This is a genomic window from Alteromonas sp. S167, from assembly GCF_036864375.1.
Lineage (GTDB): Bacteria > Pseudomonadota > Gammaproteobacteria > Enterobacterales > Alteromonadaceae > Alteromonas.
Genome location: NZ_JAZETR010000003.1, coordinates 1 through 57,671, shown reverse-complemented (window position 1 = coordinate 57,671; position 57,671 = coordinate 1). Strand labels below are relative to the sequence as shown.

General features: G+C 44.7%; 47 protein-coding genes and 1 tRNA gene. 30 read left to right on the top strand and 18 right to left on the bottom strand.

All coding sequences use genetic code 11. The features are described 5' to 3' along the window. Positions 1-34 precede the first annotated feature (34 nt). The 5 genes from V7R35_RS06200 (at position 35) to V7R35_RS06180 (ending at position 5,460) form a co-directional block, all read left to right on the top strand. Positions 35-973: an esterase/lipase family protein gene (locus V7R35_RS06200; RefSeq protein WP_334013860.1), complete on the top strand. Its 939-nt coding sequence runs from the start codon at positions 35-37 to the stop codon at positions 971-973. 32 nt (positions 974-1,005) lie between these two features. After that, positions 1,006-1,923: a lipase secretion chaperone gene (locus V7R35_RS06195; protein WP_334013859.1), complete on the top strand. Its 918-nt coding sequence runs from the start codon at positions 1,006-1,008 to the stop codon at positions 1,921-1,923. 141 nt (positions 1,924-2,064) lie between these two features. Then, the gene (locus V7R35_RS06190) at positions 2,065-2,673 is read left to right on the top strand and encodes a glutathione S-transferase family protein (protein ID WP_334013858.1); all 609 of its coding nucleotides are present in this window, start codon (positions 2,065-2,067) and stop codon (positions 2,671-2,673) included. Continuing rightward, the gene (locus V7R35_RS06185) at positions 2,673-3,332 is read left to right on the top strand and encodes a glutathione S-transferase family protein (RefSeq protein WP_334013857.1); all 660 of its coding nucleotides are present in this window, start codon (positions 2,673-2,675) and stop codon (positions 3,330-3,332) included. The genes V7R35_RS06190 and V7R35_RS06185 overlap by 1 nt, the downstream gene beginning before the upstream one ends. 157 nt (positions 3,333-3,489) lie before the next feature. Further along, positions 3,490-5,460, top strand: coding sequence for an alpha/beta hydrolase family protein (locus V7R35_RS06180; protein WP_334013856.1), 1,971 nt, complete (start codon positions 3,490-3,492; stop codon positions 5,458-5,460). A 71-nt stretch (positions 5,461-5,531) separates the two neighbouring features. Here V7R35_RS06180 and V7R35_RS06175 read toward each other — a convergent pair whose 3' ends face one another. Together V7R35_RS06175 and V7R35_RS06170 are read right to left on the bottom strand one after the other, a co-directional pair. Next, positions 5,532-6,437, bottom strand: coding sequence for a homocysteine S-methyltransferase family protein (locus V7R35_RS06175; RefSeq protein ID WP_334013855.1), 906 nt, complete (start codon positions 6,435-6,437; stop codon positions 5,532-5,534). A gap of 21 nt (positions 6,438-6,458) precedes the next feature. Then, complete coding sequence (locus V7R35_RS06170; RefSeq protein WP_334013854.1) at positions 6,459-7,652, bottom strand: ROK family transcriptional regulator; 1,194 nt, start codon at positions 7,650-7,652, stop codon at positions 6,459-6,461. A gap of 234 nt (positions 7,653-7,886) precedes the next feature. Between V7R35_RS06170 and V7R35_RS06165 the strand changes: the two genes are divergently transcribed. Further along, positions 7,887-8,852 (top strand): carbohydrate kinase family protein, encoded by a 966-nt coding sequence (locus V7R35_RS06165; RefSeq protein ID WP_334013853.1) that lies wholly within the window; start codon positions 7,887-7,889, stop codon positions 8,850-8,852. A 73-nt stretch (positions 8,853-8,925) separates the two neighbouring features. Here the strand turns inward: V7R35_RS06165 and efpL are convergent, their stop codons facing one another. The 3 genes from efpL to V7R35_RS06150 all read right to left on the bottom strand — a co-directional run bounded on the left by efpL (position 8,926) and on the right by V7R35_RS06150 (position 12,243). Continuing rightward, a complete protein-coding gene (efpL, locus tag V7R35_RS06160; protein ID WP_334013852.1) occupies positions 8,926-9,501 on the bottom strand; it encodes an elongation factor P-like protein EfpL in 576 nt (191 codons plus the stop codon). A 109-nt stretch (positions 9,502-9,610) separates the two neighbouring features. Continuing rightward, positions 9,611-11,227, bottom strand: a complete 1,617-nt coding sequence (locus V7R35_RS06155) for a cisplatin damage response ATP-dependent DNA ligase (RefSeq protein WP_334013851.1) — start codon at positions 11,225-11,227, stop codon at positions 9,611-9,613. Beyond that, the gene (locus V7R35_RS06150) at positions 11,227-12,243 is read right to left on the bottom strand and encodes a ligase-associated DNA damage response exonuclease (RefSeq protein ID WP_334013850.1); all 1,017 of its coding nucleotides are present in this window, start codon (positions 12,241-12,243) and stop codon (positions 11,227-11,229) included. The genes V7R35_RS06155 and V7R35_RS06150 overlap by 1 nt, the downstream gene beginning before the upstream one ends. A 128-nt stretch (positions 12,244-12,371) precedes the next feature. Between V7R35_RS06150 and V7R35_RS06145 the strand changes: the two genes are divergently transcribed. Both V7R35_RS06145 and pdeM read left to right on the top strand, forming a co-directional pair. Next, positions 12,372-14,870, top strand: a complete 2,499-nt coding sequence (locus V7R35_RS06145; protein WP_334013849.1) for a ligase-associated DNA damage response DEXH box helicase — start codon at positions 12,372-12,374, stop codon at positions 14,868-14,870. A gap of 46 nt (positions 14,871-14,916) precedes the next feature. Further along, on the top strand, positions 14,917-15,624 hold the full coding sequence (gene pdeM, locus V7R35_RS06140; RefSeq protein ID WP_334013848.1) for a ligase-associated DNA damage response endonuclease PdeM: 708 nt from the start codon (positions 14,917-14,919) through the stop codon (positions 15,622-15,624). 111 nt (positions 15,625-15,735) lie between these two features. Here pdeM and V7R35_RS06135 read toward each other — a convergent pair whose 3' ends face one another. From V7R35_RS06135 to folM, 6 genes are all read right to left on the bottom strand, one after another. Beyond that, positions 15,736-16,137 carry a hypothetical protein gene (locus V7R35_RS06135; RefSeq protein ID WP_334013847.1) on the bottom strand — a complete coding sequence of 134 codons (402 nt, stop codon included), beginning with the start codon at positions 16,135-16,137 and terminating at the stop codon, positions 15,736-15,738. Between the two features lie 226 nt (positions 16,138-16,363). Beyond that, complete coding sequence (locus V7R35_RS06130; RefSeq protein ID WP_334013846.1) at positions 16,364-17,257, bottom strand: carbon-nitrogen hydrolase; 894 nt, start codon at positions 17,255-17,257, stop codon at positions 16,364-16,366. Further along, the gene (locus V7R35_RS06125; protein ID WP_334013844.1) at positions 17,244-18,308 is read right to left on the bottom strand and encodes an agmatine deiminase family protein; all 1,065 of its coding nucleotides are present in this window, start codon (positions 18,306-18,308) and stop codon (positions 17,244-17,246) included. The genes V7R35_RS06130 and V7R35_RS06125 overlap by 14 nt, the downstream gene beginning before the upstream one ends. 160 nt (positions 18,309-18,468) lie before the next feature. Beyond that, entirely contained in the window at positions 18,469-20,487 is a 2,019-nt protein-coding gene (locus V7R35_RS06120; RefSeq protein WP_334013843.1) for an alpha/beta hydrolase family protein, read from the bottom strand. After that, the gene (locus V7R35_RS06115) at positions 20,487-21,035 is read right to left on the bottom strand and encodes a hypothetical protein (protein ID WP_334013842.1); all 549 of its coding nucleotides are present in this window, start codon (positions 21,033-21,035) and stop codon (positions 20,487-20,489) included. Before V7R35_RS06115 ends, V7R35_RS06120 begins: the two co-directional genes overlap by 1 nt. Before the next feature lie 101 nt (positions 21,036-21,136). Next, positions 21,137-21,844 (bottom strand): dihydromonapterin reductase, encoded by a 708-nt coding sequence (folM, locus tag V7R35_RS06110; RefSeq protein ID WP_334013841.1) that lies wholly within the window; start codon positions 21,842-21,844, stop codon positions 21,137-21,139. A gap of 157 nt (positions 21,845-22,001) precedes the next feature. Between folM and folE the strand changes: the two genes are divergently transcribed. Next, complete coding sequence (folE, locus tag V7R35_RS06105) at positions 22,002-22,688, top strand: GTP cyclohydrolase I FolE (protein WP_334013840.1); 687 nt, start codon at positions 22,002-22,004, stop codon at positions 22,686-22,688. Between the two features lie 121 nt (positions 22,689-22,809). Here the strand turns inward: folE and V7R35_RS06100 are convergent, their stop codons facing one another. Further along, positions 22,810-23,010, bottom strand: a complete 201-nt coding sequence (locus V7R35_RS06100; protein ID WP_334013839.1) for a hypothetical protein — start codon at positions 23,008-23,010, stop codon at positions 22,810-22,812. Positions 23,011-23,348: 338 nt separating this feature from the next. Then, positions 23,349-25,298: an amylosucrase gene (locus V7R35_RS06095; RefSeq protein WP_334013838.1), complete on the bottom strand. Its 1,950-nt coding sequence runs from the start codon at positions 25,296-25,298 to the stop codon at positions 23,349-23,351. A 340-nt stretch (positions 25,299-25,638) separates the two neighbouring features. Here V7R35_RS06095 and V7R35_RS06090 point away from each other — a divergent pair, with 340 nt between their 5' ends. Further along, positions 25,639-26,460 (top strand): mechanosensitive ion channel family protein, encoded by an 822-nt coding sequence (locus V7R35_RS06090; protein WP_334013837.1) that lies wholly within the window; start codon positions 25,639-25,641, stop codon positions 26,458-26,460. Here V7R35_RS06090 and gloA2 read toward each other — a convergent pair. Further along, on the bottom strand, positions 26,448-26,831 hold the full coding sequence (gene gloA2 / locus V7R35_RS06085) for an SMU1112c/YaeR family gloxylase I-like metalloprotein (RefSeq protein WP_334013836.1): 384 nt from the start codon (positions 26,829-26,831) through the stop codon (positions 26,448-26,450). The two genes, V7R35_RS06090 and gloA2, sit on opposite strands and share 13 nt — an antisense overlap. Positions 26,832-26,977: 146 nt before the next feature. Here gloA2 and V7R35_RS06080 point away from each other — a divergent pair, with 146 nt between their 5' ends. From V7R35_RS06080 to V7R35_RS06060, 5 genes are all read left to right on the top strand, one after another. After that, positions 26,978-27,526 (top strand): lipocalin family protein, encoded by a 549-nt coding sequence (locus tag V7R35_RS06080; protein ID WP_334013835.1) that lies wholly within the window; start codon positions 26,978-26,980, stop codon positions 27,524-27,526. A 111-nt stretch (positions 27,527-27,637) separates the two neighbouring features. Beyond that, positions 27,638-28,684: a dihydroorotase gene (gene pyrC, locus V7R35_RS06075; protein ID WP_334013834.1), complete on the top strand. Its 1,047-nt coding sequence runs from the start codon at positions 27,638-27,640 to the stop codon at positions 28,682-28,684. Next, positions 28,654-29,979: a substrate-binding periplasmic protein gene (locus V7R35_RS06070; RefSeq protein WP_334013833.1), complete on the top strand. Its 1,326-nt coding sequence runs from the start codon at positions 28,654-28,656 to the stop codon at positions 29,977-29,979. The genes pyrC and V7R35_RS06070 overlap by 31 nt, the downstream gene beginning before the upstream one ends. After that, on the top strand, positions 29,979-31,358 hold the full coding sequence (gene dbpA / locus V7R35_RS06065; RefSeq protein ID WP_334013832.1) for an ATP-dependent RNA helicase DbpA: 1,380 nt from the start codon (positions 29,979-29,981) through the stop codon (positions 31,356-31,358). Before V7R35_RS06070 ends, dbpA begins: the two co-directional genes overlap by 1 nt. 51 nt (positions 31,359-31,409) lie before the next feature. Further along, complete coding sequence (locus tag V7R35_RS06060; protein WP_334013831.1) at positions 31,410-31,808, top strand: ACT domain-containing protein; 399 nt, start codon at positions 31,410-31,412, stop codon at positions 31,806-31,808. On the opposite strand, the gene V7R35_RS06055 is transcribed toward V7R35_RS06060, so the two are convergent. Both V7R35_RS06055 and V7R35_RS06050 read right to left on the bottom strand, forming a co-directional pair. Continuing rightward, complete coding sequence (locus V7R35_RS06055) at positions 31,797-32,477, bottom strand: lysoplasmalogenase (RefSeq protein WP_334013830.1); 681 nt, start codon at positions 32,475-32,477, stop codon at positions 31,797-31,799. The two genes, V7R35_RS06060 and V7R35_RS06055, sit on opposite strands and share 12 nt — an antisense overlap. 100 nt (positions 32,478-32,577) lie before the next feature. After that, positions 32,578-34,644: a M13 family metallopeptidase gene (locus V7R35_RS06050; protein WP_334013829.1), complete on the bottom strand. Its 2,067-nt coding sequence runs from the start codon at positions 34,642-34,644 to the stop codon at positions 32,578-32,580. 332 nt (positions 34,645-34,976) lie between these two features. Between V7R35_RS06050 and V7R35_RS06045 the strand changes: the two genes are divergently transcribed. Next, a complete protein-coding gene (locus tag V7R35_RS06045; RefSeq protein ID WP_334013828.1) occupies positions 34,977-35,603 on the top strand; it encodes an RraA family protein in 627 nt (208 codons plus the stop codon). Between the two features lie 27 nt (positions 35,604-35,630). On the opposite strand, the gene V7R35_RS06040 is transcribed toward V7R35_RS06045, so the two are convergent. Then, on the bottom strand, positions 35,631-38,111 hold the full coding sequence (locus tag V7R35_RS06040) for a carbohydrate binding family 9 domain-containing protein (protein ID WP_334013827.1): 2,481 nt from the start codon (positions 38,109-38,111) through the stop codon (positions 35,631-35,633). Between the two features lie 278 nt (positions 38,112-38,389). Here V7R35_RS06040 and V7R35_RS06035 point away from each other — a divergent pair, with 278 nt between their 5' ends. The 4 genes from V7R35_RS06035 (at position 38,390) to nusG (ending at position 41,509) form a co-directional block, all read left to right on the top strand. Further along, a complete protein-coding gene (locus tag V7R35_RS06035; RefSeq protein WP_334013826.1) occupies positions 38,390-40,231 on the top strand; it encodes an ABC transporter ATP-binding protein in 1,842 nt (613 codons plus the stop codon). A gap of 187 nt (positions 40,232-40,418) precedes the next feature. Beyond that, positions 40,419-40,495 (top strand) — tRNA-Trp (locus V7R35_RS06030). A gap of 80 nt (positions 40,496-40,575) precedes the next feature. Continuing rightward, positions 40,576-40,953, top strand: a complete 378-nt coding sequence (gene secE, locus V7R35_RS06025; protein ID WP_334013825.1) for a preprotein translocase subunit SecE — start codon at positions 40,576-40,578, stop codon at positions 40,951-40,953. A 4-nt stretch (positions 40,954-40,957) separates the two neighbouring features. Next, a complete protein-coding gene (gene nusG, locus V7R35_RS06020) occupies positions 40,958-41,509 on the top strand; it encodes a transcription termination/antitermination protein NusG (RefSeq protein ID WP_334013824.1) in 552 nt (183 codons plus the stop codon). Positions 41,510-42,486: 977 nt separating this feature from the next. Here the strand turns inward: nusG and V7R35_RS06015 are convergent. Then, positions 42,487-42,789, bottom strand: a complete 303-nt coding sequence (locus V7R35_RS06015; RefSeq protein ID WP_334013823.1) for a hypothetical protein — start codon at positions 42,787-42,789, stop codon at positions 42,487-42,489. A 247-nt stretch (positions 42,790-43,036) separates the two neighbouring features. On the opposite strand from V7R35_RS06015, the gene rplK reads away from it, so the two are divergent. The 10 genes from rplK to V7R35_RS05965 all read left to right on the top strand — a co-directional run. Next, positions 43,037-43,465, top strand: a complete 429-nt coding sequence (gene rplK, locus V7R35_RS06010; protein WP_032097749.1) for a 50S ribosomal protein L11 — start codon at positions 43,037-43,039, stop codon at positions 43,463-43,465. Between the two features lie 4 nt (positions 43,466-43,469). Then, the gene (gene rplA / locus V7R35_RS06005) at positions 43,470-44,165 is read left to right on the top strand and encodes a 50S ribosomal protein L1 (RefSeq protein WP_334013822.1); all 696 of its coding nucleotides are present in this window, start codon (positions 43,470-43,472) and stop codon (positions 44,163-44,165) included. A 306-nt stretch (positions 44,166-44,471) separates the two neighbouring features. Continuing rightward, positions 44,472-44,990, top strand: coding sequence for a 50S ribosomal protein L10 (rplJ, locus tag V7R35_RS06000; protein WP_334013821.1), 519 nt, complete (start codon positions 44,472-44,474; stop codon positions 44,988-44,990). A gap of 57 nt (positions 44,991-45,047) precedes the next feature. Beyond that, a complete protein-coding gene (gene rplL, locus V7R35_RS05995) occupies positions 45,048-45,425 on the top strand; it encodes a 50S ribosomal protein L7/L12 (protein WP_071816179.1) in 378 nt (125 codons plus the stop codon). A gap of 326 nt (positions 45,426-45,751) precedes the next feature. Continuing rightward, complete coding sequence (gene rpoB / locus V7R35_RS05990; protein ID WP_334013820.1) at positions 45,752-49,780, top strand: DNA-directed RNA polymerase subunit beta; 4,029 nt, start codon at positions 45,752-45,754, stop codon at positions 49,778-49,780. 81 nt (positions 49,781-49,861) lie between these two features. Then, on the top strand, positions 49,862-54,034 hold the full coding sequence (gene rpoC, locus V7R35_RS05985) for a DNA-directed RNA polymerase subunit beta' (RefSeq protein WP_334013819.1): 4,173 nt from the start codon (positions 49,862-49,864) through the stop codon (positions 54,032-54,034). Between the two features lie 310 nt (positions 54,035-54,344). Then, the gene (rpsL, locus tag V7R35_RS05980) at positions 54,345-54,719 is read left to right on the top strand and encodes a 30S ribosomal protein S12 (protein ID WP_014951037.1); all 375 of its coding nucleotides are present in this window, start codon (positions 54,345-54,347) and stop codon (positions 54,717-54,719) included. A 75-nt stretch (positions 54,720-54,794) separates the two neighbouring features. Beyond that, positions 54,795-55,265 carry a 30S ribosomal protein S7 gene (gene rpsG / locus V7R35_RS05975; RefSeq protein ID WP_014951036.1) on the top strand — a complete coding sequence of 157 codons (471 nt, stop codon included), beginning with the start codon at positions 54,795-54,797 and terminating at the stop codon, positions 55,263-55,265. Between the two features lie 27 nt (positions 55,266-55,292). Continuing rightward, positions 55,293-57,395 carry an elongation factor G gene (fusA, locus tag V7R35_RS05970; protein WP_334013818.1) on the top strand — a complete coding sequence of 701 codons (2,103 nt, stop codon included), beginning with the start codon at positions 55,293-55,295 and terminating at the stop codon, positions 57,393-57,395. A 63-nt stretch (positions 57,396-57,458) separates the two neighbouring features. Continuing rightward, positions 57,459-57,671, top strand: a 213-nt coding sequence (locus tag V7R35_RS05965) for a GTP-binding protein (RefSeq protein WP_334013817.1), incomplete at its 3' end; no start/stop codon positions are given.

Genomic DNA, 57,671 nt, shown 5'->3' with positions numbered 1-57,671 from the left:
GTCGTGTTCCGCGTAACTATTGTGAGACATACCGATGAAAATAATCAAAAGCGCTCTAACCGCCGCTTTACTAGTTGCAACGCTTCTATCCGGAGGCGTTAGTGCTGGCACGTTTGCAAAAACAAAATATCCAATAGTTCTAGTACATGGTTTATTCGGATACGAAGATATCCTAGGCGCGGACTATTTTTATAAAATTCCACAACGCCTAACGCGTAATGGTGCAACGGTCTTCGTCGCCGAAGTTTCTCCCGCTAATTCTTCAGAGGTTCGCGGCGAGCAACTTCTAACCTATGTGAATGAAGTCCTCGCAATCACTGGCGCACAAAAGGTAAACCTGATCGGGCACAGCCATGGCAGTCCAACGTCGCGCTATGTAGCAAGCGTTGCGCCTGAAATAGTGGCTTCGGTTACGTCTGTTGGCGGGGTAAATTGGGGAAGTAAAACGGCAGACCAACTTCGAGAAACGCTAACAGAAGGCAGTATAGGCGAGGGAGCTGCCGGGTTAGCGGTTAACGCGTTCGCAGAGCTTATTGAACTAGCATCTGGTTCAGATCCAAGAGACAAGCCCACAGACTCACTTGCCGCGTTAAATTCGCTTACGACAGAAGGGTCAATTGAGTTCAACGAGAAATACCCAGAAGGAGTACCGTCTGCATATTGCCGTAACGACGGTAAAAAGTATGCTGAAAATGGCGTAGTGTACTTCTCTTGGAGCGGTGGAGTAACACTAACTAATATCCTCGATCCTGTAGATGGTCCGTTGACAATCACAGGTTTAGAGTACGGTGAGCCAAACGATGGGTTGGTAGCTTCATGTAGTTCACACTTGGGGCAAGTGCTTAAAGATAACTATCGAATGAATCATTTAGACGAAGTGAACCAAACGCTTGGTATCACTAGCTGGTTTGAAACAAGCCCTGTAGCTGTGTTTTTGAATCATGCACAAAGACTCAAAAGACACGGTCTGTAGTGAAGAAGTATTTGATTTTGATAGCAGGGCCTTTGGCCCTGTTACTATATTTATTCCTTGATGAAAGTGGCCGTGACTCATACTTTGCTACTGACTCCAACGACTTGGCGCACAATTATGAGAGCGACATCGTCGCAACTATTGATAACAACACGGGAGACATCTCACCACCTCTATTGTCTTATCTTTCAACAAAGAGCGCATCGTTAATTGACTTCAAGCTACACTTCGGTCTTAAAGATGAGTTTGACAGATTTATCTTGGAGCACGAGGGAGAAGAAGCAAGCACGGTCGTCATTAAATACAGCGAACAAGCAAGCAGTCGTTTTAATCAATCATCTGTCGATTATGCAATAGCATTATTTAGTCGGTATATAGACTATAAAATCGCGCTTTCTACAGAAGATGTGAACGTAGACTTAGCCTCTCACGAATTATCTGATGTGTCGTATAAATTGGATTTTAGAGATGACCTTAGACACAGGTATTTTACCGCTGAAGAATATCATTATTTGTTCAGTGAAGACGCTTCTATTGATAGAGCAGCTTTAAAAAGACTGCAAATTTCAAAAGAGAAATCTCTCTCACGTGAACAACGAAAAGGCCTAATTATGGACTCGCTGAAGCATGCATCAGACAATGAGCGCCAGGCCTTTAAACCCACAGTAGATATGTATGAACTTAAAAAAATAAAAGAAAAATATCCCGATCTATCATCTCGCTATAATGCTGTAGCTGCTCAATTTGGTAATGATGTAGCAGATCGCTTAATACAAACGTGGCAAGCACAAGAGAATTGGGATTCTCGCGTTAAGGCATATCAAAACTTCAAGCAACAACTCACAAAAGAAATTGGTGAAGGCGCTGAGCTTCTAGAAGCAGTTAGCCGCTATGAAAAGGAAAATTTTTCAGCCAATGAATTAAAGCGGTTGCGTGTTTTAACTCGCTAACGTTCATCTGAAGATTTGATTGAACTCACAGGTATAACCATAAAATTACTGAATAGTCATACCGTTATGTAGAGTGATTTGAATGATGTTCAGTGTGTTACTACTCTAGCTACATACGGTATGGATCTGGCGAGTGTAAAAATGAAAATATACGAAACAAAAACTGCTCCTAATCCGCGAAGGGTTCGCATGTTTCTGGCTGAAAAAGGCATTAATGTTGACTATGTTCAAGTTGATATTCAGAAAGGCGAAAACCTAACTGCGGAAATGCGCGCTAAAAATCCGTTAGGTAAAATCCCTATTTTAGAGCTTGAAGACGGAACCTGTATTGCAGAGACAGATGCTATCTGCACATATTTCGAAGCACTTCATCCTGAACCTTCACTCATGGGGACTACACCTATAGAGAAAGCCACAATTTCGATGTGGCAACGACAGGTTGAGTTCGCTTTTATGATGCAAATTGGGATGTGCTTTCAGCACACCACGGGTTACTTCAAAGACCGCATGGTTCCCGTGCCTGAATACGGTAAAGAAGCCGGCATTAATGCAGCAAAGTACCTCAATATTTTGGAACGCAGGCTCGAGGTGAAACCATTTATAGCGGGTGATAACTTTTCAATTGCAGATATAACGGCGTTATGTGCAATAGATTTTGCACGAGTAGTAAACATTCGCGTAGGCGATAAACACGAAAACCTAAAACGCTGGTATGACAGTGTGAGCAACAGAGCGAGTGCAAAAGCCTAATGATAGATTTATATACAGCAGCTACGCCTAACGGATGGAAAGCGTCGGTGGCATTAGAAGAAATGGGGCTAGACTATACGGCGCACAGCGTAAATCTAATGAAGGGCGAACAGAAAACACCGTCTTTTTTAGCTATGAACCCTAACGGGCGTATTCCTGCTATCGTCGACCGAGAAGCCGATGGTCATGTCGTGTTTGAGTCTGGCGCAATCATGATTTATTTGGCAGAAAAGACAGGTAAGTTTTTACCCTCTTCACCAAAACAAAAAAGCCAAGTTATTCAGTGGCTCATGTTTCAGATGGGAGGCGTTGGACCCATGATGGGACAGGCCAATGTATTCTATCGCTATCTGGAAGAAAAGATCCCCGTTGCTATAGACCGCTATCAAAATGAAGCAAGACGCTTATTTACGGTGTTAGACACACAGCTTGCTAATAATGAATACCTAGCTGGCGACTACAGCATTGCTGATATGGCAAATTGGTGCTGGGTTAGAACTTACGAATGGTCAGGCGTAAGTATTGATGGTTTAGATAACTTAATACGTTGGAAAAACAGCATAGAGGCGCGACCAGCAGCGCGCCGAGGTGTAGAAGTACCTAATAAAATAGACAAAGAAGCGCTAATTAAAGGAGCGAAAAACGTAGTAACACGCTAGCGTTTTGAACCCTTTAAGCGCTTTTCTTTGTCATCCAAATTAGCCTCTTGTTTAGAGGCTTCTTTATTTATAGCCTTTTGGCTATTTGAATAGCGGCAACAATTTCGGTATTTTCCTGTTTTAAGAAATAGAACTAATAAAAACAACAGGGATTCACATGAAATGGATTGCGTTTATAGCGCTTGCCTTTTTAAGCGCTAGTGCCTCATCTACTACTCTGCCCTTGGAATACTTTACCAAGCACGGCGACTATTTAGACCTAAAGTTGTCTCCTGATGGTAAACATATTGCTGCTCGCGTTAGAACTGAAAACCGCATAGTGTTGGCGATTCTAGAAACGAAAACCATGAAAGCAGTCAGCGGTATTCGCCCGCCCAATAACGATATTGTGCACACAGTGAATTGGGTGAACAACGAACGTTTAATATTTGAATACGCTGAAAAGTTCAGCCAGCTTGACTCACCAGTTCCAACGGGTGAGTTATTTGCGATGAATGTTGACGGAAGCAAGCGTGAACTTATTTATGGTTTTAGAGCTAGCGATGCACAGTTGGGTAGCCGTATTTCAAATAAAGATAATACGTACGCTACGCAAGAGGTATTAAGCTATCTTGAAGGTGACGATGATCATATTCTGATAATTGAATATCCTTGGCAACTTATCGCTATGACGTATTACGACAACCGTAATAAGAAACCCATTATCAGCAAGCTCAATATCTATAACGGTAGAAAGAAGAAGCTAGAAACCCTTCCACACGCGCATAGTTACGCGTTGGCAAACAAGTTTGGTGATGTGAACTTTATGGGCTGGCGTGACGAAAACGATAAGTTTTATGCTGCCTACCGTGAAAACATGGAATCGCCATGGCAAAGTTTTGAGAATACCTTTGATTTTGATGACACCTATGTTCCGCTTGGCATTAGTGAAGACGCTAAACACGTATATCTATCGGGCAGAACGGGTGAAGATCGCATTGCAACCCTATTTAAGTTATCACTTGAGACTGGTGACTACGAGAAGGTATATGAAGACCATAGCACGGATGTAGAATTTTCAATATTTGATAAAAACAGCATGCCTGCTGTAGGCATAACTTATCCTGGAAAAAGTGAATATGTGTATGCAAAAGGAGATTCGCGCACGGCACAAATTCATAAAATTCTAGTCGATGCATTTGGCAATCAAACCGTGCGTATTCCAAGCCGTACTCAAGACGGTAAAACGCTGTTAGTTCATGTAAGCAGTGACGTAAATCCTGGTGAGTACTATTTGTTTGACAGAGACACCCTAAGTGCTGAGTTTATTTGGGCAAATAGTAGTTGGATAGATCCGAGAACGCTATCAGCAATGAAGCCAATAAGCTTTGAAACCGACGATGGGTTAACAATAAACGGCTACCTTACTTTGCCAAAGTTTGCTGAAAAGCAGGAAAAGCCGCCGCTTGTGGTAATGATTCATGGTGGCCCTCACCAGCCAGGAACACGTGACTTTTGGCGTTACAACAGTGAAACACAGTTATTAGCGAGTCGTGGCTATGCTGTGCTGCAGGTGAACTTTAGAGGCAGCGACGGCTATGGCAGTAAGTTCATTCGAAAAGGCTACCGTGAATGGGGTGGCAAAATGATTGACGACATCAACGCTGCTACACGCTGGACTATCGACAACGGTTATGTTGATGGTGACAAAGTGTGTGCCTATGGTGCAAGCTATGGTGGTTATGCGGCACTGATGGCCGTTGTACGTGAACCCGATATGTATAAGTGCACCGTTGGGTATGTAGGGATCTATGATTTAACCTATATGTTCACCGAAAGTGATATTCCGTCTATTTGGGGCGGTAAGTCTTACTTAAAAAGGGTTTTAGGCGATGACGAGGCTCAGCTTCGTGACTACTCTCCTATCAATCATGTTAATAAGATTAAGGCTAATGTGATGTTAATCCATGGCTCGAAAGACAAACGTGTGCCAGAGATCAACTCAGAAGCATTGGCAGACAGGCTGACAGCGGCAGGTAAAGCACCAGTGTACTTGCAGTATAGACAGGCGGGGCACGGTGTTTACGATGAAGAAAACCGTGCTGAATTGTATCAGGGCTTGCTCGACTTCTTAGGTGAGAATATTTAAAGTTGAAAAAGAAAGGCGCAACTAGCGCCTTTCTTTTTAACCCTTTCTCATAACCTCTTTTCGAGGAGTTTTCATCTTCTGAGCTTATTGAGCTCAGCGATATGCTCAGGCCCAATGCCGCAGCAGCCGCCAATGACAGAAGCCCCAGCGTCAACCCAGCGTTCGGCGAACGAACGATACTTATCAGGGGAGACATCTTCACGCAGGGTAGAGAGCATGGCATTAGCATCATGTTCCCTCTTAACCTCAGAAAAACTATTAGCATAAGCGCCTAGCGTAAGCGATGCATTGTGCTGGTGTGTAAGACGAATGGCATCTTCCATTTCCTCAGGCTGCGAGCAGTTAAACAACAGAGCTTCAAGCTGTTCGGTAATATCCAATGCGTCAGTAAGTAGCTCGTTTGAGCGAAGCCTTACTGGGTCTGAAAAGTCGTGCCGGTTTTGAAGTGAATAAGAAAGCCAAATAGGCTTGGTCGACTTATTTTTTATGAGTTCAATAACGCAGCTTGCTTCCTCAATGGAGCTAACGGTTTCAACAAGCCAAAAATCAATGTAGTTTTCCTGTGCGATGATCAAGGGCGAAAGAATACGGGCTAGCTGCTCGGCATCAAACAAGTCGGGGCGATACGAGCCGAAAGCCGGTGGAATGCATCCTGCAACGCGTATTTCACGGCCGTTTGAGGGTTTTCTATTCGCCTCGTCCGCACACTCTCGCGCAATGCGTGCCGCTTCATTTGCAAGCTCAAGAGCACGCTCTGAAAACACGGGATCAGAGATATGGTAAGGCACTAACGCATAAGTGTTTGTGGTTAGTATGTCGGCGCCCGCATTAATAAAATGTTGATGAACTTGTTTTACATAGTTAGGTGCTTGCATAAGCGCCAGCGCAGACCATTGAGGCTGCTTGAAAGGCGCGCCAATGCGCTGCAACTCGCGCCCCATGCCACCGTCTAGAAGTTGAAAATGTAACGACTTCATTGCCCCGTACCTCGACCTTGTTTAAAAATAATTTGCGCTTAGCGGAAAACTTGCACTACCAATTGATTGTGCTTTGACACCGACAACACCACTAGAAAACTGTGCTGGAGTAGTGCCTCTTGTATCTTGTTTTAGCATGGCCTGCTGCGTTGCTTCGAGTATGTGCAGTTTTACTGATGCAGGTATAGCGCCATCAATAATTACGCCGTCTAAATCTAAAAAGCAGGTGGCGCAATGGGCGGCAAAGGCAATGCTTTCACCTGTTTGCGAGCACCACTTTGAAAGTACTTCTTCACTGCACGACCAAAGGTTTGCATCATCGTATATGTGGTCTGAGTTTTCATTGTTATCTTCCAGCATTTGCGATAACACGTACAACGACCCTTTTGACATCAGCTGACCATTCGTAGCGCTGTCCAATAATGGCAGCGAGCCAATAGCGCCCCCATTTCCGGATTTTCCTTTAATTAGCGAGTTATTTATAACTACGCCGCCCCCAAGGAAAGTACCCACAAAAACGTATAAAAAGCTTTTGTGTTGTGCTGTATTGCCAAAGCTTAACTCTGCATTGCAGGCTGCCGCAGCATCGTTAAGTATGAAAACCGGTAATGCGTATTGTGCAAATAAAGCGTTTTGAAGGTCAAAATGCTCCCATTCTGCAAGTGCGTCCTGTGGTGCATTCACCTCTTTTGACCATTGCCAGATATGCGACGGCATAGCTACGCCTATACCCTGAATACGGTTCACGTAGCGCTCGCCAATTTTATTTACAGCAACACGGTACACACGCGTTACAAACTCCAAAAAGGAATCTACCGTGGGGTAGCTTATCTTTTCATGCACCGATGCGCGAACCTGCCCGGCTAAGTCAAGAAGTGTCATATCATAGCTGCGCCGGCCTATTTTAAGACCAATACCAAAAGCACCGTTATCATTGAGTGAAAAAGGCACTTTAGGTTGCCCCTTTTTCTTAACAGGGGCTTCACTTTTTTCAGCCTTAAGTGCGGTGACCAGCTTGTCTTCTTCTAATTTCTTGATAATTACGCTAGCAGATTGTGCTGATAACCCCGTGTGTTGCGCTATATCAGACTTTGATAGCGAACCATGCTGGCGTATTAGCGACAAAACATGGCGTTCATTTGAAGAACGTGCATCTAGCAACGTATTAGCAGTGTCATCAGTAAGGTGGAGTGTATTCAAAGCGTTTGAATTCATCAGTGTCGTTCATGGTATTTGTTTGAAGACTAACACAATAGACTTCAATTAAGCCACGACTGGGTATGACTTAAAACCAGATTAAATCAACTAGGTTGAATTAATCTGGTTTTTAAACAATACTGCCATCTTGAGATGGGTGCGAACAACTCGGCGCTTTTGCATTGGGCGTGCGCGAACGGGTATTACTCAAAACGACTTTAACCCCTGTTTATGCTTATTAACGAGGTGAATATGAAAGTATTGTGTTTAGGCGAAGTATTAATCGATATGCTTAGTCAGGGCGCGGCTACGCAACACGGTGATATGCCTACCATGAAGCCCTTTCAGCCCTATGCAGGTGGCGCACCAGCCAATGTTGCAGTAGCTGTTGCTAAGTTAGGTGGTGAAAGCGCCATGGTGTCGAAAGTAGGAAACGACACATTTGGAGAATTTCTAAGAAGCATGCTGGAACACTATAACGTTAACACCCAACATGTGTGGGGAACCGATGCGGGTAACACCGCATTGGCTTTTGTTAACTTAGACGAGAATGGCGAGCGCTCATTCGACTTTTACATCGATAACGCTGCACATAAGCACATATCAGAGAGTGATTTATCAACAATCGCCTGTAGCGACAGCACTGTGCTTCACCTGTGTTCTGGTTCTGTGTCAGGCCCTGAATTATTGCCGGGTACTACTTACATTCTCGAAAAAGCTAAGCAAAGCAACATGTTGGTGTGTTTAGATATAAACTACCGCCCTGCATTTTGGGATAACACTGCGAATGCGCCAGAGCGAATTGACAACATGGCTAAGCAGGTAAGCATTATTAAAGCTAGCCGTGAAGAGCTAATTGATTTGTATGGTGCACAACACGCTGACACGAAAGTTCAGCAGTGGTTAGAAAGCGGCGTGAAGGTGGTGCTTATCACCGACGGTGGTGAACCCATTCACTTTGTTACCCATGACTTTAACGGTACATTATCGTCACCAAAAGCAGATGTGAAAGATACAACGGCTGCAGGCGATTCTTTCATTGGTGGGTTCTTGTACTTTGTTACCACAAAAGTCAGTAACAGCAGTGAGTTTAACGAGTGGGTAAGTAACGTAGAAAATGTCACCGAAGCCACAGAGTTCGCGATTCGCTGTGGTGCTTACACAGTAACGCAATATGGGGCGTTTGATGCACTGCCTACAAGCGCGGATTTAGTGTAGTCATCATGTTTACTAATAGCCAACGCCACAACGTATGGCGCTGGCTATTAGGCAGCGCTAGCTATTAAGTGAACTAGTGCTTGTCGGCTCTGCTTTGAAACTTGCGTTCTTCAGTGTTTACCTTAATCCATTCACCTGTACTGATGTACTCGGGAACTTGCACCACTAAACCCGTTGAAAGTGTCGCGGGTTTAGTACGTGAAGTAGCTGAAGCACCCTTAATAGACGGGTCTGTCTCTACCACTTCAAGCTCTACGCTCATCGGTAGATCAAGTGCTACCGGCGCTTCGCTTACAATGAGTACCTGAATACCGTCGGTTTCCTCGTTGATAAATAACGCTTCATTTTCAATGCTGTCTTTGTTTAGGTGATAAGGGGTGTAGTCTTCCTTATCCATAAATACGTATTCGTCGCCATCAATGTAAGAGAACATTGCAGGGCGACGCGTAAGATCTGCCATATCTAGCATGTCTGAGTCTTTAAACGTTTCATCGTACTTAGCGCCAGTTACTACGTCGTACATACGCATGCGATAGATACTGCCACCAGCTCGACCTTGGGGTACAGAGCGTTCGATGTCGCGTACAATGCAGGTCTTACCGTCAAATACGATGGTGTTATTCTTTTTAATTTCACTCGCCTTTGGCATAACGAATTCCTATTGTTTGATAATTCAGGCGCATTAATGGCCTAGAGTCTGGAAGATTGTCCGTGATTTCTGAGCAGTTAGGAAGCTTCTGAATACTTATTTTTGTTTCTTATTCTTCGATAAGGGCTTTCACATTATCCAATGTATCGGCTTCTTGGGCAGGTTTATCCCAGCGAATTCTATGTATACGCGGAAAACGAAGGGCAACTCCTGACTTGTGACGGTTTGAAGGGTGCACGGCATCAAATGCCACCTCTAGCACCAGCGCTTTATTCACTTCACGCACTGGTCCAAATCGCCCAATTGCATTGCGCCTTACCCAGTTATCCAGCTTTTTTAACTCTTCATCAGTAAACCCCGAGTAGGCTTTGCCTATCGGGAGAAGCTGGTCTCCTTGCCATGCACCAAAGGTGTAATCAGAGTAAAAGCTTGAGCGTTTGCCGTGGCCGCGCTGTGCATACATCATAACGGCATCTACCACTAGTGGGTCGCGCTTCCATTTAAACCATTGCCCTTTAGGCCGTCCAGGTACATACGTGCTATCGAGGCGTTTTATCATTAGGCCTTCTACCGCCCGGTTTTCACATACCGCTTTATGTAGCTCTCGAAGTGAAGAAGGTGAAGAAGCCTGTAACGTGGTAGATAAAAACAACCGTGGCATTGCGCGCTTTGAAAACCAGTGTTCCAGTTTGGCTCGTCGCATTGCTAACGTCTGCTCGGTTAACTGTTCACCGTCTAGTACCAGTGCATCATATACAACAAGCCCCACCGGGTTAGACTGCATAAGTGCCTTTGCAGGGTTCTTTTTATTTAATCGCTGCTGCAGCGCATTGAACGTGTCTACCTCTGGCTCTGCAGGTGATTCTGAAGTTGCTGTATTAGCGTTATGAATAACTAATAGTTCGCCATCAAGCACCATATTACCTGAAAGTGACTCTAGTAAATCGGGGAACGAGTGACTTATATCATCACCTGTACGTGAATAAAGCGCAGCTTCTGGGTCGTCTTTTTCAGTATTAACGGCAAGCTGCACGCGAATACCATCGTACTTGTTTTCTATTTGCCAGATATTAGGCAAAAAGCTGTCAATATCGCTTTCTTCTATAGGGTGAGAAAGCATAACCGGGTGAAAGGTTACCGCGTTGCGAATATCTGGTTTGTCTGCTCTGCCCTCTAACCATTGAAGTAGTTCGGTGTAGGGCGGTTCAACCGCATGCCACAGCGTTTCTATTTCCTTAATATCTTTACCGCCAAAGTCAGCCAAAATTTGCTTTATTGAACGTGCTGAAACCCCAATTCTTAGCCCTCTAGTACCTAACTTTAATAGCGCCCAGCGTTGCGATGGGGTCATCATAGTAAGGTATGTCGCTAGTGTTTCAGACACCTTTTGTTTACTTACAGTAGAGAAAGTATCAACAATGCTGCTTAACGATGGCAACGTAGAGACAGGTTCACTGTCGGGCCAAAGGTGAGCAACGGTTTCGCTTACCTCGCCCACGTAGTCATAGCTCATTGCAAACAATTCGGGGTCGGTGCGTTCGGTAATCAACTTTTTCACCGTGTTACGTTTAAAAAAGTCGAACTTTAGGGTGCCCGCCATTGCCGCAATGGCCCAACCCCTATCTGGGTCTGGCGTGTTGGCAATGTAATCGGCAATAAGCTGTGCTTTGGCTTTGGTACCCGATGTGAAATACAGTTGTTCAAGTAGGTGGCTAAAGGCTTCCACTAGTCACCCCCTTGTTCATCTTCATCGTAGCCTACCAAGGAAAGTGCTCGTGCTTTAAAGCCCATCTTTTGTGCCTGATACATTAATGCGTCTTCTCGGCCATGTGTTACCCATACTTCTTTGGGGGCCACTTCTTCAATGGTTTGAAGTAGTTCGGGCCAGTCACAGTGGTCAGAGATAATAAGCGGTAACTCGGCGTTGCGTTGTTTTGCTCGAGCGCGTATTTGCATCCAGCCCGAGGCCATTACCGTGCGCACATTGGGCAAACTGCGTGACCACTTGTCGGCAAGCGCCGAGGGCGGTGCAATAACAATCTCCCCTGCCAATAATTTTTTGTCAGACACCTCTGAAACCGGGATAAGGGCTCCCAAATCAATGCCAAACTGCTTATACAGTTCGCACAGTTTTAATTGAGCGCCATGTAGGTAAATGGGTTTGGTGTAGCCAGCATCTCGCAAGGCAATGATCACGCGCTGACACTTCCCTAATGCATAGGCTCCCACCAAATGGCAGCGTTCAGGAAATACGCGAAGCGAATGAAGTAATTTATCTATTTCATCTTCTATTGGCGGATGGGTAAACACAGGCAAACCAAAGGTTGCTTCAGTAATTAGAACATCACAAGGTACCACTTTAAATGGCGGGCAGGTGGGGTCGTGACGTCGCTTATAATCGCCAGATACCACAACGCGGTAGCCGCCGTACTCGATAAGAATTTGGGTAGAGCCTAAAATATGCCCAGCAGGGTAAAAGGTAACTGAAACATCATTAAAGGTAATAGATTCACCCAGTGAAATAATATGCTGATTTACCGCCATATCTTCACCGTAACGGGTTTGCATAATAGCCAGGGTTTCTGGGCTGGCGTAAACCGTATTGTGACCAGCGCGCGCATGGTCTGCATGACCATGGGTGACTAATGCAACATCCACTTCTGACATAGGGTCGATATAAAAATCACCGGGTTCACAATAAAGGCCTATGTCATTAATTTTTAACCACGTAGATGGATGCACTGCAGATGTCGCTCCTTTGTTAAGCTATGCAATGAATACGTGTTTAGTACTTAAATTCGACCAACTCTGATTTATAAACTTTCCGCTCATTACAACGTATAACGCTGTAAAAAATGTATGAGTATTCAATGACACCACTGCCTTCAGTCTTCGCTGATTGGTTCGCACAAAAAGGTTGGCAGCTTCGCGATTACCAGCGCGATATGCTAATAGAAAAAGATCAACATGCCTGTACGCTGTTAATTGCGCCTACGGGGGCGGGTAAAACCTTATCTGGGTTTCTGCCGAGCTTGGTTGAGCTGGAAGAAACACTGCGCGACACAGAGTTTAAAGGCCTGCATACCTTATACATTTCACCGTTAAAAGCCCTTACTCAAGATATTCACCGCAATTTATTGCAGCCTATTGAAGAGATGGGGCTGCCGATAACAGCAGAAACCCGTACAGGCGATACGCCGTCACACAAACGCCAGCGTCAGCGAAAGAAGCCACCACATATACTGCTTACCACGCCTGAATCGCTCATGCTGATGTTGAGCTATGCCGACGCCGACAAACTGTTTGGAAAACTTCAGCGCGTGATCATCGACGAAACGCACAGTTTAATGGCAAATAAACGAGGTGACTTTCTATCGCTTGCGTTAGCGCGGCTAAACGTATTATCACCTAGCTTAAAGCGAGTTGGCCTGTCGGCTACCGTTGCGTTTCCTGAAACATTAGGCGCGTGGCTAGCGGGAAGCGACGGGGAAGCGCATATTGTGAAAGTGAAAGCAGGTGAAAAGCCCAAAGTAGATATGCTTCATTCAAAAGCACGCATGCCTTTCGGTGGCTTTATGGCGCGATATGCCATTGACGATATCTACCAAGCAATAGAGCAAGCGCAAACTACGCTGGTGTTTGTGAATACTCGCGCCCAGTCAGAGTTGCTATTTCAAATGCTTTGGGAGGCAAATAAAGCAGCTTTACCCATAGCGCTTTATCACGGCAGTTTAAGTAAAGAGCAGCGCAGAAAAACAGAAGCTATGATGGCAAGCGGTATGCTTCGGGCTGTGGTATGTACGTCGGCGCTAGAGCTAGGTATAGACTGGGGTGACGTAGACAAAGTAATACAAGTAGGTGCTCCAAAAGGCGTTAGCCGATTATTGCAGCGTATAGGGCGGGCTAATCATAGACTCGACGAGCCAAGCGAAGCGCTTTTGATACCTGCCAATCGATTTGAAGCCTTGGAATGTCAGGCTGCGATAACGGCCATTGAGAAAGGCGAATTAGACGGTGAATCGCCCCAGTCTGGCGCGCTAGATATTATTCCGCAGTTCATTTTAAATTGCTTATGCAGCAACGCCGATACGCCCGATACCCTATACCAACAAATACTGCAGGCTACGCCATACCAGTCGCTTGACCTTATCGATTTTGAAAAGCTGTGGCAGTTTACCCTTGATGGCGGTAGTGCCTTAAACGCATATGAACGATATCAGCGACTTACTCAAAATAACGATGGTACGTTTTCTCCCGCCAATCGCCGCGTTATTCAGCGTCATCGACAAAACATAGGCACCATTGTTGAAGCGGGTAGGTTAAAGGTAAAGCGTATAAGGCGTGGCAATCAGGGTAAAATTATTGGTGAGGTAGAAGAGTATTTTGCGCAACAGCTAACGCCTGGCGATACCTTTTACTTTGCCGGCGAGGTGCTTAAATATGAAGCCATTAGAGATATGCAGCTTCACGCAAAACCTGCCAAGGCGAAAGAGCCGAAAATACCCAGCTACGCGGGTGGACAGATGCCATTGTCTACCTATTTAGCCGATGGTGTACGCGACATATTGGCAAAGCGTTCATCGTGGCGAACGTTACCTAGTCAAGTTCAAGAATGGTTGACTTTGCAGCAAGCGTTTTCATCGCTGCCTGAGCCAGGGCGTGTATTGGTAGAGCAGTTTCCTTTTAGGCAGGCGTATTACACACTGTATTACACCTTTGATGGCCGTAAAGCTAACCAAACGCTGGGCATGTTGCTTACGCGACGTATGGAAAAAATGGGCATCAAGCCACTAAGCTTTAGCGTTACCGATTATGGCCTGTCGATAGCGTCGGTTAATACGGTGTCGCAAGAACAGCTACAGCGATTATTTCAGCCTGATATTTTGGGTGACGAGCTTGAAGATTGGATGTTGCAAGCACCTATGCTTAAACGCTCGTTTAGGCAGGTGGCAGTGGTAAGTGGTTTAACGGAACAGCGCTATCATGCAAGCCAAAAAACCATGAAGCAGGTAACGTTTTCTACCGATTTAATCTATGACACGTTGCGCGAGCACGACCCAGATCATATTTTGTTGAAGGTAGCCAGAGCCGATGCCGAGCGTGAACTGCTCGACTTAAAACGCTTAGCAAACTTATTAATACGCTACGTTGATAGCGCCACGTTGGTTAACTTGGAAAAGCCCTCACCCATGGCTATTCCCATCGTGTTAGATGTGCGCAGCGAACAAGTAAAAGGGGCGGGTGCACAAGCCATTATCGAACAGGCAAACTTGTATGCGGAAGCAGAGAGCATGTTAGATGAAGTAAGAGCATTGTTGTCGGGCAATCGTGATGAGAGTGGTGGTGACAATTCTCATGACAGCAAATGAAGACAAGCGCATAACCATGCCTGATATTGGAAAAATGGAATAAGATTTGGCAATTAGCGACACATGGCTTACCCAGCAATTAGGGCATAGGCAACTAAGTATTACCAAATTCGCAGATTATCTGTGGGTGCTCGACGCTCGAGGTGTAGCGTACTTGCCAGCCTGTGACTGGCTGGTGGTGTCGGACCTACACTTAGAAAAAGGGAGCTTTCTGCGAAGCTATGGCAACCCTTTACCAAGTTTAGATTCTACCGCCACATTACAGCGTTTATCACACATTATTGACGACTATAACCCTACCCGCGTCATCAGTTTAGGCGATAGTTTTCACGATAAACACAGCATGTCGAGAATGACAGAGCACGACCATACTTACTTATGTGATTTGGTAAATCGCGTTAACGAATGGGTGTGGGTTGAAGGCAACCACGACCCTGATTTACCTGAAGGCATACCTGGCACACCGTGTTTTGAGATTGTGTTAGACAACATGGTGTTTCGGCACGAGCCAGAAGTAGCTGAACCTAAAGCGCAAGTGATTGGTCACTTTCATCCTAAAATGCGCACCGCTATAAAACGACGTCGATTTTCTGGGAAGTGTTTTGTAAACAACGAAAGCCTTTTTATTATGCCCGCTTTTGGGCAGTTCACCGGCGGTCTGGATATTGATGATGACGTTTTAAAAAATCTTATTTCACCGTCAAATCGTGATGCTTTTATGTTGTGCGATAGCATTATTTTTAAGGTGAAATAATGGGGCTACAAGGCAGCGGGTACTAAGAGCATCTACTATTCGTAAAATTTACTATTAAGAAGATTTACGCCGCTGCGCTTATAGCTAATTTGTATAGCGCGTTACACAGATTTACCCTTCCTGCTCGCACTTCATTTCAAGTTTTGAATAGGCGATTACAGGCTGTAAGGCAGTGTTGCTTTCACTTGGTTGAAAGTCTCTTTTCTGTAAACTTTTTTCTACCAGGCGCTGAAGTTCAGCATCTGTATTTGCTTCAATAATTTCTACATTAAATACATCGCCATGTGAGTCAATTAAATACTTAGCTTTTACGACGATGTTTTGCTCGATACACGATTCTTTCTGTTCGTAAGTTAAATACTTTAGTGGCTGTTCGTTGTTTGTTGATACCCAGTAATTACTTACGCTGTCTGGTTTAGCGAGTGGTTCAGAGGTGAGATAGGGCGCAGAGCCTTTAGTTGCGCACGCGCTTAAAAATACTGATAAAACGAGAGGTAAATACAATTTGCGCATAAAAAATCCTTTTATTGCTGATGCTTGATATCGCTGATTAGTGCTTAGAGCTTTTTAAAAAGCGCCCAGACGTTATCACACATTAGAAAAGCCATGCAATGCTAGTCTGAAGAATGCTTCTTCATGGCAAATTCATATAATCGTCGTCCAAGCTGTAAATGCTTGCAGTCAAAATAACGTTTCACGCAAACAAAAAAATGGGACCGCTTTGGTCCCATTTTTGTTTTTAGTCGCGCCAGCGTTTAGTAAGGTCGTCGTACGCGTCGATGCGGCGATCACGGAAGTAGGGCCAGATGCGTTTTACTTTTTCTGTCCGTTCCATATCAAGTTCTACCGATAGCGTTGTTTCGCCATCTGCCTCGGCTTTTGCCAATATTTCACCCTGAGGGCCTGCAATAAAGCTTTGTCCCCAGAATTGAATACCTGGGTCGCCGTCAACAGGTGATGCTTCAAAACCTGTGCGGTTAGCTACAATTACCGGCACCGAGTTTGCCACCGCATGCGCGCGCTGAATGGTCTCCCAAGCGCCGTGCTGACGCGCGCGTTCGTCATCAGTGTCGGTTAAATCCCATCCAATTGCCGTTGGGTAAAACAATAAGTCGGCGCCTGCCATCGCCATAAGACGTGCAGCTTCTGGATACCATTGGTCCCAGCATACCAATACACCTAATTTGCCCACGCTAGTTTCAATTGGCGTAAAGCCCATATCGCCCGGCGTAAAATAGAACTTCTCGTAAAAGCCCGGGTCGTCTGGAATATGCATTTTGCGATATTTGCCCGCAATTTCTTTGCTTCTATCGAATACAACAGCGGTGTTGTGATAAAGGCCAGAGCCACGTTTTTCAAAAAGTGACGTCACTAATACAATGTTATGCTTTTCTGCAAGCTCACCAAAAAAATCAGTGGCAGGGCCCGGTATAGGCTCTGCTAAATCAAAGGCGTCGGTATCTTCTTGCTGGCAAAAATAAAGCGTACTGTGCAATTCTTGTAGCAATATACACTCGCAGCCCTCAGCCGCTAACTTCGCAATTTGTTCGGCACTTTTGTTCCAGTTCGTTGCTTTATCATTGTCGGCAACGGCCTGCTGAACCAGACCAACTTTCAGCTTAGTTGGGCGCATGTAGTGTCACTCCTTTATTTAAGGTGGCAATAATCGAATCTTTCAGCGTATTTGTGGGTACTTGCATAGAAATACAATGCAAACTGCCATACTGTTTTACCAACACGCTGCAATCAATGGGCTCAACAGTATGGTTTGGATGCGCTTTTTGCACAATGTCGATAGCTTCGGCATCTTCGTGTTCACCATACACAGGCAATAAAATAGCGTTATTGCATATCAAATAATTCGCATAAGATGCAGGCAGCCTATCACCCTCTTCATTTTCAATATGGGGCAAAGGCAAATGAAATTGTGCGTGTTCGGGTAATTCAAGCGCACATTCATCGCATAGCGCCTTAAGCCCTTCATAATGACTATCATGTGGGCGGTTGTTACACGCTTGAATAACTAAGCCTTTATCCGGCGTAAAGCGCACTAGCGTGTCGATATGACCATCAGTGTCATCACCCTCTAAGTGCCCATGCTGCAATACCGTCACTTTTCTGCAGCCAAGCATGTCTTTGAAGGCGTCAGCGTAAGCGCTTAACGACATATCATCATTGCGCTCAGGATTAAGCAAACACTGGGCAGTGCTTAACAAGTGACCTTCTTCGTCAATTTCAAGTGCGCCACCTTCTGCAACCACAGGACTGCTGCGTAGTACAGCCTTACAAAGTGCAGCAAGGTAACGTTGGTTGGCTAAGTTATCTTCGCTAGCATCAAACTTGTTGCCCCAGCCATTAAAACGGAATTCTACAGGCGAGCCGTTGCCATCGGCGTCTTTGCACGTAATAAAGCCATAGTCACGCATCCACGTGTCGTTATACGACGCAGGAATAATAAGAACCTTAGCGTTTTCAGGAAGCAGCGCTTTTAAGCTTTCTATGTCTTCGGGTGCGCACAGCATAATAACGCCTGCGTTATTGCGATTAACCGCCGAGACTACGTTTATATATGTAGCTCTTGCTTCGTCTAGCCAAGGAGCCCAATCTGTTTTTGCATGTGGCCACGCCAACATCACTGCGTCGATATCGTGCCACTCAGGCGCCATTGTGCGGTTGCCTAGCATAGTAATATTCCAACAAGCTTAAAGAAGTAATAAAGCGTAGATTATAACGAGGGCATTGCACGCAACCAAGAAAAGTCGTGATGAAATTAAATGGCGGTGACGATTACCGCTAGTGCTTAACCGTGGGTTGTTTAAGCACTAGCGATTATCAAAGAGGCTTTTAGTTTGTGTTTGCTACAACGGCAGACTGTTTTAGGTGCTTATCGAGAAACTTGATAAGCGCATGATAATACACCGCTGCATTCGCAGTATAATGGAAGCCATGCCCAACATCGTCTAATACCATCCACTCGTGCTCGATACCGCTGTCTTTCATGGCAAAGTGCAATCGATATGCGTGTTCTATATCAACAACAGTATCGTCGGTGCCATGCGCAATAAATACAGGCTTAGTGATCTTTTTGTACTGATATAGTGGCGAATAGCTAAAGAGCTGCTCTTGCTGCGTTGTAGGATCGCCCATAATATCGGTAAGCGCACGAACGGTGTCGTCATCTTGTAAGTCGCTGCGTTGGAAGCGAAGCGCAAGGTCGGTAACGCCTGCAAATGATGCTGCACACTCATACAACTCAGGCGAGCGAATTACGCTATAAAGCGCAGAATAACCACCGTAGCTGCCACCAATAATACATACTTTTTCTTTATTTATCGGATAACTATCTTTGGTATGCTGCAGTGCAAGCTCAATGTCATCTTCAATGAGTCTTCCCCACTGCTGCATGCCTTGCTTAAGAAAAGCCTTACCGTAACCGTATGAGCCGCGATAGTTTACCTGTAACGTGGCATAACCTGCATCTACCAATACCTGAATGTTACCTGAGTAGTGTCGCGAGTCGCTTATCCCAATGGGTCCACCGTGAGGGATAACAACTAATGGTGGGTTTTCTACATCAGGTATGGTCAAGAACGCCTCTAATGTTACGCCGTCTTCAGTTTCTAGCTGCAATAACTTGGTTTTGGCTAGATTCTTTTCGTTAAGCCAAGGGTACAACTCAACAAGCGGCACAAACGCATCTTTTTGTCGGTTGTAATAAAACGTTTTGCCGGGGTTAGCACTGTCGTCGGCAACAAAAATCATATTATCGCCACTTGCATCCATACCTATGGCGTATACGCCGTCAATATTGTTTGCGCTTTTCAGGCGTGAGGCAAGTTTGCTGTAGTCATCTGAAAAGTAAACTTGTTTAGTCATACCTTTTTCAAGGAATGAAACACCAATAACATCTTTTGTTTCAGGGTGCGTAATTGCGCCGGTTAAATCATAGGCATCATGCTCAAAAACCGTATCAGTAAAGCTCATTTGCTCTATGTTAAAGCGCTTTAGCTTTATTTTGTCGCTATTGTGATTGGTAAGCACAAGTAGCTCTGTGCCTTCTTGATTGCCACCTACCACACTAAGGTGATCGTTGGCGTTGGTTGTGAACACTTTTTTATACCGATACTTGCGAGGCTTAGAACCTGTGCGGGCAAACAGTTCTGTGACTTGCCCAACTTCACGTGTTCCAGCTAAGCGCCAGCCTTTGGCATCAAAAATCCATTCATGTAATTTCGGACCGCTTTTGTTCAGTCTTAGTTTTTTTCTGAAATCACTTCTTGTAATTTTTTGGCTCATGTCGAGCTTAAACAAGTCTACGTGGTAATCGTACTCTTCATTGGGTTCATAACTAGCGTAAATTGCTTTAGTTGGCTGGTTTGGCAGTGTATCTACCCAATAACCATTTTGTTTTATAAATGATAGTCTAAATGGAGGATTTCCTTTCGGTGTTCGGTCTGCAAACTCTACCAAGACATAACGATGGAAACGATCGTTGGAGTGCTGTCGTAGTGAAAGAAAGTTATCAGATAGCCACTTCATTTCGTAAATCTTATTAAAGTGATTTTGCCAAGACTTTATGCCGTTACGGTGGGTTACCTGCTGTTGAGCGCGTTGAAAAGTAATAGGCTCATCGGCTTTCATGTTAACTAAATCGTAAACAATTAAGTCATAAGTGCGAAGCTTTGGCTCTATAAAAGCAACGGCCGTGCCTGATGGATTTACCGTGAAAAGCTTGTATTTGGCACCTTTGAAAAAGTCTTGAAGCTGTGCTTGCTCTTCAGTCAGTGATGCTGCGTGTGTTATTGAAGTAACGCTTGAAAGTGTAAGGATAAAAGCGAGCGTCAACGATATAAAAAGCTTCATTATTCGGCTCCTTCTTTCTTAGCATGCGATTGGTAAAAGCCAATGTAATGATCATTCGGATAGATGCCGTTGGCCAATGGATATTGCTCTAGATACGGCGAGTGGTCTTGTTCAAGTATCTTCAGAATAATGGAGGTTCTATTGAGCAACCGTGTACGCATGGTCATACCCATTTTATCAATCATTAACAGGCCTACGTAATTTAGCTTGCCTGCTTGAACCGTAAATGAAAGATCTTGATCAGTAATGTCGTAATATATTTTTAGAATATTGCCTTGAGCAACAGAGCCAGTGCGCTCATATATTTCACTCCACGTGTAGGTACCCGCAGGGAGCTTCATTACTTCAATATGTTGTTCATAGTTTAGTGGCCCAAATTTGTGGCTGTTCATCAAGCCACTGCCTTCAAGCACTATATTTTCAGAATAACCTTTTGAGTAAATAGCAATGACGGCATAGCCTTCGTCGCCTTCAAGAGGAGGTATGTCGCTATCTGCGAAGGATGGGGCAGATAAAAAGAGGAGCAAATAAGCGATAACAGCTTTCACGTACTTCATTCCTTTGATAATTATTTTTGTAAGCGCGCTAAGGTACTTGCTGTTGATGAATTATTCAACTCCGCTTCGTTATTTTAATGTTTGGGGAAACACTATTTCAAATGGCGCCCGCCGTTTAAATGCAACGTTTGACCTGTTATGTAGTCGCTGTCAAATAGATAATGCATGGCCTTTACCGCTTCTTGTGCGCCAGGAACTGTTTGCAATAGCGACTTCTTTATTGCCTTTTGTTTGTATTCCTCAGAGTCGTGCTCGTTAAACATAAGTAATGCAGGTGCAATACTGTTTACCTTTACCTTCGGGGCTAATTTCTTAGCAAAAGACAGCGTTAGGTTGTGCAAAGCTGCTTTGCTTGCTGCATAGGCAGTATGTTTTTCACTTCCTGTGTCTTGTACGTAGTCTGTCATGTGAATAATATCTGCGCCTTCAGGGCAACGAAGCAGCGCATCTTCTAAAGCGAGATTTATTCTATAAGGCGCAATGGCATGTATGGTCATCATGCGTGTCATAAGCCCATGTTTATCGTTACTGTCTTTTTCTTGCGCCCAATCAGAAGCATTGTGAATAATGGCGCGATAGGTATTACTGATTGCCTTAATCTCATCAATTGCTCGATCAATAGCCGCCTCAGTGCTAAAATCCGCGCATATAACCGTTGCGCCTTTTTCTTTAAGTTTCGCAACTGAAGGTTTGTTGGTTCGGTAAGTAACAACCACATTTTGATGATTGTCGAGCAAGCTTTCTGCCATGGCTAAACCTAATCGTTGGCTTGCGCCTGTAATTAGTATAGGTGCGCTCAAGATGATTTCCTTCATTAAATTAACGGTTTATGTGATTTTGTGCCAAGTGCACGATTGGTAGCAACGACGTTAAATAAAAGTTTTGTTGCCGTGTAATGGATCTGTAACGACTTGGCAATCGTAGAAGATCAAAAAAGAAGTAACAACGGAAAAACACATGTTAGCAAAAGAAGCGGTAATTGTGCGTGATGCACTAGACCCCTCTATTTCAGAGTCTGCACAACGCGTACGTGATGCCTTAGAAGCTAAAGGTCTTGAAACGCCTATGGTGGAAAATGGCTTGTCAGACGAGCAGAAGCGCAAGCGCATTGAAAGTGCCATGCGTGATGTTATGGAAACGCTTGGCTTAGACCTAGCGGATGATAGTTTGTGCGATACGCCAAATCGAATTGCCAAGATGTATGTGAATGAGGTCTTTAGCGGCCTTGATTATCTGAAATTTCCGAAAATAACAGCCATTGAAAACAAGATGCAAATCGACCAGCCCGTGCAGGTAAGCGATATTAGCCTTACAAGCACATGCGAGCATCATTTTGTGACTATTGATGGCGTTGCAACTGTGTCTTATATTCCAAAAGATACGGTTATTGGTTTATCTAAAATAAACCGCCTTGTAGGTTTTTTTGCGCAGCGTCCACAGGTACAAGAGCGTCTAACGCAACAGGTGTTGGTAGCGCTTCAAACATTGACTAATACAGAAGATGTTGCCGTAAGCATTAACGCAACGCACTACTGTGTGAAAGCGCGTGGTATTCGCGATACGAATTCGTATACTAAAACATCTGCACTTGGCGGCCGATTCCTTACAGACGCAGATCTCAAACGAGAGTTCTTCGCAAAATAGTTTTTTACTAAGTAGCAATAGCGTTCGACAATATCTGATTGCAAAAAAGCCGCTCACAGAGCGGCTTTTTTATTCCTGTAGAGTCGTTTTTTAAACGCGACCCTTTGCGAACGGCGGCGTTTCATTTTTCCGCTTCTAAAGATTCGATAATTAAGTTTATTCTTCCGCCAATACCGTTTGCAGGCGTTAAGCCCAGCACTTTTTTGCAGCAGTCGCACGACGTTTCCTGCTCATGATACATATCTCGTATTGCCGTGCGTTCAAAATTATTTATTGCCCCGCAGTAGGGGCACATATACTCCAAAGCATCACTACTTTGCATAGTCTTATCCATTGCTTGTTTACATTTCCGTATGACTCAGCATTTTAGCCGTATCGATTTTGTCAGGAGCGCAAGGTCGAACGTAATGAAACGTGTTGCGCGCTAGCTAAATACAAAACACCAAAGCAATTCTATTTGCTTACTTTAAGTATAGTGGGTATTTACATTACTGCTGATAAATACAGTAAAAATTTGATAAGTAATTGGAAGACTTAGAATTTAACTGTTTGTTTGTTTGTTTTTTAAACTGTAAAGATGTGCCAAATTCGGCGGTGAAAAACAGAGAATAAGTGCTGTTTATGCAGACTAAACACAACGTAAACAGCACCACAAAAGCATTATTTTACATGAAGCCACATTTGCTGATAGGGCGCTAAACTGATGGATGCACTCTTACCATTAACCTGTGAACTGGTTAAAAGGTCATCACAATCCTGATGATGAACTGCATTTAAAATTGCGCCGTTTACCTGCTGTTGGTGCTCACTAAAATTGCACAAAACCAATAATTTTTCGCCCTGTTGCCCTTCACGAAGAAATGCAAAGCAATGCTGATTTCCCGATTCGAGAATGTGTGTTTTGGCGTGCCCAAAAATCGAATTCGACTTTCTTATATTCAGCATGTGCTGAAGACCTTGAAACACATCAATGCTGGCTTTTTCTTGAAGGGTTTTTGCGCGTTCTGGTGCAAGTGCCAACGCGGTATCGCTTTGCGTAACGGCGATGCGATTCACCCAACGATCGTCGTGTTTTTTAGCATCGTCATTGCGGTAGCTGTAGTCATTCAGTTTGGCAATCTCGTCACTAGAATAGAGCAGCGGAATGCCACCAACGCTAAACGTTATACCGTAAAGCAACAACATGCGTTTAACCGCTTCATCAATTGACGCTTTATTGTTATTTTTCAGCGCATCCTCAAGACCGCATAAAGATGCAAGCGAGCCACATACTCGACAATCACCGTTTGAAGGATTCTCGGCAAAAGGCACACCGTTGGCAAAACTTCCGCTAAATCGACCCGTGTAAAACTGATTTAAGAAATAACGATGATCAAATGAATTGATGCCAAGTTCTTGCGCCACCGCATCATCGAAAGTCCAGCCAATGTCATCGTGACAGCGAACATAGTTAACCCATGTGCATTCATCAGAAATTGGAAAACTTTTCTTCATTGAACGCGTTAATAGGCGAGTTTTACGCGTTGCCAAAGAATTCCATAACAACGCCATCAATAACGGGTTATAAGATAACTGACACTCGTCTTTATCGATGTACTTTACCACTTCGTCAGGGTGAACAATGGCTTCTGACTTAAACACCACTGCAGGAGCAGCTATTTGAAGACAGCTGTTAAAGGCTTGTATTAGCACATGTGCTTTGTCTTGGTTTTCGCAATTAGTGCCAAGTTCTTTCCATATAAAAGCAAGTGCATCTAAGCGTAGTGCTGCACAACCGATATTAGCGAGAAACAGCATTTCTGCCGTAATGGCGTTGAACACCTCTGGATTGCTGTAATTCAAATCCCACTGAAAACTGTTAAATGTGGTCCATACCCATTTCTCCATGGTTTCGTTGTAGGTGAAGCTTCCTCGACGAACCTGCGGAAATATCTCTCTTAACGTTTGCTCATATTGATCGGGTAAGGTCCTGTCATCAAACAGGTAGTAATAATTTTGGTATTGTTCATCACCTGCGAGGGCAGCTTTAGCCCATAGGTGCTCATCTGAAGTGTGATTGAACACAAAATCGAGTACCAAATTAATCCCTTCTTTCTGCAGGGCAGTCGCGAGCTTCTCAAGCTCTTTGATAGTACCAAGCGCTGGATTAACTTTGCGATAATCACTTACTGCGTAACCGCCATCACTGTCGCCTTTTGGTGCATCATATAACGGCATTAAATGCAGATAAGTTATGCCCAGAGCTTTGTAATAGGGAATACGGTCGTGAAGGTCTTTAAGCGTTGGACCCATTAAATCCACATAGGCGGCCATACCCACTTGGCTTTCATCGCGATACCACAACGGGTTTTCGAGTCGGCTAACATCTAGCGCTTTTAGCGCTGGCTTACGGTTTTTTATGCCATCTTTAAGAATGCCGACAAGCTGCTGTAGGTGGAAATAGCAATCGTATTGATGACCATACACGTGTGTGTACTTTTGAAACAACGTGGGAAAATGCGCTTTTAATCGGCGCTTAAATAACGCTGCATCTTTCTTTGAAAGATCAGATAAATCCGTAGAAGCCAATATACGGTTTAAACAAACGTTACTGTCGGCAGCATAATTCATAAGTTACTCCCAATCGCTTGACCACCAAGCGGTTATGGCTTTTAAAAGACACAAGCAATTTTTGTTGGTCTTAGGCATATGTTAACAACTATTAACAATTATCTTAAACGATTAAGTTTGTGGTGCAAATATTTTCCTTCATAAATTTTAAAAAACAGGTCTACATGCGCGAAGTAGTATCTAAACAGCACAGTGTAAATGCTTGTCATGTTTCAAAGGCTGTTTTTGAAAAAGGCCGTGTGGCTAAAAAAAGCATGTGGTTGAAAGAAGCAGTGTTGTTTAGAAAGACACAGTTGTTTATGCTCGACATTAGTCTCAACTGCATTATTTGTGTATCTGAATGGAACAATTAGAACAAGCCCAAGTACTTTATGACACCCTCATCGAATTTGCTGTGACGTACAGCTTCCAAATTGTTGGGGCGTTATTTATTTTTCTTATCGGCTGGTGGCTATCAACTAAAATAGGCACTGCAGTTGAAAATCTTATGATAAATCGAGATATCGATATAACGCTTAGCCGATTCACTGGCGGTGCTGTAAAAATCGTTATTCTTGCGGTCGTGACAATCATTGCTTTAGGTAACGTAGGAATTAGCGTCACGCCTCTTATTGCGGCGGTTGGTGCCATTGGCTTAGGTGCTGGCTTGGCAATTCAAGGTATGCTGGCAAATTATGCTGCCGGGTTTACCATCATCATCACTCGCCCGTTTGTCTTAGGCGACACCATTCGTGTGCAGGGCGTCTCTGGCGTGGTTGATAAGGTAATGTTGCCGTACACCATATTGATTGATGAAGACAATGTTCACATTCAAATACCTAATAAACTTATTGTGGGGGAGATCCTTCAAAATTCAGCCGAGAAAATGCTTATAGAGCTTGAGATAGGTGTAGCTTATTCAAGTGACGTTGATAATGTTGCAAGTATCATCACGCAAGCGGTGCAGAGTGTTGAAGGCATTTCTGACGAGAAAGCGCCCGCTATAGGTATTGATAACTTCGGCGACAGCAGCATTAATTTTGGTGTACGCGTATGGGCGCCAACCACAAAGCATTTTGAAACTCGCTATGCGCTGAATCAGGCAATATTTAACGCGTTACAGAGAGAAAACGTAGAAATTCCGTTTCCTCAACGTGAAGTGCGTATGCTTCAAGACTCGTAAAGCTCAAGCGGTAATCCGTCTGGGTCCTGAAAGAAGGTAAATTGCTTGCCCGTATATTCATCTACGCGTACGGGTTCGCAGGCCACCCCTTTTTGTTCTAGCGAATCAATAACACTCATTATGTCTGTTACTTGAAAGGCAAGGTGTCTAAGCCCTTGAGCCTCTGGTCGTGAAGGGCGACTAGGCGCATCAGGGAAAGAAAAAAGCTCTATTTGACTGCCATCAGGTAGCGCTAGGTCGCATTTGTAAGACTTTCTTGCTTCACGATAATTCTCATCAATTACAGTAAACCCCAGTACGTCGGTGTAAAACGCCTTTGAGCGTAGGTAATCGCTGCAGATAATGGCTACGTGATGAAAGCCGTTTAGCATAGTGTTGTCCTTGTTGAATTAATGAAAGCGGTGATTTTGTGTAGGCTTTGCCATTTATTTTTAACGTTAAATAAAGCCGGATATCGCCTAGCATCGTACAGTAGTTGGTAATTTACAAAAAGCACTAGAAGATAAAGGTTGAAGAAATGCTTAGAAAATTCAGGTCGGTGGTTAGGTCAGTCGTAAGTGCAGTTCTGGTGAGTTTCTTTTTGTTTGGTTGCACGGGCGTGCCAACGAATGTGAGCCCGGTACAAGACTTTGAACTTCCTCGCTACTTGGGGAAGTGGTATGAAATAGCGCGTTTCGATCATAGCTTTGAACAGGGGCTTTCTAATGTTACGGCAACCTACACCATGCGTGACGACGGCGGTGTAAGCGTTATTAACAGAGGTTACTCAGCAGAAGAGGGGAGCTGGGATGAAGCACAAGGTAAAGCCTACTTTGTTGGCAACAGCAGCACTGGCCATTTAAAAGTATCCTTCTTTGGGCCGTTCTACGCCAGCTACGTGATAATGCAGTTAGATAAACAGGACTATCAGTACGCTCTTATCACTGGACCAGACAAAGACTTTCTATGGATTTTGGCGCGCTCGCCAAACATCAGCAAGGCAACAGTAGAGGCGCTTGTACAAACTGCCCAAAACGCAGGGTATGACACAAATAAACTCATTTGGGTTGAACACGATAAAGCGTAACTTTTTAATTCAAAAAGTACTTTTGTTTTGGGGATAACTGCGCCATACGGCACCATTGTGCTATTATTGCGCGCATCTTCGTTGTTTACACAGTACTAAGAGAGTTAAGGCATGCAAACGCTTACTATTACTACCCCCGATGATTGGCACCTCCATTTTCGCGACAATGAAATGTTAGCCGAAACTGTTCCAGCAACAGCGCGCTGTTTCCAACGTGCCATCGTTATGCCTAACTTAGTACCGCCCGTGGTTAATGCAGAAATGGCCATGGCTTATAAAACACGAATTGAAGCAGCAAGACCACAAGGCAGCAACTTCGAGCCTTTAATGACGCTGTTTTTAACCAATCAAACAACGCCACAAGATATTGTTGAAGCAAAAAAAGCAGGGGTTACCGCATGTAAGCTTTATCCTGCAGGGGCCACCACGAACTCAGATGCCGCAGTGAAAGGAATTCAAGCGCTTTACCCTGTGTTTCAGGCTATGCAAGAGCAAGGGTTATTATTGCTTATTCACGGTGAGGTTACTGAACACCACATCGATATTTTCGACCGTGAAAAAGCGTTTATTGACCTTCACCTTGGCCCAATTGTTGACGCGTTCCCCAAGTTAAAAGTGGTTTTTGAACACATTACTACCTCTGATGCAGCCAGTTTCGTTGCTCAGGCGAGCGACTTTGTTGGCGCAACAATAACTCCTCAGCATTTGCTACTTAACAGAAACGACCTGCTAGTAGGTGGAGTACGCCCTCACAATTATTGTTTACCTGTACTAAAGCGTAATACCCATCAACAAGCACTTCGTGAGATGGTAGCAAGCGGTAACAAAAAATTCTTTTTAGGTACCGACTCTGCGCCGCATGCCAAACATAAAAAAGAGAACGCGTGTGGGTGTGCAGGATGTTACAGCGCGTGGTCGGCTATTGAGCTATATGCAGAAGTATTCGAGCAATTAGGTGTGCTTGATAAGCTAGAAGGCTTCGCAAGCCATTATGGTGCTGATTTTTATGGTTTACCTAGAAATACGACTACAATGACATTAGTCAAAGAATCGTGGACGGTACCAGAGCAAGTGACCTTAGCTGATGGTACCGACATGGTTCCATTTTTTGCGGGGCAAACATTACAATGGAAACTGCGCGACGCGTTTCAAAGTTAGTTCTAGTCTTTTTCCTCTTCACTAGCAGCCTGTGGAGCCATACTCTGCAGGCGAAAAGTATATCTTTTGCCTATACATTTTCTGACGACCTACAGGCAATAGTGTCTGCAGAGCAATTTAACTCAATTAACGCGTTTGCTTTAAGCTTACTTCAGTCTGCTGCCCCAACCGCTTCTTTTGAAAACAAAAGCGCTACTCAAAAACAAAAGGGGCAAGCGTATGTGCCTCATATTTTATTTAATCTTGTAAGAACAAAAGAAAACGAACTTGACTATAATTGGATTTCGCCAATTTTAGCTTACGAATGTAGCGAGTTATTTGCATGCACCCCCAATGCGGGTAGCCAAGAAATAGACGTTGGTGTGGCTTATATTGCCTTAGCTAAAACAGACAATAGTGAACATGATGCTGAGTGGCTTAGCGAGAAAGTCAGCGAATATAAAACGTCTTCTGAATTTAATGCGCAGGTATTGCCGTTAGTTACGCAAGTATCGAAAGACTTTCCCAATAGCGTGGAAGAATACGGGTTAGTTAGTTTGGTAGGTAAGTTACATGCAAATACGTCAAACTTGTGGGTGATAGCCGATTTAGTGCCACTTTTTTCCGATTTAAGTGAGCGTGGTGAGTTAGAAGGCATTGCAGCAGACTTTGTTCGAGAAATACTGCACGAAATGGGCATGCCTGATGCCATTTTATCTGCGCCATGGAAACGAATAGCAAAAGAAGCAACTACCAAGTCGAATGTGCTGGTTTTTTCCGTTATTCGAACCGATGAACGAGATGATGTATTTCATTGGGTGACACCAGTCTCAAAGAACTTGCATGGCTTATTTGGTATCGACAAGCCACGCTTTGCTACCATTCAAGATGTACCCAAAACGTATCGGGTAGGCACGCTAGCGCAAGATTACCGTTATGACATTGCTCTCGATTTGGGTTTTCAGGTGAAAGCCTATGAGTCGTGGCAAGCACTAGTGGATGGGCTTTTTAGAAATGACATAGATGTTCTGTTTGGTTCTCAGGGAGCTGTTGATATTGGTTGTAACCCTGATGGACTTAAATGTGAGACAATAAAGCTAACCAGTGAATACGATATTTCTACAGCTTACTTGGCACTGTCTAAAACCGACACGTGTGTGTTAGTGCTTGAGAAGCTGAAACTTGCCTCAGCCAAGGCAAGAAAAAGTAAAAAATATAATGAGCAGCTTTCTGCGTGGAGTGAAATGGTCTCGCAGGACTTTGGCATTGCTCATCATACCGAAAACGGTGTAGTACACCTGTGGAACCCAAATTAATGACAGTTGAAACAATCAAGCATCTCAATATACAACCCACCATTGTTAAAGCACTAGACGCCCAAGGCATTTACCAGCTATCTCCCATTCAAGCACAGTCACTTCCCGACGCACTGCAAGGTAAAGATGTAATAGGGCAAGCACAAACGGGCAGTGGTAAAACACTTTGCTTTGTTATTCCTGCTTTAGAGATGATAGAAGTAAGTGACTTTTCTACGCAGGTATTAATGCTTTGTCCAACGCGCGAACTCGCTGACCAAGTGGCCGAGCAATGCAGATTGGCTGCTAAAGAAATAGGCAATGTTAAGGTAACCACATTGTGTGGTGGACAACCCATGGGCCCTCAAATCCAGTCGCTTAAGCATAGTCCACATATTATTGTGGGGACGCCAGGCCGCGTAATGGATCATGTTGAAAAGCGTCGTATCGATTTAAGTAATATAAAACTGCGCGTGTTAGATGAAGCTGACAGAATGTTAGATATGGGCTTTGAGGATGACTTGCGCGTTATTTTTGGGCAAATGCCTAGTCGCGTTCAAACCTTATTGTTTTCTGCCACATTTACCGAGCAAATTGAACGCGTAGCAAATCAGTACCTGTCAAACCCTGTTACATGCAAAGTAGAAGCGCAAGATAGTAAGCCAGCGATAACGCAGCTAGGTTACAGTGTTTTAGCGCACACACGCACGCAGGCGCTCAAAGCAGTACTTACTCATTATCAGCCTAAAAACGCGATTGTTTTTTGTAACCGAAAAGTACAAGTAACCGAAGTGGTTGAAGCACTTCAAGAAGACGGCTTCAGTGCTGCCGGGTTGCAAGGTGATATGGAACAAATTGCGAGAACCGCGGTATTAATGCAATTTGCAAGCGATGCGCTTCAAGTATTGGTAGCTACTGACGTGGCGGCGCGCGGCTTAGATATTGACGATGTGGCATGCGTTATAAACTACACGGTAAGTGAAGAGCCCGAAACGCATATTCATCGAATTGGAAGAACCGCTCGCGCTGGAGCTAAGGGAATGGCCGTCACCTTGGTAAGTGACGAGGAAGAGCACTTCTTGCGAAAAATTGAAGTGCTTCAAGAAAGCGATATTCCACTTAAAGGTGCGCAAAGCCTACGTTTCCATAAAAATAAAATAACACAGCCAGAGTTCACTTGTATTTCATTAAGTGCGGGTAAGAAGCAAAAGCTTCGTCCCGGCGATTTAGTAGGGGCATTAACCAAAGATGCCGAAATACCGGGTGATGACGTGGGTAAAATTGCCGTTCAAAATAGTATGAGCTTTGTGGCTGTGAAAGCGCGTAGTGTGAAAAAAGCCATGACGCAGTTCAGAGAAGGCAAGATTAAGGGTAAGCGAATTAGAGCAAGAAAGCTGTAATTTGCACTGCTTATTGTAATACGCAAAATAAAACGCAAAAGGACATAAAGCGTGGTCGCTGAAACCGATTTAAAAGCGCTACTAAAAAACCTAACACCAGTAGCCAGTGCGGAAGATTACGTTTTTACAACGCTTCCTAAAGCCAACGTGAGTAGCGAGCTTATCGCTGTTGCCAAGGGTGTGTTTCAAGAGAGTGAAGGCACTACGCTTATTATATCTGCCACAGAGGCGCAGCGCTCTGCGCTGCCTTTCGAAGGGCGCTTTCGCTGTATAACCTGTGAAGTACACTCTAGCTTAGATGCTGTGGGTATGACCGCAGCTATGTCTCGCGCGCTGGGTGACGCAGGTATAAGTGCGAACGTTGTAGCTGCTTTTTACCATGATCATATATTCGTGCCTGCTGATAAGGTTGACCTTGCGGTACAGGTATTACAAAAGCTAGGCCTTTAGTTTTCCGCTGTTAGGGTTAAACGCCACTATTAAGCCAACAGCAAGACAGTACTGTGCAGCGTAATAAGTGAGCATGACTAAAAACGGCGAGAATGGTAAAGGCGTACGAAATACAGACTGCGCTAGTACCGCATCTGAGATAATAAATAGTAGCGCTCCACCAACAATTAAGCGCGTATTACCAAGCCATATTGCACTTAAACCCATGGTTAAAATAACACTGACGTAAGCAAGTACCGGAACGAAAAGGGTATTAGCTTCAGGAAGAATATGCATCGCTATAAGGAGTGCAAATATCAACACACACAGGCTAATGAGCCCTTTAGCTAATAGTGAAAATGCGTTTGTGTGCTGTAAATGTTCTGCTCGTCTTGTAAGGCAATAAAATGACAAAACGTAGGTGACATGTGCCAAGAAAAAGCATGCTAAACCAGCTAGAAAGCTGTGCTCAATAGGAAGCGCTAACACCACATCTCCAGCCAAGCTAAAAATTAATGCAAAAGCTAACACCACACGCGCCATACCCGCTGTGCTTTTTACAACTGCTAAACTAAGTAATGCTACGGGAAGTGCTTTGAGAACGAATTGATAAGCATAGGGGCTAAAAAGCAAAGAGGCTAAGTAAATACTAGACAGTACTGCATATACCGCGGCTAATCTTTTTTTCATTATGTGCCTTTTAATAAAAAGCCCCACATCTGAACCGCAGACGAGGGGCTAATTTTATGCGCTTATGTTTGTAAGCGCACACTATTTCACGTTGGTAGTGTTACCAAATTTTCACACGCTCTTCAGGTGCAAGATATAGTGCATCTTCTTCAGTTACGTTAAACGCTTCGTAAAACTCTGGTACGTTACGTACTGCACCATTTGTACGGAACTTAGTTGGTGAGTGTGTATCAGTCTGCACTTGGCTACGTAACGCTTCTTCACGATACTTGCTTGCCCATACTTGACCGTAACCAATGAATACACGCTGGTCGCCGGTGAAGCCGTCAAGCACTGGAGCTTCTTCACCCTCTAACGACAAATGATATGCTTTAAGCGCAATACTGATGCCACCTAAGTCACCAATGTTTTCACCCAAGGTATATTCGCCATTTACGTAAAGGTCAGGCAGTACCTCAAATTCGTTGTACTGCTGAATAAGGTTAGCAGTGCGCGCCTCGAACTCGCCGCGATCGGCATCTGTCCACCAGTTGCGCAGTACGCCATCACCGTCAAACGTAGAGCCTGAGTCATCGAAACCATGACCAATTTCGTGACCAATCACCGCGCCTATGCCACCGTAGTTAACTGCATCTTCAGCATTCATGTCGAAAAATGGCGGCTGTAAAATAGCAGCTGGGAATACAATCTCGTTGAGCGGTGGGTTGTAATAGGCGTTCACTGTTTGTGGTGTCATCCCCCATTCGTGTGTCCATACCGGGCCACCTTGCTTTTTAAGCATTTCTTCGTAATTGACATCGCTTGAACGCTTGAGGTTTCCGAATAAATCAGACGCATTTACTGTAAGTGCAGTGTAGTCTTTCCACTCGTCTGGGTAGCCAATTTTTACGGTGAACTTAGACAGCTTATCAAGTGCTTGTGCACGTGTTTCGTCTGTCATCCAATCAAGATTTTCAATACTTTCTTTGTAAGCAAGAAGCAGGTTATTCACCATTTCCATCATGCGCTCTTTCGCTTCAGGTGGGAAATGCTGTTTAACGTAAACCTTACCAATAAGCTCGCCCACGTGAGCATTCGACAAGTTTACTGCTCTACGCCACTGTGGCTGCTGCTCTTCAACGCCGCGAAGTACCTTACTGTAGAAGTTAAAGTTTGCTTCATCCAACTCGGCATTAAGGCGTGTTGCCGAAGCATTTAACAGACCCCATTTAAGGAAGGTTTTCCAGTCTTCCAATGCGGTTTCTTGAATTAAACCGTCTATGTTCTGCATGTAGTCTTTTTGCAAAATACCTAACGCAGGAATATCCGCTACTTCCGCTTGTGCTAAATAGGCATCCCACGCGAAATTCGGCATAAGCGCTTTAAGCTCGTCGATGGTTAACTTGTTATAGTTAGCGGCAAAATTACGTGCTTGCTCTTTTTTCATATGAAGCTGAGCAATTTGTGTTTCTAAATCGAAAAGCATTTTTGCGCTGGCTTCTGGTGCATCAAAACCAGCAATCTCAAACATGGTTTGAATGTGTTTTACGTATGCATCGCGTATTGTTTGAGAAGCTTCGTCATCTTTGAAATAGTACTCACGTTCAGGAAGACCTAACCCTGATTGCCATGTGTACATCAAATACTCTTTTGGTGACTTTAAGTCTGGGTATTGTGTAAGGCTAAATGGCGTGCCGTAACCATAGCGCGCGGCATAAGCAAAGTATTCGGCAAGGTCGGTGTAGTCTTCTATGGCTTCAATTTTTGCAAGTTCTGGCTTAAGCGGTGTTGTGCCAAGCGCATTACGGTTTTCCATGTCCATGTAAGCACGATAAAAATCGCCTACTTTCTGCTCGTCACTGCCCGCTTTGAAATCGCCTTCTGCTGAAGACTTAATGATATCCATCACGTGGTCTTGTGCTTCATCGCGAAGAATAACAAACGAGCCATAGCTCGACTTATCAGCCGGAATTTCGAAATTATCAAACCACTTTCCATTTACGTAACGGAAAAAGTCATCACCTGGGTCGACAGACAAGTCCATGTTTTCTTTCATGATTCCCGAAGACAAAGTTTGCTGCTGAACTGTTTCTTTAGCCGTTTCAGTTTGCTGCTCTGGGGTGGTGGATTGGGGGCTACACGCGGTCAATGCGAGTGCCACGCTTAAGCTTAAAACGCTTCGTAACATGGTGTGAGGTTCCTTTTTTAAATCTTATCTGTCTAGAATTAATAGGCGTATTACCCATTCTCTGACTTATTGTTTTGTTGCTCGAGCCTAGTAAGCCAGTGTGTTCTTTATTGTTCATAAAGCTGCTACACATTATTGCGGCATATCGTTGCTGCTGCACATCTATAATACTTGCCTACTTACGGCATTTGGCTGGCTTAATTTGTAGCATGTAAGGGGTAATAGAAAAAGTGTTTATGGTGAAAATACACAGCTTGTAACAACTTGTAATGCGTAATTCGCTATAGTGGTTTTAACCTTATTTAAGCATGCATGAATACAAGGAAAACCTTATGTCTGAGCAGAAGCTTCCGTTTGATACCATTTCGCCCTGCGAATATGCTGATGCCTTGCCACGAGAGCAGTTTATGGACTACGTTATCAAACCGCTATGGCAAGGTATGCCTCGTATTTCAGGTCCTGCTTTTACTGTAAAGTGCGAGCCAGGCGACCATCTAATGCTGCATGCTGCCATTTATCGAGCAAGCCCCGGAGATATTATTGTGGTGCAAGCTGATGATAAATTTGCAGTCGCTGGTGGAAACGTGTGTGCCATTGCGCAATCAAGAGGCATTAAAGGGTTTGTTATTGACGGTGTTATTCGCGACTTGGCCGAAACGCGTGAAAACAAGTTTCCTGTGTTTGCCCGTGGCGTAGTACCAAAGCCCGGCGCTAAAAAATGTGTCTCGCCGCTCAATCAGCCTATTCAGTGTGGCGGCGTAACGGTAAACGCTGGAGATATCATTGTTGCAGATGAGGAGGGTATTGCCGTTATTCCACAAGCCCAAGTGGTATCTGCGTTCGAAATTGCGAAAGCGCGCGCTGACAAAGACGAAGCTATGTCACTCTCGCAGTGGCAAGCGCAGCACTCAGAAAAAGTAGAATCTACGCTTGCTTCACTAGGGTTTGACGATAGCTAGCTGGCTTAGGGCGAGTTTACGCGTGTGCTAATACAGCCACGCGTAGCTAAATTTCATAAATACCGCTTGTTCGGTGCGCATTAAGCCTGGGTTCTCATCATCAGCAAAGGCAGAGTCACCGTAGCCAATAAAAAGGCGTGACAACGGGTTTATCATGTATGAGTAAATAAGTTGTGTGCCTAGGCTTCGGTCACGAGCATCTACCTGCACTAAATAGTTATCGGTATTGCGTTTAACGTCGGCGTACACAAGTGCCAAACGAACAAACTGTTTGGCACTAAATTGGTAGCTCAACCGCAAATCGGTCAAGTTAGCGGTAAACAGCATGTCGTTATTTACATCTATTCTATTGTATTCATGCGAGACAGAGGCTTCTAAATGGTCACCCAAATTCAACGTGATAGATGGCTCAAGTAGAATTTGATCTCCCAAACGGTTGTTACGCAAATCAATGCGGTCGCCAATTCGTGCGAAGTTTTCGAAATAAATTGTGCGGTTAGGCTGCGCTTCGAAATAAAACGAAAACTGCTCTTCGGTAAAGCGTGTGGTGTTACCGTCTATGACTAAGCTTGCGCCATTTTGTCTTAATCCTACAGTGTCTCGTTTAACCCACTGGAAGTTAAAATAACTCTGATAAGCAGCATTTAGCTCTACTTGAGCCTGTACTTCACGCTCTATTAACTCGCCGTTATCGTTATGCGTAATGTCCCAGTCGCCGCCAAACTCAAAGCGGTTCCACCACGCGTTATCTTTCCACCACACTAAACCGCCGCCTAACACGCTTTTGTGTCTATCTACTGTGCTTTCAAAACCTAAATCAGCACGAAAATCGGCTTGTGTGCTTGTTCTGTTGGCATACATGTACCACTCGCGTTCTTCGTGGCGGTAGTCAATTTTGTATGTGCTGCCTGCAAAATTGTCGTCATGCAGGGCACGCAGTGTAATTTCACTTTTGTCGGTGTCTTCACTGCAGTCGTTGCGGCAAAAATCCTGAAACAACTGATTTGGATATTGCGTATCTGAACGAAGTACCTGCATGCGAAGCGTGTCGCTAGGTGTAATTTGATATCGCGTATCAAGGCCAGTCACTATATTGTGGTAATCGTCGGCATGACGACCTGTAATAATGGCGCCAATCGATAAATCGTCAGATATGTCGTAGCGATAGCGTGCCGCAATGTTAGTGCTTTCTTGATCGAGTCTTGCCACGCTTGAACCTAAGTTCCCTGGTACTAGAAACGTAGTACTTTCATCATTTGCGGCCAAAATACCAAAGGTGTGATCATTTACTCGGCCCGTTAATTTAGTACCTAAATCGGGTGCTCCAATGTTTCGTGTGTAAACCAAATCGTATTGCGTGCTAAAGAAGTCTGCGTTCTCTAAAAAGAAAGGGCGTTGCTCAGGGAAAAAGAGTGCGAAAGGGTTGTTAATGCCTAGCTGTCCTGCGTCGGCTTCTACTTGAGAAAAGTCAGGGTTAACCGTTGCCTGAAGCAGCATATCTGATGAAATACCCCAGTTAATGTCTACACCCACTTCCTGATTGTTCTGATATTGCCAGTCGTTCGAGGTAGCCGTGCTTGCTGCACGATTTCGAGCATAACCTGCCACAGCATAGGGCGTAATAGACAAATTCTTGCCTTGCTTGGCAGAGGCAAAGCCTTCCATTTTGCCCATCTGACATAGGTTGCAAGAATTGTTGCGGTCTACTGGTCTATTAGAGATACGCAAATTATTATCGCGTGGATAAAAACGCACGAATTCAACGCGCCACTGCTTTGGGCCATCGCTGTTGATAAAATTCATTATGCGAAAGGGGAGAGCAATCTCTACCGTATAGCCTTCGTCGGTAAGCTGTGTTTCGGCATCCCAAATGGCATTCCAGCTATCGCTTTCACTGCGGGTCATTTGATTTTCAATAGCGTCAGACTGAATGCCGTGTGGGTTAACAAAGAATTGATACGACAATCGACTGTCGCCAAATGTGTCTATTTTTACGCCCACAAGGTCGTTGTCCCACACGCTGTCTCTGTCTCTAAACAATGCGCGTATTTGAGAGGCATCGTTATCCTGAGCCGTAAACGCAATATAAATGTTTTCGCCGTTTTCAAAAATGCGCGCAGTGGTTTGAACTGGCGGCGTTGTATTTTCAAAGGGGCGTGTTACGTAATTTAACGGTATCTTCGCCGCGTCATTCCACGCATCTTCATCGATAATGCCATCCAGTTCTATTTTTTGTGCCAGAAAAGGCACTACTAGACTGTCGGTACGTTCGCTGCCGTTGTCCTTGTCATCATCAAGGCGTTCGGTCACTACTGTTGGAGGTGCCGAGGAGCTCTGTTGAGAAGATAGCTGAGAGGATTGCTGCGACGCTTGTTGCGAAGATTGAAGTTGAACGTCTAAGGCCCCACTAACTTGCGTTGATACAAGCAGGGCGCAAAAAGCAACACATAAAGCGGTTGAGCGAATTTTGTTTTGCCAACGCGTTGGCGGAAAAAGCGTGGTGTCCATGAAAAATGATGTCACTTGTTTTTTTAGTTTTAATTTTTGTGCGCGCAAAGTATGGACAAAACTCTGCGTTTGCTAAAGCAGGTTAATCGCAAATATATGAAACCTTAGCGTGTTTATCATTGCGCTTTGTTTATAAAAATAAATATCCCTGAGTAGTAATTCGTAGATTGTAAGTTGGCGTCATCACATTCAATGAACATATCGTGTAGAATTACGTACTGATTCTGATATACGAAACGCACTTACGCGTTTGCCACCAAATAACAGACGAGTTCTACATGTTTTCATTTTTTGAAAGGCTTACTCAGCCCTTTCCCGATGCACCACCTACTCAGCCACCTACGGGTATAATTGCGTTTTGTAAATACTACACCCAAGGCATGTGGGGCGTTATTTTAACGGTATCCGTGTTAAGTGCTATCGTTGCTATGTTGGAAGTAGCCCTGTTTGGTTTTCTTGGACAACTTGTCGATTGGTTCTCACAGCAGAACCGCGAGACTTTCCTAGCCGATCAAAAGTTCACGCTTATAGGCATGGGGCTCACCGTTTTGGTGTTCATACCCCTATTTATTCTGCTTCGTTCGCTGTTTTCGCGTCAGTCGTTAATGGGCAATTACCCCATGCGAATTCGCTGGCAGGCTCATCGTTACTTGCTTGGACAAAGCCTCACTTTTTTCCACGATGAATTTGCTGGGCGCGTTGCTACTAAAGTTATGCAAACCGCGTTATCTGTCCGTGAAACAGTTACAAAAGTACTCGACTTGTTGGTCTACATCAGTGTGTATTTTATCTCCATGGTTGTGCTTATTTTTAGTACAGACTGGCGATTGGCCATGCCATTAATTGTATGGTTCTTTGTTTATATCGGCATTTTGCGTGTATTAGTTCCCAAGCTTAAAGATGTGTCTCAACGTCAGGCTGACGCCCGATCACTCATGACTGGCCGCATCGTAGACAGTTATACAAATATAACCACGGTGAAGCTTTTCTCGCACAGTAGGCGCGAAGCTGATTATGCCAAAGAGAGTATGGACGGGTTCCTAAAAACGGTTTACCCACAAATGCGCTTGGTAACTGTTTTAGAATTCTGTGTAGAAATGGCCAATGCCATTTTGATTTTTGCCGTGGGCGCACTATCTGTGTACTTGTGGATGGAAAGCATCGCAAGCCCTGGTGATATCGCTATTGCTATAAGCTTATGTTTGCGTTTAAACGGCATGTCGCATTGGGTAATGTGGGAAGTTTCTGGTTTGTTCGAGAACTTGGGTACGGTGCAAGATGGTATGAATACATTAGCGCAGCCAATCAGTGTTAAAGATAAACCTAAAGCTAATGCGCTTGAGGTAAGTGGCGGCGGTATTAGCTTTGAGAAAGTCGATTTTTCTTACTCTGGCGCTGATGATAAACCTATCGATGTTTTCAAAAAGCTCGATTTGGCTATAAAGCCGGGTGAAAAAGTGGGATTAGTGGGTCGCTCAGGTGCGGGTAAATCTACACTTGTGAATTTACTTATGCGTTTTTACGACACACAAAGCGGTAAAATTGTTATTGATGGTCAAAACATTACCGACGTTGGTCAAGAGACGTTACGTGCAAAAATAAGCATGGTGACGCAAGACACTTCACTGATGCACCGTTCGGTAAGAGACAACATTTTATATGGTCGTACCGATGCCACTGAAGACGATATGATCCGCGCCGCTAAGCAGGCTGAGGCACATGACTTTATACTTACCCTTACCGATAGTCATGGCCGCACTGGCTATGATGCACATGTTGGTGAACGAGGCGTGAAGCTTTCTGGCGGTCAGCGTCAGCGTATTGCCATAGCGCGCGTGCTATTAAAAGATGCGCCAGTGTTGGTGTTAGATGAAGCTACTTCAGCCCTTGATTCAGAAGTAGAAGCAGCCATTCAAGCCTGTTTAGATAAGGTTATGGAAGGTAAAACAGTAATGGCTATTGCTCATCGTCTTTCAACCATAGCGCAAATGGACAGGTTGCTTGTTTTAGACAAAGGGAAAATAGTAGAGCAGGGCACCCATGCAGAGCTTATTGCGCACAATGGCATATACGCCAAACTATGGGCGCATCAAACGGGTGGCTTTTTAGGTATTGAATAAGTAGACGGGGCGCATTATATCCATTTTAAACCTACGTGATTACTTGATAGGTGAAGAGATAAACCGCTTGTATCTTGAAAGTGGTTAAGTATAATACGCGTCCCTCCCTTGCGATACCGCACTTTCCTTCGAAAAGACGCACAATTCACAAGGGTAGTGTAAGTAAATTTTGTCACTTAGACACCACAGGGGTGTAGTTCGAATTGGTAGAACAGCGGTCTCCAAAACCGATGGTTGGGGGTTCGAGTCCCTCCACCCCTGCCAAATTTACTTATGAACAAATTTATTAGTTGCGCCCGTTTTAGGTGCGCAAGACAACGACGCTGTAGTGCTAGGATCGTAACATGAGCGAAAAGACGGAAAATCAGTCCAACTCATTGGACATGTTTAAGTGGGTAGTGGTATTTGCACTACTTGCCGGTTTAGTAACCGCAAATACAGTTTACGGTGAGATCTCGGTACTTTACCGTGCTATCGCTGCTGTTGTAGTAGTTGCTGTTGCAGGCTTTATTGCTGCTTCTACACTTAAGGGAAGCACGTTTTTAAGCTTTGCTAAAGAGTCTCGCACTGAAGTTCGTAAGGTAGTGTGGCCGACTCGCCAAGAAGCAAACCAAACTACGCTTATCGTACTTGCAGCGACGTTGGTTATGGCACTGATTTTATGGGGACTAGACGGCATCATCGTTCGTGTAGTTGGCTTTATTACTGGAATAGGAGCATAAGCGTATGTCTGAAGAAGAAGCAGTAAAGAAAAGATGGTACGTGGTTCAAGCCTATTCACAATATGAGTCTCGCGTTAAGAAGACCCTGCTTGAATATATCAAAATGCACAACATGGAAGACTCATTTGGTCAGGTTTTAGTACCTACTGAAGAAGTAGTTGAAATGCGTGCTGGTCAGAAGCGTAAGTCTGAGCGTAAATTCTACCCAGGTTACGTTTTAGTTGAAATGGCAATGACTGAAGAGTCTTGGCACCTAGTGAAAAGCGTACCACGTGTACTTGGCTTTATTGGTGGTACCTCTGACCGTCCAATGCCTATTTCACAGAAAGAAGCTGACGCTATTCTAAATCGTCTTGAAGAGAACGTTGATAAGCCAAGACCGAAAACATTGTTTGAACCAGGTGAAGTGGTTCGCGTTACAGACGGTCCATTTGCAGACTTCAACGGTGTAGTAGAAGAAGTAGACTACGAGAAGAGCCGCGTAAAAGTGTCGGTACTTATCTTCGGTCGCTCTACACCAGTAGACCTAGAGTTTGGTCAGGTAGAGAAAGGCTAAGCTTTTCTGCCTAAGAGTTTTCAAAAGGCTCCTACTAAATAGGAGCTTTTTTATCTATCGAACTAGTATAATGGGTTTCTTGTTCAACATATTGCTAGCAAAGCAAAAGAAATAGGTAGGACGTATAAGTTATGGCAAACCCATTTAGGACATACTGTGCTATCGTGATAGGAGTCCTAAAAACCAACATTTTCCCAGCCTTTCAAAACAAAGTTTAAAGCGACCAATGCTATTGCTCAAATCAAGGGAAAAATATATACCTGAGCCGCAATAATCCGTGTTAACCCTTTTCTTCTAAGAACGAAATTTCGCTAACATCTGTTAAATTTTTAATTGAGCTTTTTCAGATAGATAGGGCAGCTATAACTTACGAAAGATAAGATGAAAGCAGTCAGTACTACCCACCATTTATAATCTTCATTAACTACTAAACCAATAGTTTAAGCGGTTACGAATAAGAAATTTGTGACAATTATACGCGCAAATTTAAAGCGCTCTAACTGATTTATATGAGCTCTCGAACTAAATAGCCGGATCCAAAGTATCGCTGCAACCCCTGAATAATTGATTGAAAGTAAAAGGCTATTATTTGCAATAAACGCGCTAAAGGAAAACAGGCTCAACATAGCGCAAGCTATGTTAAGCCTTGATAACGGTGATAAACCCAATTATTCCCCAATTTTGTTTCACCTATTATTTAGTAATAAGTGTTAGAGCACCTAGACCGGAACAAGAATTGTGAAAAAGCCCCAAAGGGTCTTTTTTGAACTAAATAAGCCAGAAGTAACAACTGATGAGCGAAAGAAATATGAACAGAAAATGTAGCACTGTAGCAATCTTCTCAGAAATCTTATCGCTCTCAGTAAAAGAGTCCCAAAACCCAACACCTAGCGCACGTTTTAATATTAGGTTCGTCCCACACACTAATAGGGTCCAAATTAAAACAGCTTGGATATCTACCATTATAAACTTAACCTTCATTCATCTGTTGTCAATAAATCCTCAACTTCCGATGCTACACTTGTTATCGTCCCCGAAATCAAACCGCCGCCTACAGATGTTGCGAGAGTGCTAAAACCTTTAACAGGACTCAAAGCGCCAGCACCCATTCCGGCAAGTGTTCCTGTAGCGATACTACTAAACGTCGCGCTCCGTCCACCGCCTATAATTGCCCCGTAGAATCCACCTATTCCGCCAGCAAGCGCGCCTAAAGCATTGGCCCAAAGAGCACCAGAAACTTGCGAGATCTCATCTTTGTTTAACTCAGTTAATTTTTCCATTGTTAATTAATCCTTATTTAAATAAATATAGCCGACTCCGCACGACCTGTGTGAAGCTATCCAAACTTTGAATTACTTTCACATTGAAAAATACTGACCCTTAGGTGGTTTTTTACGCTAATTAGCTCTTGCATAGTAATTGGTCACCTTATATAATGCGCGCCCTTTTAAATGGAAACGGGAAGCCGATTGAGCAAATAAACTCTGTATTTGCGAGGCGTTAGACCCAAACAAGAGAGCATGTAAAATGGCTAAAAAAGTAAGCGGTATTATCAAGCTTCAGGTTGCAGCTGGCGCTGCTAACCCAAGTCCACCGGTTGGTCCTGCACTAGGTCAGCACGGTGTAAACATCATGGAATTCTGTAAGGCTTTCAATGCGAAAACTGACAGCCTTGAGAAAGGTGCTCCGGTACCAGTAGAAATTACTGTATACGAAGACCGTTCTTTCACATTCGAAACTAAGACTCCTCCTGCGTCTTACCTGCTTAAGAAAGCAGCGGGCATCAAGAGTGGTTCTGGCCGTCCTAACACTGAAAAAGTGGGTAAAGTTACTCGCGCTCAGCTGGAAGAGATCGCTAAAACTAAAGAGCCAGATCTTACTGCAGCTGACCTAGATGCAGCGGTACGCACTATCGCGGGTTCTGCTCGCTCAATGGGCTTGAACGTAGAGGACTAATCGAATGGCTAAATTAACTAAACGCGCTCGCCTAATCCGCGACAAAGTTGACTCTGCTAAAGAGTACGAAATCAACGAAGCAGTTGCGCTTCTTAAAGAACTAGCGACTGCTAAGTTCGCAGAAAGCGTTGACGTAGCTGTTAACCTTGGTATCGATGCGAAGAAATCTGACCAAAACGTTCGTGGTGCAACTGTACTACCTAACGGTACTGGTAAAGACGTTCGCGTAGCAGTTTTCACTCAAGGTGCAAACGCTGACGCAGCTAAAGAAGCTGGTGCAGACATCGTTGGTATGGACGACTTAGCTGAGCAAGTTAAGAAAGGCGAAATGAACTTTGACGTAGTAGTTGCTAGCCCAGACGCGATGCGTGTTGTTGGTCAACTAGGTCAAATCTTAGGTCCACGTGGCCTAATGCCTAACCCTAAAACTGGTACTGTAACGCCTGACGTTGCAACAGCAGTTAAGAACGCGAAAGCTGGTCAGGTACGTTACCGTAACGATAAGAACGGTATCATCCACGCTAGCATCGGTAAGATTGCGTTCGAAGCGAACCAGATTCAAGAAAACCTTGAAGCGCTACTTGAAGCACTGAAGAAAGCTAAGCCTTCTTCTGCTAAAGGTACATACATCAAGAAGATCAGCCTAAGCACTACAATGGGTGCTGGTGTTGCTCTTGATAAGGCTTCTGTAGGTCTTTAATTTCGCTGAGCTAACGCTCATCGAAATCTCTTAAAGGTTATGGGTTGGAGCTGTGACAATTAGCAGTGCTAATAAGCAGCTCCCGTCCAAGACCGCAGGTGCGGTGTGGTGAAAGAGGTAAGAGAACTTTCACAGTCAACACGCTGCTTAATACAACAACCTGCGCAGACGGTGGTTTGACTCAGACTCTCTGGGGTAACAAACACCGTAGAGCGGTATCAATCATGAGGATTGGTATCAATCTGTGAACCCTGATGACGTATGTAGGTAACTACAAACAAAGTCAGATACAAAGAGGTGAACTCAGTGGCACTAGGTTTAGCAGCAAAGAAAGAGATCGTAGCAGAAGTTTCTGAAGTTGCGTCTCGCGCTCTATCCGTAGCCGTTGCTGAATACCGTGGGATGGAAGTTGGTGAACTGACTGAACTACGTGTTAAAGCTCGTGAGCAAGGCGTATACCTAAAGGTTGTACGTAATACTCTTGCAAAACGTGCTCTAGCAGACAGTCAATTTGCAGACTTAGACAGCGCCTTAACTGGCCCGCTTATCTATGGTTTCTCTATCGACGCACCAGGCGGTGCGGCACGTCTTTTCAAAGACTTCGGTAAGACTAACGATAAGCTAAAAGTTACTGCACTTTCAATTGGTAGCGGTCTTCTTGGTCCAGAGAAATTGGACGCAGTTGCAGCACTACCTACCCGCGACGAAGCGCTTGCGAAACTACTTGCAACCTTCAAAGCACCAGTTGGGAAATTCGTTCAAACAATCAACGAAGTTCCTGGCAAGTTTGTGCGCGTATTGGCGGCGGTCAAAGACACCAAGTAATTGGCGTTTTTGGCATATTGATTTTTTTAACATTTTATACCCAGGAGTTTAGAGAACATGGCTCTAACTAAAGAAGATATCTTAAACGCAATCGCTGAAATGCCGGTAATGGAACTGGTAGAACTAATTGAAGCGGCTGAAGAGAAATTCAACGTATCTGCTGCAGCTGCTGTTGCTGTTGCTGGTCCAGCTGCTGGCGGCGACGCTGGTGCAGCTGAAGAGAAGACTGAATTCGACGTTGTAATGACTTCATTCGGTGGCAACAAAGTTGCAGTTATCAAAGCAGTTCGCGGCGCGACTGGCCTAGGTCTTAAAGAAGCTAAAGAAGTAGTTGAGTCTGCTCCTAAAGCTATCAAAGAAGGCGTAAGCAAAGACGAAGCTGAAGCACTTAAGAAAGAGCTTGAAGAAGCTGGTGCAGAAGTAGAAATCAAGTAATTTGACATAGTCAAATTATTGCCTGAGACGGCAAGGCTGGTGGTTTTTTAAACCACCAGCCTTTTTGCGCTGTATAGTGTGTAGAATTTAACCCTTGTCTACACTACATAAAAGCGCCATTCGGACATACCCATAAAAAGCATAAAAATCCAACAAGTTAACTAATAATTGGTTAAATTTTGTTGTATGCTGGTGTATCTGCCCGAAAAAGGGTTGTGGAAGTTTGTTGCTTATTGCGCCATTTAGAACGTAGCTTTTAGCCCATAGCACGCGTTTTAAAGCATTTAGCAGCAGGTTGGGTCAAAAATCAGCAGGCTGAGGAACCCATGGTTTACTCTTATAGCGAAAAGAAACGTATCCGTAAGGATTTTGGCAAACGCCCACAGGTATTGGAAATTCCATACCTTCTTTCAATTCAGCTTGATTCTTTCAAAAAGTTTATTGAGATCGACGCAGATGCTCAATACGGTTTGGAAGCAGCATTTCGTTCCGTTTTTCCAATTAAAAGCTACTCAGGTAGCTCAGAGCTTCAGTATGTAAGCTATCGCCTGGGAGAGCCGGTATTCGACGTTAAAGAATGTCAAATTCGTGGCGTCACATTCTCTGCTCCGTTAAGAGTAAAACTACGGTTAGTGTTGTTCGATAAAGACGCTGCGCCAGGTACAGTAAAAGATATTAAAGAACAAGAAGTGTACATGGGCGAGATCCCATTGATGACTGAGAACGGTACGTTCGTTATCAATGGTACTGAGCGTGTTATCGTGTCACAGCTACACCGTTCACCTGGTGTATTCTTTGATCACGACAAAGGTAAAACCCACTCGTCAGGTAAAGTGCTTTATAACGCACGTGTAATCCCGTACCGTGGTTCGTGGTTAGACTTCGAGTTTGACCCGAAAGATAACCTATTTGTACGTATCGACCGTCGTCGTAAGTTGCCTGCAACTATTATCTTACGCGCGCTTGAAATGACGTCTGAAGAAATCCTAGATACTTTCTTCGACAAAGTAGCGATTCGTATCAATAAAGACAAACTGATGATGGAAGTTGTTCCAGATCGCCTACGTGGTGAAACGGCTGCTTTTGATATCATCGACGGTGAAGGCAACGTTGTTGTTGAAACTGGTCGTCGTATTTCTGCGCGTCATACACGTGCACTTGAAAAAGCCGGTCTTACTGAGCTTGAAGTGCCAGCCGATTACCTAATTGGCCGTGTTTATGCAGCAACTTACGTAAACGAAGACACTGGCGAAGTAATTGTAAGTGCGAACGAAGAACTAACGCTTGAAAACCTAGCGGCACTAAGCCAAGCGGGTATCAAAGACTTCGAAACGCTTTACATTAACGAGCTAGATCACGGTTCATACATCTCAGATACACTACGTATCGACTCTTCAACTAACCGCCTAGAAGCGCTAGTTGAAATCTATCGTATGATGCGTCCTGGTGAGCCACCAACAAAAGACGCAGCCGAAACCTTATTCGATAACTTGTTCTTCTCTGATGAGCGCTACGACCTATCTTCAGTTGGTCGTATGAAGTTCAACCGCCGTCTAGGCCGTGAAGAGCTAATCGGTTCAGGTACACTAGACAAAGACGACATTATTTCTGTAATGAAGCAGCTAATAATGATTCGTGACGGTAAAGATGAAGTAGATGACATCGATCACCTAGGTAACCGTCGTATCCGTTCTGTTGGTGAAATGGCAGAGAACCAGTTCCGCGTTGGTCTTGTACGTGTAGAGCGTGCAGTTAAAGAGCGTCTAAGCTTAGGCGACCTGGACAACGTTATGCCACAAGATCTAATTAACGCTAAGCCTATCTCGGCAGCAGTTAAAGAGTTCTTCGGTTCATCACAGCTTTCTCAGTTCATGGACCAAAACAACCCGCTATCAGAAGTAACGCATAAGCGTCGTATTTCTGCATTAGGCCCGGGTGGTCTTACACGTGAACGTGCTGGCTTCGAAGTTCGAGACGTACACCCGACTCACTACGGTCGTCTATGTCCAATCGAAACGCCGGAAGGCCCGAACATCGGTCTAATTAACTCATTGGCAAGCTTCGCGCGTACCAATGACTTTGGTTTCCTAGAAACGCCGTTCCGTCGCATTGTAGACGGTGTGGTAACAGACGAAATCGATTACTTATCTGCAATTGAAGAAGGTCAATTCGCAATCGCACAGGCAAACATTGCATTGTCTGAAGCGGGCGAGTTGGTAGACGACCTTATTCCATGTCGTCACCGCGGTGAAACTACCTTGATGCCTAAAGAAGACATCAAGTACATGGACGTTTCGCCACAGCAAATCGTTTCAATTGCTGCAAGCATTATCCCATTCCTAGAGCACGATGATGCAAACCGTGCACTAATGGGTGCGAACATGCAACGTCAGGCAGTACCTACTCTACGCGCTGATAAGCCGCTAGTTGGTACCGGTATGGAAAGAACTATCGCGGTTGACTCAGGTGTTACTGTAGTTGCTAAGCGCGGTGGTGTGGTTGACTACGTTGATGCCAGCCGTATCGTTATTAAAGTAGACGAAGATGAAATGCTTCCAGGTGAAGCAGGTATTGATATCTACAACCTGACTAAATACACGCGTTCAAACCAAAACACGTGTATCAATCAGAAGCCTACCTGTAGTGTTGGCGACCCGATTGTTACTGGTGACGTGCTAGCTGACGGTCCTTCAACAGACCTAGGTGACCTTGCACTTGGTCAGAACATGCGTATCGCGTTCATGCCGTGGAATGGTTATAACTTCGAGGATTCAATCCTTATCTCTGAGCGTGTAGCGCAAGAAGACCGTTTCACTACTATTCACATTCAAGAGCTTAGCTGTATCGCTCGTGATACTAAGCTTGGGCCAGAAGAAATTTCTTCTGATATCCCGAACGTGGGTGAATCTGCACTAAGCAAGCTTGATGAATCAGGTGTTGTTTACATCGGCGCGGAAGTGAAAGGCGGTGACATCCTTGTAGGTAAAGTAACGCCTAAGGGTGAAACTCAGCTTACGCCAGAAGAAAAACTACTACGTGCAATCTTCGGTGAAAAAGCGTCTGACGTTAAAGACACGTCTCTACGTGTACCTAACTCTGTTCACGGTACGGTAATTGACGTTCAAGTATTTACCCGTGATGGTGTAGAGAAAGATAAGCGTGCGCTAGAAATTGAAGACATGCAGCTACGTCAGGTTAAGAAAGACCTTACTGACGAGTTTGAAATTCTTGCAGACGGTATCTTTGCCCGTGCGCAAACTGCACTTCTACGTGCTGGTGTTGACCAAGCTAAGCTTGACAGCCTTCCGCGTGAAAAGTGGTTTGAAATCGCACTTAACAGCGAAGATGCACAGCTAGAGCTAGACCAAATTGCTGATCAACACGCTGAAATCAAATTAGACTTCGATAAGAAGTTTGAAACTAAGCGTCGTAAGATCACTCAAGGCGATGACCTAGCACCTGGCGTACTTAAGATCGTTAAGGTTTACCTTGCGGTTAAACGTCACATCCAACCGGGTGACAAGATGGCCGGTCGTCACGGTAACAAAGGTGTTATCTCGACTATCCAGCCTGTAGAAGACATGCCATACGATGCTAACGGTACGCCGGTAGATATCGTTCTTAACCCACTAGGTGTACCGTCTCGTATGAACATCGGTCAGATCCTAGAAACTCACTTGGGTATGGCTGCACACGGTCTTGGTGTGAAGATTGATCGCATGATTAAAGAGCAGCGTGAGCTGGCTGAACTACGTGAGTTCTTGAAGAAGGTGTACGAGCTTGGTGAGAATCACCAAGAAGTTGACATCGACAGTTTCACAGACCACGAAGTACGTCGTCTAGCTGAAAACCTTCGTAAGGGTGTTCCAGTAGCAACGCCTGTATTCGACGGTGCACGTGAATCTGAAATCAAAGAAATGCTGAAGCTTGCTGATATTCCAGAAAGCGGTCAGATTTCATTGTTCGACGGTCGTACCGGTCGCGAGTTTGAGCGTCCAGTTACGGTTGGTTACATGTACATGCTGAAACTGAACCACTTAGTAGACGACAAAATGCACGCGCGTTCTACTGGTTCATACAGCCTTGTTACACAGCAGCCTCTTGGTGGTAAAGCACAGTTCGGTGGTCAGCGCTTCGGTGAGATGGAAGTGTGGGCACTTGAAGCATACGGTGCAGCATATACCCTTCAGGAAATGCTTACTGTTAAGTCAGATGACGTTAACGGCCGTACCAAGATGTACAAGAACATCGTCGATGGCGACCACAGAATGGAGCCTGGCATGCCAGAGTCATTCAACGTACTACTTAAAGAAATTCGCTCGTTGGGTATCAACATCGAGCTTGAAGAAAAGTAATACGGCAATTGCCGCGTAATGTTATGAGATGGCCCGGTGCTTGCGCCGGGCTCTAGAGACTGACTCCGCTGGGAGAGTAATGTGAAAGACTTATTAAAGTTTCTAAAGCAACAAAACAAGACTGAAGAATTCGATAATATTCGAATCGGTCTGTCTTCACCTGACATGATCCGTTCATGGTCATTTGGTGAAGTTAAAAAGCCTGAAACAATCAACTACCGTACGTTCAAGCCTGAACGTGACGGTCTGTTCTGTGCGCGTATTTTTGGTCCGGTTAAAGACTATGAGTGTCTTTGCGGTAAGTACAAGCGCCTTAAGCACCGTGGTGTTATCTGTGAGAAGTGTGGCGTTGAAGTTACACTGACTAAAGTACGTCGTGAGCGTATGGGTCACATCGAGCTAGCTAGCCCGGTTGCACACATTTGGTTCCTTAAATCACTTCCGTCTCGTATCGGCCTAATGCTTGATATGACACTTCGTGATATTGAACGTGTACTTTACTTTGAATCATACGTGGTAACAGAGCCAGGTATGACTACGCTTGAGCGCAGCCAGCTTCTTAACGAAGAAGAGTACCTGGATGCACTAGAAGAGCACGGTGATGAGTTTGAAGCGAAGATGGGTGCTGAAGCAGTATTCGATCTTCTTACAGCACTAGACGTAGACGCAGACGTTGCGGCTATGCGTGAAGAGCTGCCTTCAATCAACTCTGAAACTAAGCGTAAGAAAATTACTAAGCGTCTTAAGTTGCTTGAGTCATTCCAACAGTCTGGTAACAAGCCAGAGTGGATGATCATGACGGTACTTCCGGTACTACCGCCAGACCTACGTCCTCTAGTACCACTAGACGGCGGCCGTTTTGCAACGTCTGATCTTAACGACCTATACCGTCGTGTAATTAACCGTAATAACCGTCTTAAGCGTCTTCTAGACCTAGCTGCTCCAGACATTATCGTACGCAACGAAAAGCGTATGCTTCAAGAGTCTGTAGATGCGCTTCTAGATAACGGACGTCGTGGTCGTGCGATTACCGGTTCTAACAAGCGTCCACTTAAGTCGCTTGCAGACATGATTAAAGGTAAGCAAGGTCGTTTCCGTCAAAACCTTCTTGGTAAGCGTGTTGACTACTCAGGCCGTTCTGTAATTACCGTTGGTCCTACACTACGTCTTCATCAGTGTGGTCTTCCTAAGAAGATGGCACTTGAGCTATTTAAGCCGTTTATCTACGGTAAGCTTGAAGGTCGTGGTCTTGCGACAACAATCAAAGCTGCTAAGAAGCTTGTAGAGCGCGAAGCACCAGAGGTTTGGGACGTACTAGATGACGTTATCCGCGAACACCCGGTACTGCTTAACCGTGCACCTACACTTCACCGTTTGGGTATCCAAGCATTCGAACCAACACTAATCGAAGGTAAAGCGATTCAGCTTCACCCGCTAGTGTGTGCGGCGTACAACGCCGACTTCGATGGTGACCAAATGGCGGTACACGTTCCGTTGACAATCGAAGCACAGCTAGAAGCTCGTGCACTTATGATGTCGACGAACAACATTCTGTCACCTGCGAACGGTGAGCCAATTATCGTACCTTCACAGGACGTTGTATTGGGTCTTTACTACCTAACACGAGACAAAGTAAACGGCTTAGGCGAAGGCATGGTATTCACCAGCCCGAATGAAGCAGAAAAAGCGTACCGTACAGGTAATGCTGAGCTTCACTCACGCGTTAAAGTACGTATTACTGAATATGACATCGATGAAGATGGCAACAAAACTGAGAAAGTAACACTGACAGACACTACTGTTGGTCGTGCGATTTTCTCATTGATTCTTCCAAAGGGTCTGCCATTTGAAATCATCAACCAAGCGATGGGCAAGAAGCAAATTTCAAAACTATTGAATGCTTGTTACCGTACGCTAGGTCTGAAAGATACAGTAATTGCTGCTGACCAAATCATGTATACCGGTTTCCACTACGCGATGATCGCGGGTGCGTCTGTTGGTATCGACGATATGGTTATCCCTGCTGCTAAGAAAGACATCATCGATGCAGCGGAAGCAGAAGTTATCGAAATTCAGGAACAGTTCCAAAACGGTCTTGTTACCGCGGGTGAGCGTTACAACAAAGTTATCGATATCTGGTCAAATGCCAACGAAAAAGTTGCAAAGGCCATGATGGATAACCTTAAGACTGACATCGTAATTAACCGCGATGGCGAAGAAGAAGAGCAATCATCATTTAACTCTGTTTACATGATGGCCGACTCGGGTGCTCGTGGTAGTGCCGCTCAGATTCGTCAGCTAGCTGGTATGCGTGGTCTGATGGCTAAGCCAGATGGCTCAATCATCGAAACCCCAATTACGGCGAACTTCCGTGAAGGTCTGAACGTACTACAGTACTTCATCTCAACTCACGGTGCTCGTAAAGGTCTAGCGGATACCGCACTTAAGACAGCTAACTCGGGTTACCTAACGCGTCGTCTAGTAGACGTTGCACAAGACTTGGTAATCACTAACGACGACTGTGGCACATTCGAAGGTGTTCAAATGACACCACTAATCGAAGGTGGTGACGTTGTTGAGCCACTACGCGAGCGTGTACTAGGTCGTGTAGTAGCAGAAGATGTACTTAAGCCAGGTACTAACGAAGTACTAGTAGAGCGTAATGTTCTTCTAGACGAAGCGTTAGTAGACATGCTTGAAGCTAACTCAGTTGACCAAATCATGGTTCGCTCGGTAATCACTTGTGACAACGACTTCGGTGTTTGTGCTAAGTGTTACGGTCGTGACCTTGCACGTGGTCACATGGTGGGTAGCGGTGAATCGGTTGGTGTTATTGCAGCACAGTCAATCGGTGAGCCAGGTACACAGCTTACCATGCGTACGTTCCACATCGGTGGTGCGGCATCAAGAGCATCTGCTGAGAACAGCGTACAAGTTAAGACAGCGGGTAGCCTTAAGCTACACAATGCTAAATTCGTACGTAATTCTGACGGCAAAGTGGTTATCGTTTCTCGTTCAACAGAACTTACTGTTATCGACGAGCAAGGCCGTGAGAAAGAGCGCTATAAAGTACCTTACGGTGCTGTACTTAGCGTGGATGACGGTGCGACTATTGCAGCTGGCGATGTTGTTGCTAACTGGGATCCGCATAGTCACCCAATCATCACTGAACGTGCAGCTAAGATCAGCTTCGCAGACATTGATGACTCTAATACCGAAATGCAACAAGACGAGCTTACTGGTCTAACGCGTATCGTTGTTAAAGACCTTGCGAAAGTAAACTCTAAAGAGCCTAAGCTAATTCTTGAAAGCGACGAGTTCGGTCTTCAAGAAATTCGTCTTCCAAGCTTCACAACCATCGAAGCGAAAGAAGGTAAAGTGGCTAACGAAGGTGACGTGCTAGCACGTATTCCTCAGGAAAGCTCGAAGACTCGTGATATCACGGGTGGTCTACCGCGCGTTGCGGACCTATTTGAAGCACGTAAGCCTAAAGAGCCTGCAATCCTTGCTGAAATTTCAGGTACTATCGGCTTCGGTAAAGAGACCAAAGGTAAGAAGCGTCTTGTAATTACACCTGCTGAGGGTGATGCATACGAAGAGATGATTCCTAAGTGGCGTCAGCTTAACGTGTTCGAAGGTGAGAAAGTGGAAAAAGGCGAAGTTATCGCTGATGGTCCAGAGTCTCCGCACGATATCCTACGTCTACGTGGTATCTCAGCAGTAGCGAACTACATCGTGAACGAAGTTCAGGAAGTATACCGTCTACAGGGTGTTAAGATTAACGATAAGCACATCGAAGTAGTTATCCGTCAGATGCTACGTAAGTGTATTATCACTAACCCAGGCGATACGCAGTTCCTTGAAGGCGAACAGGTTGAAGTATCGAACGTGAAAGTGGCTAACCGTGAAATTGAAAAACACGGCAAGATCCCTGCGCAGTATGAAACACAGCTGCTTGGTATCACTAAAGCGTCACTGTCTACTGAGTCATTTATCTCAGCGGCATCGTTCCAAGAAACAACACGTGTTCTAACTGAAGCTGCGGTTCAAGGTAAAGAAGATGACCTACGCGGTCTGAAAGAAAACGTAATCGTTGGTCGTCTAATTCCAGCGGGTACAGGTTTCGCTTACCACGAGCGCCGTGCACAAAAACGCAAAGAGCAAATCGAAGAGATGTCAGTATCTGCTGCTGAAGCAGAACAGGCACTAACCGAAGCGCTTAATGCAGGTGCAGACGAAGATACTGCCGAATAAGGCATGATCATGGGAGTGCGTTAACGTGCTCCTAACAAATTGGCATGTCAGGCGTACAAAAAGCATGAAAACTTTCTGCTTAACCTTTGTACACCTTGACAGTCAGGGCGATGATCATTAATATTCCGCGACCCGATTTTTGATAGCCTAAATTTGGCACTAAAAACGGTCGCGGTTTTTTGTATTAGCGCCTAGTGAATGTTGACGAGCACAATGTTCACAACAACAGGGCGACAATGTTAAAAAGTCGCAAGTATAGGACCCAATCATAGTGATTGGGTTTTCGTAGTTTTTAATCAGGAGCTAGTTAATGGCAACAGTTAACCAGTTAGTGCGCAAGCCGCGTAGAAAGCCCGTTGAAAAAAGCAACGTAGCTGCTCTACAAGCTTGTCCACAAAGACGTGGTGTATGTACTCGTGTATATACTACTACGCCTAAGAAACCAAACTCTGCACTACGTAAAGTATGTCGTGTACGTCTAACTAACGGTTTTGAAGTTTCTTCATACATCGGCGGTGAAGGTCACAACCTACAAGAGCACAGTGTAGTTCTTATCCGTGGTGGTCGTGTTAAAGACCTACCAGGTGTTCGTTATCACACAGTTCGCGGTACTCTTGACTGCGCAGGTGTAAACGATCGTAAACAAGCCCGTTCTAAGTACGGCGCGAAGAAGCCTAAGTCTTAACGGTTCTCCGTTAGTAAGGCCAAACTGAAGTTTTAGAGTTTTGGGTTTTCCCTGAATTCATACGGAGAATAGAAAATGCCAAGAAGAAGAGTCGTAGGTCAACGTAAAATCCTACCAGAGCCAAAATTTGGTTCACAACTGCTTGCGAAATTCATGAATGTCGTAATGCTCGACGGCAAAAAGTCAGTCGCTGAAAAAATCGTTTACGGTGCGCTTGATATTGTTGCTGAAAAAACCGGCAAAGCACACCTAGATATCTTCGAGGAAGCGCTTGATAACATCCGCCCAACAGTAGAGGTTAAGTCTCGTCGTGTTGGTGGTTCAACTTATCAGGTTCCAGTTGAAGTACGTCCAGTTCGTCGTAACGCGCTAGGTATGCGTTGGATGGTTGAAGCTGCACGTAAACGTGGCGAAAAGTCTATGGCACAACGCCTAGCGGCTGAAATGCTAGACGCAGCAGATAACAAAGGTTCAGCGGTTAAGAAACGTGAAGACGTTCACCGTATGGCCGAAGCAAACAAAGCGTTTGCTCACTACCGTTGGTAATCAACGTTATTTAACTGAGAGAGATTTATGCCTCGTAAGACCTCGATTGAGCGTTATCGCAATATTGGTATTGTGGCTCACGTGGACGCGGGTAAAACCACGACCACAGAGCGTGTTCTGTTTTATACAGGACTGTCTCACAAAATCGGTGAAGTGCACGATGGTGCTGCTACCATGGACTGGATGGAACAAGAGCAGGAGCGTGGTATTACTATCACGTCTGCTGCGACTACGTGTTTCTGGTCTGGTATGGAGCAACAGTTCGATCAACACAGAATCAACATCATCGACACCCCTGGGCACGTTGACTTTACTATTGAAGTAGAGCGTTCATTACGTGTACTAGACGGTGCAGTGGTTGTTTTCTGTGGGTCTTCTGGGGTAGAACCTCAATCAGAGACAGTCTGGCGACAGGCTGACAAATATGAAGTGCCACGCCTTGTGTTCGTTAATAAAATGGACCGGGCTGGCGCTGATTTTGAACGTGTTGTGGGTCAAATTCGCAAGCGTTTGGGCGCAAACTGTGTTCCGATTCAAATCAACATGGGCGCTGAAGAGAATTTCCACGGCGTAATCGACCTTGTGAAGATGAAAGCCATCAACTGGAATGAAGACGACATGGGTATGACATTTACCTATGAAGACATTCCGGCTGAATATTTAGATACTGCTGAGCAGTTCCGCACCGAGATGATCGAAGCGGCTGCTGAAGCATCAGACGAGCTAATGGACAAGTACTTGGAAGGCGAAGAGCTAACCGAGGAAGAAATCCGTTCAGGCCTTCGTCAGCGTACACTGAACAACGAAATTGTTCTTGCCACTTGTGGCAGTGCCTTCAAAAACAAAGGTGTTCAGGCTGTACTAGACGCTGTTATTCAATACCTTCCATCTCCTACTGAAGTTAAGGCCATTACCGGTGTGCTTGACGATAAAGACGAGACCGAAGCTGAGCGTCATTCAAGCGACGACGAGCCATTTGCAGCTCTAGCATTTAAAATTGCGACCGACCCATTTGTGGGCACGCTTACATTCTTCCGCTGCTACTCTGGTGTAGTAAATACGGGTGATACGGTATACAACCCCGTAAAAGGTAAACGTGAACGTTTCGGTCGTATCGTGCAGATGCACGCTAAAGACCGCGAAGAAATTAAAGAAGTACGCGCAGGTGACATTGCTGCCGCTATCGGCTTAAAAGATGTTACCACCGGTGATACGTTGTGTGACCCTAATAATGTAATCACACTTGAACGTATGGAATTCCCAGAGCCGGTAATTTCAATTGCGGTTGAGCCTAAGTCACAAGCTGACCAAGAGAAAATGGGTATTGCCCTAGGTAAGCTTGCGGCAGAAGATCCGTCGTTTAAAGTGAAAACTGACGATGAAACTGGCCAAACAATCATCTCTGGTATGGGTGAACTTCACCTAGATATCATTGTCGACCGCATGAAGCGTGAGTTCAAAGTTGAATGTAACGTAGGTAACCCTCAGGTTGCTTATCGCGAAACCCTTCGTAAATCTGTTGAAGTTGAAGGGAAGTTCGTTCGTCAGTCAGGCGGCCGCGGCCAGTTTGGTCATGTATGGTTACGCATTGAGCCTCAAGAAGAAGGGGCTGGCTACGAGTTTATGAACGAAATCGTCGGTGGTGTGGTTCCAAAAGAGTTCATTCCAGCGGTCGATAAAGGAATTCAGGAGCAGATGCGAAGTGGTGTTCTTGCAGGGTATCCGGTACTTGATGTAAAGGTTACGTTGTTCGACGGTTCATACCACGATGTTGACTCTTCTGAAATGGCGTTTAAGATCGCCGGCTCTATGGGTTTCAAAAAAGGCGCCGCAGAAGCAAATCCGGTGTTACTTGAACCCACAATGAAAGTTGAAGTGACTACTCCAGAAGATTGGATGGGTGACGTTGTAGGTGATCTTAATCGACGTCGCGGCATGATCGAAGGTATGGAAGATGGCGTAGCAGGTGTTAAAATAATACGTGCAAAAGTGCCGCTTTCAGAAATGTTTGGGTACGCAACTGATTTGCGTTCACAAACACAAGGTCGTGCTTCATACTCTATGGAGTTCTTCAATTATTCTGAGGCGCCTAACAATGTGGCGCAGGCTATTATTGAATCTAGAATTTAATCTAAATGAAGGTTCGGTCCGGTCTATTTGTGGGTCGGACTTTTAACTTAGGAAACGAGAAAAATGGCAAAAGAAAAGTTTGAACGTACGAAACCCCACGTAAACGTGGGTACAATCGGCCACGTTGACCACGGTAAAACTACCCTAACTGCAGCAATCACTACAGTTCTTTCTAAGACTTACGGTGGTAACGCACAGGCTTTCGATCAAATCGATAACGCGCCTGAAGAAAAAGCACGTGGTATCACCATCTCTACTTCACACGTAGAATACGAT

What these genes read in the sequence shown, in the direction of transcription:
- V7R35_RS06200 (WP_334013860.1), top strand. Translation starts at nt 35, where the DNA reads ATGAAAATAATCAAAAGCGCTCTAACCGCCGCTTTACTAGTTGCAACG.
- V7R35_RS06190 (WP_334013858.1), top strand. Translation starts at nt 2,065, where the DNA reads ATGAAAATATACGAAACAAAAACTGCTCCTAATCCGCGAAGGGTTCGC.
- V7R35_RS06185 (WP_334013857.1), top strand. Translation starts at nt 2,673, where the DNA reads ATGATAGATTTATATACAGCAGCTACGCCTAACGGATGGAAAGCGTCG.
- V7R35_RS06180 (WP_334013856.1), top strand. Translation starts at nt 3,490, where the DNA reads ATGAAATGGATTGCGTTTATAGCGCTTGCCTTTTTAAGCGCTAGTGCC.
- V7R35_RS06175 (WP_334013855.1), bottom strand. Translation starts at nt 6,437, where the DNA reads ATGAAGTCGTTACATTTTCAACTTCTAGACGGTGGCATGGGGCGCGAG.
- V7R35_RS06170 (WP_334013854.1), bottom strand. Translation starts at nt 7,652, where the DNA reads ATGAATTCAAACGCTTTGAATACACTCCACCTTACTGATGACACTGCT.
- V7R35_RS06165 (WP_334013853.1), top strand. Translation starts at nt 7,887, where the DNA reads ATGAAAGTATTGTGTTTAGGCGAAGTATTAATCGATATGCTTAGTCAG.
- efpL (WP_334013852.1), bottom strand. Translation starts at nt 9,501, where the DNA reads ATGCCAAAGGCGAGTGAAATTAAAAAGAATAACACCATCGTATTTGAC.
- V7R35_RS06145 (WP_334013849.1), top strand. Translation starts at nt 12,372, where the DNA reads ATGACACCACTGCCTTCAGTCTTCGCTGATTGGTTCGCACAAAAAGGT.
- V7R35_RS06135 (WP_334013847.1), bottom strand. Translation starts at nt 16,137, where the DNA reads ATGCGCAAATTGTATTTACCTCTCGTTTTATCAGTATTTTTAAGCGCG.
- V7R35_RS06130 (WP_334013846.1), bottom strand. Translation starts at nt 17,257, where the DNA reads ATGCGCCCAACTAAGCTGAAAGTTGGTCTGGTTCAGCAGGCCGTTGCC.
- V7R35_RS06125 (WP_334013844.1), bottom strand. Translation starts at nt 18,308, where the DNA reads ATGCTAGGCAACCGCACAATGGCGCCTGAGTGGCACGATATCGACGCA.
- V7R35_RS06120 (WP_334013843.1), bottom strand. Translation starts at nt 20,487, where the DNA reads ATGAAGCTTTTTATATCGTTGACGCTCGCTTTTATCCTTACACTTTCA.
- folE (WP_334013840.1), top strand. Translation starts at nt 22,002, where the DNA reads ATGTTAGCAAAAGAAGCGGTAATTGTGCGTGATGCACTAGACCCCTCT.
- V7R35_RS06100 (WP_334013839.1), bottom strand. Translation starts at nt 23,010, where the DNA reads ATGCAAAGTAGTGATGCTTTGGAGTATATGTGCCCCTACTGCGGGGCA.
- V7R35_RS06095 (WP_334013838.1), bottom strand. Translation starts at nt 25,298, where the DNA reads ATGAATTATGCTGCCGACAGTAACGTTTGTTTAAACCGTATATTGGCT.
- V7R35_RS06090 (WP_334013837.1), top strand. Translation starts at nt 25,639, where the DNA reads ATGGAACAATTAGAACAAGCCCAAGTACTTTATGACACCCTCATCGAA.
- gloA2 (WP_334013836.1), bottom strand. Translation starts at nt 26,831, where the DNA reads ATGCTAAACGGCTTTCATCACGTAGCCATTATCTGCAGCGATTACCTA.
- V7R35_RS06080 (WP_334013835.1), top strand. Translation starts at nt 26,978, where the DNA reads ATGCTTAGAAAATTCAGGTCGGTGGTTAGGTCAGTCGTAAGTGCAGTT.
- pyrC (WP_334013834.1), top strand. Translation starts at nt 27,638, where the DNA reads ATGCAAACGCTTACTATTACTACCCCCGATGATTGGCACCTCCATTTT.
- V7R35_RS06070 (WP_334013833.1), top strand. Translation starts at nt 28,654, where the DNA reads ATGGAAACTGCGCGACGCGTTTCAAAGTTAGTTCTAGTCTTTTTCCTC.
- dbpA (WP_334013832.1), top strand. Translation starts at nt 29,979, where the DNA reads ATGACAGTTGAAACAATCAAGCATCTCAATATACAACCCACCATTGTT.
- V7R35_RS06055 (WP_334013830.1), bottom strand. Translation starts at nt 32,477, where the DNA reads ATGAAAAAAAGATTAGCCGCGGTATATGCAGTACTGTCTAGTATTTAC.
- V7R35_RS06050 (WP_334013829.1), bottom strand. Translation starts at nt 34,644, where the DNA reads ATGTTACGAAGCGTTTTAAGCTTAAGCGTGGCACTCGCATTGACCGCG.
- V7R35_RS06045 (WP_334013828.1), top strand. Translation starts at nt 34,977, where the DNA reads ATGTCTGAGCAGAAGCTTCCGTTTGATACCATTTCGCCCTGCGAATAT.
- V7R35_RS06040 (WP_334013827.1), bottom strand. Translation starts at nt 38,111, where the DNA reads ATGGACACCACGCTTTTTCCGCCAACGCGTTGGCAAAACAAAATTCGC.
- V7R35_RS06035 (WP_334013826.1), top strand. Translation starts at nt 38,390, where the DNA reads ATGTTTTCATTTTTTGAAAGGCTTACTCAGCCCTTTCCCGATGCACCA.
- secE (WP_334013825.1), top strand. Translation starts at nt 40,576, where the DNA reads ATGAGCGAAAAGACGGAAAATCAGTCCAACTCATTGGACATGTTTAAG.
- nusG (WP_334013824.1), top strand. Translation starts at nt 40,958, where the DNA reads ATGTCTGAAGAAGAAGCAGTAAAGAAAAGATGGTACGTGGTTCAAGCC.
- V7R35_RS06015 (WP_334013823.1), bottom strand. Translation starts at nt 42,789, where the DNA reads ATGGAAAAATTAACTGAGTTAAACAAAGATGAGATCTCGCAAGTTTCT.
- rplK (WP_032097749.1), top strand. Translation starts at nt 43,037, where the DNA reads ATGGCTAAAAAAGTAAGCGGTATTATCAAGCTTCAGGTTGCAGCTGGC.
- rplA (WP_334013822.1), top strand. Translation starts at nt 43,470, where the DNA reads ATGGCTAAATTAACTAAACGCGCTCGCCTAATCCGCGACAAAGTTGAC.
- rplL (WP_071816179.1), top strand. Translation starts at nt 45,048, where the DNA reads ATGGCTCTAACTAAAGAAGATATCTTAAACGCAATCGCTGAAATGCCG.
- rpoB (WP_334013820.1), top strand. Translation starts at nt 45,752, where the DNA reads ATGGTTTACTCTTATAGCGAAAAGAAACGTATCCGTAAGGATTTTGGC.
- rpsL (WP_014951037.1), top strand. Translation starts at nt 54,345, where the DNA reads ATGGCAACAGTTAACCAGTTAGTGCGCAAGCCGCGTAGAAAGCCCGTT.
- rpsG (WP_014951036.1), top strand. Translation starts at nt 54,795, where the DNA reads ATGCCAAGAAGAAGAGTCGTAGGTCAACGTAAAATCCTACCAGAGCCA.
- fusA (WP_334013818.1), top strand. Translation starts at nt 55,293, where the DNA reads ATGCCTCGTAAGACCTCGATTGAGCGTTATCGCAATATTGGTATTGTG.